This is a genomic window from Pseudomonas sp. P4_D7 (assembly GCF_056401755.1).
On the sequence record NZ_JBFUIR010000039.1, the window covers coordinates 2,528 to 48,441 of the forward strand.

Here is a 45,914-nt window from a genome sequence, read left to right on the forward strand (position 1 = left end):
GGCTCGCTCCCACAGTTGTTTTACACATGACTTGAACCTCTGCATCGCTCGGCGCATCTTTATTCCTGTCGCACCACAAGAATAAGGAACCGTCATGTTCGATATCAGCACGTTCCCCAAAGCCGATGCCGTCCGCCGGGCTGCGCAATTGAGTCAGGAAGACTATCGGCGCCTGTACCGCGAATCCATTGAACACCCCAGCACCTTCTGGGCCGAACAGGCCACGCGGTTCCTCGACTGGAGCACGCCGTGGCAGACCGTTCAGCGCTACGACCTGAAAACCGGTGAAGCCGCCTGGTTTGCCGGTGCGAAGCTGAACGTCAGTTACAACTGCATCGACCGCCATCTGGACAAGCGCGGCGATCAGACCGCCCTGCTCTGGGAGGGCGACGACCCGGCAGAATCAGCGCAAATCACTTATAAAAAACTCCATCACCACGTCTGCCGCCTGGCCAACGTGCTGAAAAGCCGTGGTGTGAAGAAAGGCGACCGGGTGTGCATCTACATGCCAATGATCCCCGAGGCCGCATACGCCATGCTCGCCTGTTCGCGGATCGGCGCAATCCATTCGGTGGTGTTTGGCGGTTTCTCCCCTGACTCCCTGCGTGACCGCATCCTCGATGCCGATTGCCGCACGGTGATCACCGCCGATGAAGGCGTGCGCGGTGGCAAGTTCGTCCCGCTCAAGCAGAACGTCGACAAAGCCCTGCAAAGTTGCCCCGACGTCAGCACCGTCGTGGTGGTCGAGCGCAGCCAAGGCAAAGTCGACTGGGTCGAGGGTCGTGACCTCTGGTATCACCAGGCCGTGCGCGAGGTCAGCGACGATTGCCCACCGGAGCCGATGGACGCCGAAGACCCGCTGTTCATCCTCTACACCTCCGGCAGCACCGGCAAACCCAAAGGCGTGCTGCACACCACCGGCGGCTACCTGCTGCAAGCGGCGATGACCTTCAAGTACGTGCTCGATTACCGCGACGGCGAAGTGTTCTGGTGCACTGCTGACGTCGGCTGGGTCACAGGTCACAGCTACATTGTCTACGGCCCGCTAGCCAATGGTGCGACCACGCTGATGTTCGAAGGCGTGCCGAGCTATCCGAGCAGTTCGCGTTTCTGGCAGGTGATCGACAAACACAAAGTCAATATCTTCTACACCGCGCCGACCGCCCTGCGCGCGTTGATGCGTGAAGGTGCCGAACCGTTGAAGGAAACCTCGCGCGCCAGCCTCAGATTACTCGGCAGCGTCGGTGAGCCGATCAATCCGGAAGCGTGGGAATGGTATTTCAATGTCGTCGGAGAACAGCGCTGCCCCATCGTCGACACTTGGTGGCAGACCGAAACCGGCGGCATCATGCTCAGTCCCCTGGTCAGCGCCCAGCGAATCAAGCCTGGCTGCGCCACGCAACCGATGTTCGGCGTGCAACCGGTGCTGCTCGATGAGCACGGCAAGGAAATCAAAGGTGCCGGCAGTGGCGTGCTGGCGATCAAGTCGAGTTGGCCGGCGCAGATCCGCAGCGTCTATGGCGACCCGCAGCGCATGGTCGACACCTATTTCAAACCCTACCCCGGCTACTACTTCACCGGCGACGGCGCACGCCGCGATGAGGACGGCGATTACTGGATCACCGGGCGCATCGATGACGTGATCAACGTCTCCGGTCACCGCATCGGCACCGCCGAAGTGGAAAGCGCACTGGTATTGCACGACAGCATCGCCGAGGCCGCCGTGGTTGGTTACCCCCACGACGTCAAAGGTCAGGGCATCTACGCCTTCGTCACTCCCATGAACGGCACCGAACCCAATGACGAGTTGAAGAAAGAATTGCTGGCCCACGTCAGCAAGGAAATCGGCAGCTTCGCCAAACCGGATCTGATCCAGTGGGCGCCGGCCTTGCCGAAAACCCGTTCAGGCAAGATCATGCGGCGCATCTTGCGCAAGATCGCCTGCAACGAACTCGACAGCCTCGGTGATACCTCGACCCTGGCCGATCCGAGTGTGGTGCAAGGCCTGATCGACACGCGCCTCAATCAGTAACACCCCGGGCGCGGTCAACCGGTCGCGCCTGGCCTTTCTCACTGAGTGGTCATGGAATTCATCCGCAGCCGTATCGAACAGCAACTCATGAGCCTGACCGGGCTGTCGCTCGGTCAGCTCGACCTGGAAAATCCCAAGGGCGATCCCGGCCTGTTTGGTCCGGACTCAATCAGTTGGCAGGTGCACGGCGATTTCAGCAGCATGTTGATCGGTGGCATCAGCGCGCTGTTGCTGCAAGCTTTGCATCCGCTGGCATTGGCCGGGGTCTGGGATCATTCGAACTTTCGTGAGGACATGCTCGGGCGTTTGCGGCGCACCAGCCAGTTTGTATCCGGTACCACGTTTGGCTCGCGCCGGGACGCCGACTGGTTGATCGAGACAGTGCGCACCATTCATTTGCAGGTGGTCGGCACGGCGCCTGATGGCCGGCCCTACGCAGCCAGCGATGCGGATTTGTTGACCTGGGTGCATGTGGCGGAAGTGAGTAACTTTCTGGCGGCGCATTTGCGCTATCGCAATCCGCAGTTGTCGGGGGCAGATCAGGATCGTTATTACACGGAAATCGCCGTGATAGCCGAACGCCTGGGCGCGCGCGATGTACCGAAATCGCGGCAAGCCGTGGCCGAGTATCTGCAACGCATGCGCCCGCAGTTGCTGTGCGACGAGCGCAGCCGTGAGGTTTTGCGCCTGCTGCTCGACGCGCCGGCGCCGAGTGTTCTGGCGCGACCGTTTGGCGATCTGATGATGAAGGCCGGGATCGACCTGTTGCCGGACTGGGCCAGCGACATGCTCGACGTCCGCCAGAGTTCGCTGCAACGGCAACTGATTCGCGCCAGCGTCCGGCGCAGCGCACCGATGCTGCGCTGGGCGATGCGCAATGGTTCGGTGCAACGCGCCAAACGCCGGATGGGCTTGAGCTGAAAACTTCGTCGGACGCCTTCGCGAGCAAGCTCGCTCCCACAGGAGATCTAATTTGCACCATGGATCCCATGAGGGAGCGAGCCTGCTCGCGAAGGGCGCAACTCGATTGCCCGCCAAGCTGCTAAACTCCCGCGCCCCCATTCTCACCAGCAAGGCGCCCGCATGTCTTCCTTGAATCAGGCGCTGCGCGCCGCCCTCGATCAACGCCAGGATCTGCTGGCCGAGTTGCACCGCCAGGGCACCGATTGCTATCGGCTGTTCCACGGCAGCCAGGAAGGCGCCGGCGGCCTGACCATCGACCGCTACGGCCCGCAACTGCTGGTGCAAAGCTTCCACCAGACGCTGGAGCGTGACGACCTGCTGCAACTGCACGCCATGGTTAATCAGAGCCTGGGGATGGAAACCTTGCTGGTTTACAACGACCGATCCCGAGGCAACTCGCGCATTGACCGTGAAGACAGCGTCTACAAAGCTGAAGACGCGGCACTGGCCGATCTGGTCGGCCACGAATGGGGCCTCAACTATCGGGTGCGCGGACGCCATGCCGGGCAGGATCCCTTGCTGTTCCTCGATCTGCGCAACACCCGTGGCTGGGTCAAGGATCACGCCCAAGGCAAATCCGTGCTCAACCTGTTCGCCTACACCTGCGGCGTCGGCCTCAGCGCGGCCGCCGGTGGCGCGCGTGAAGTGTGCAATCTGGATTTCGCCGAAGGCAATCTGGCGGTCGGTCGCGAAAACGGTTTGCTCAACCCGCAGTTGCCCGAGATGGAATTCATCCAGTCGGACTACTTCCCGGCCATCCGCCAACTCGCCGGGCTGCCGATCAGTCAGCGCCGTGGACAAAAACTGCCGAGCTACCAGCGCCTCGATCAGCGCCAATACGACCTGGTGCTGCTTGATCCGCCAGCGTGGGCCAAGAGCGCATTCGGCACTGTCGATTTGCTGCGTGACTATCAGAGCCTGCTCAAACCCGCCCTGCTGACCACCGCCGACAATGGCGTGCTGATCTGCTGCAACAATCTGGCGAAAGTCAGCATGGACGACTGGCGCGAGCAGGTGCTGCGCTGTGCCGAGAAGGCCGGGCGACCGGTGCGTGAGTGGAGCGTGATGACCCCAGGCGCCGACTTCCCGTCGATGGATCAGCAACCGCCGCTGAAAACCCTGATTCTGCAGCTCTGAAGCGCTCGCGCGGCGGCAACTGTTTCCCTGTGGGAGCGAGCTTGCTCGCGAAGGCGTCGTGTCAGTCGGCATCTTGATCAACTGGACGACCGCTTTCGCGAGCAAGCTCGCTCCCACATTTTTTGTGATTACAGAGAAATCTGAACAATCCTGCAGCACGGCTGTTACTTCGGAACCAGAATCGCGTGCCATACTCCAAGGCACTCCGATTCAGACAGATGAAGCCGCACATGCCCAAAGGATTGATTCGCGCGATAGGCGCCTTGTTGACTGCTCTGGCCCTCTACAGCCTGCTGGGGTTTCTGATTTTGCCGGGCATCGCCCTGCGCGTGGCCAATCAGCAACTGGCCAACTACGCAACAGTGCCTGCGCATATCCAGCGTATCGAGCTCAACCCGTTCAGCCTTGAAGTTACCTTGTGGGGGCTGGTCATCGGCGAGCCGGGCAAGGAACAGATCGGTTTCGATCGCCTGTACGCCGACCTGCAAATCGACAGCCTGTGGACCAAAGCCCTGCATCTGGCCAACATCGAACTGGACAAGCCGAAGAGCGAAATCCTCTTCGCCAAAGACGGCAAGCTCAACCTGCTCGGCCTGTTCAATGTGCCGGCCAGCGAGCCGACCCCGGCCGATCCGAACGCCAAGCCCTTCCCGCTGCGCATCGACAACATCAAACTGGCCGGCGGCGTCGTGCACTTTGAGGACGTGCGCCCGAGCGAGCCCATCGAGTTTCTCTACGATGATCTCAGCTTCGAGCTGAAAAACCTCAGCACCCTGCCCGAAGACAGCGCCGACATGACCCTGGTCGCCATCGGCCCCGCCGGTGGCCGGATCGATTGGAGCGGCAATTTCAGCCTGATCCCGTTCACCTCCGAAGGCACCCTGAAAGTCACCGACGGCAAGATGAAAGCCTTCTGGCCCTACGTGCGCGACTCGGTGCCTTTGGTACTCGAAGACGGCGTGATCAGCCTCAGCAGCGAATACAAACTCAATCTGTCGAAAGAAACCGAACTGCAGTTGAACAATGTCGCAGTGAGCATCGCGCCATTCGCCATCAAGGCTCCGGACGGGCGGCCACTGGCGAAACTTGAACGCCTCGACGTCAGCGAGACCTCGGTGGATCTGGCCAAACAACAAGTCGTAGTCGGCAAGATCCGCAGCCAGAAACTGGAAACCTGGGCTGCCCTTGAAGCCGACGGCCAGCTGGACTGGCAGAAACTGTTCGCCAGCCAACCGTCCAAACCTGCCGCCAAAGCCGCCGCAGAACCGGCGAACACGCCAGCCGCTGCAGACTCGCCGAAAGCTGAACCGACTGCGCCGAGCAAACCGTGGCAAGTGCTGCTCAAAGACGTGCAATTGCGCAATTACACCGTGCATCTGGCCGACCGCTCGGCCAAACCGGCAGTAGCACTGGACATCACCCCGCTGAATGTCGATCTGCAAGACTTCGACAGCCTCAACGGCTCGCCCTTCAAGCTCAAGCTCGATAGCGGCGTGGGCAAACAAGGCAAGATCACGGCTGACGGTACGGTCAATCTCGCCCCGGTCAACGCCCAGCTCAACGTGAAAACCCAGGACATCGACCTGCGCGTCGCGCAGTCCTACATCAATCCGTTTATTCGCCTGGAACTGCGCAGCGGCATGCTCGGCAGTGATCTCAAGGTCAATCTCAAGAGCACCGAGCCGCTGGCCCTAAGCGTCACCGGGCGCGCGCAGATCGATCAACTGCACACCCTCGACACCCTGAAAACCCGCGATTTCCTCAAGTGGCAGCAGGTCGTGGTCGAAGGCTTGAACTATCAGCACGGCGACAGCCTGTCGATTGACAAGGTCAACCTGTTCCAGCCGTATGTGCGGTTCATGATCAACGATGATCGCACCACCAACATCGATGACCTGCTGATCCCGCAGCCCGCCGACAGCGGCACCAAAAGCGCAGCAGCGAAACCGGCCAGCAACGAGAAACCGCTGGGCATTCACATCGGCGGCATCGCCATCAACGACGGTTCGGCCAACTTCGCCGACTTCAGCCTGACGCCGAATTTCGCTACCGCCGTGCAGCAACTCAATGGCCAGATCGGCACCATCGACAGCCGTCAGGCGAAACCGGCCAGTGTCGACATCAAAGGCAAGGTCGACCGCTATGCACCGGTGACCATCAAGGGCGCGGTCAATCCGTTCGACCCGATGGCCAGCCTCGACATCGCCACCAGTTTCAAACGTGTCGAGCTGACCACGTTGACGCCCTACTCCGGCAAATTCGCCGGTTACCGCATCCGCAAGGGCCGGCTCAACCTCGACCTGCATTACCTGATCACCAAGGGCCAGCTCAAAGCCGAAAACAAAGTGGTGGTCGAGCAATTGCAGCTCGGTGAGAAAGTCGCCAGCCCGGATGCTGTGAGCCTGCCACTGAAACTGGCGATTGCCTTGCTCAAGGACGTCGACGGCAAGATCTCCATCGAATTGCCGGTGACCGGCGACTTGAACAACCCGCAGTTCAGCGTGATGCCGATTGTCTGGCAGACCCTGCGCAATCTCATCGTCAAAGCCGCTGCCGCACCCTTCAAAATGATTGGCGGGCTGATCAGTGGTGGCGGTTCGCAAGACCTTGGCACCGTGTCGTTTGCTCCGGGTTCCAGCGAGTTGAGCAAGGATGCCGAAGCGGCGCTGATCAAACTGTCTCAAGCGCTGAAGGAGCGTCCGGCCCTGCGTCTGGAAATCGAGGGCACTGCCGCGCAGAGCAGCGATGGTCCATTGCTCGCCGAGCAGCGTCTGGAGCGTGAATACCAGTACAACTACTACAAGATGCTCCAACGTCGCGGCGATAAAGTCCCGGCGCAGGCGTCATTGCTGCAAGTGCCGGACAACGAGAAAGGTCCACTGCTCGAAGGCATTTACCGCACCCGTCTGAAAACCCAGCCGCCAGCCGAATGGAAGGATCTGGGCAAGGAAGAACGCACGGCGAAGATGCGCGAAGGCGTGATCAAGTTCTGGAGTGGCAGCGAGGTGTTGTTGCGTCAGTTGGGTCAGGACCGTGCCAGCAGCATCAAGGATTATCTGGTCGATAAAGGCCAGCTGGCAGACGACCGCGTGTACTTCATCGACGCCAGTCTCGGTGAAGCCGAGAGCGATGGCCGCGTGGTGACGCAAATGCACCTGGATGCCGAATGATGAAACTGCAGTGGCTGGTCTTGATCGCAATGACCTTCGCAGCCAGCCACGCCTCGGCGTCCGATACCCTGCGCTGCGGCAGTCAACTGATCAGCCTGGGCGACCGTTCCAGCGAAGTCCTGCAGAAATGCGGTGAGCCGGTCAGCCGTAATGTGTTGGGCTACAAGCGCAGCGCCAACCGCCGCGAGGAGTTTCAGGTCGAGGAATGGACCTATGGTCCGAGCAACGGCATGTACCAATACCTGCGCTTCGAAGGCAATCGCCTGCGGCAGATCAACAGCAAACGCGGTAACTGATCCAAATCACTTACCCATGTGGGAGCGAGCTTGCTCGCGAAGGCGTCTGGTCAGTCAAATCCATTGTGACTGGCATACCGCTTTCGCGAGCAAGCTCGCTCCCACAGTTGTTTTGCGGTGCCCTTCGACTCTTTCGTCCCTGAAATAGAACAGGCCCCGACACAAGTGCCGGGGCCCGTAATGGTCACATCCGTGTGACCGTTCGCATGAACTCTAAAGTTGCGGCAGACGTATGGCTCGGCCCGTCTGTCGCGCCTTCTCCCGGTCCAGGCGAGAAGTCATGCCTTACTCGGCTTTCAGGCCGTCAGCGGAGACCGCTTTAACGCCTTTGATTTTCTTGGTGATGTTAACGGCKGTGGTTTTCTGAGCTTCGGTAATSGCTACAGTCGACGACAGCGACACAACACCTTTGTTGGTTTCTACTTTGATGTCAGTGCCWGGGATGCCTTTTTCGGTAACCAGGTCGCTTTTGACTTTGGTGGTGATCCAGGTGTCGGAAGTAGCTTCTTTCGCCTTGGTGACTTCACCGGCAGCCAGAGTCATTGGAGCCTGAGTAGCCTGGGTGGATTGTGCGAATGCACCGGAAGCCATGGTCAGGGTCAGCGCGGTAGCAGCAGCGGCAGTGATAGCGAACTTCTTCATACGAGTAACTCCTGTTTTTCTGGAAAGTCTGCTGGTTGTCTTGTCAGCAGGGTTACCAAGGTAGTTGCGAACGCTGTGCCAACTTTTTAGAACGAACAATATTCTTAATAATCAACAACTTACAGATATCACCAATTTCCGAAATCATGCAATTTGCATGAACTGGCCAATGTTCGCATGCAAGTTGCGGTTTTTGGGAAAGTTCCTAAGACGCTGAAATTATTGAAGCTTTTTAGAAGTGTGAACCAAGAAAAATGCCCCGCATTGCGGGGCATTTGGCAGTCTATCAACAACTCAGGTACCGCTGGCAGTACATCCTTTTGGCGAATAGTCCGGTGCAACGGTCGTACCGCAAGTCCATACGCCCGCACCGGTTCCGGAGGAACGAGTAAGCGTGATGGTTTTATCCAGCACCGGACCTGGCGCATTTTTAATCGTGCAGACGATCGAACCTGCACCCGAAGATGCGGTACCTGTTGCAGACACTGAGCAGTTGGAGGTTAAAACAGTTGCACTGCCAGCCACGTTTGTATTGGTAGGATCGGTGCCCTGATTGATCACATCCTCAAACGGCACTTTCATCGCACTGATTTCCGCCAGCCCCGCCGTCACCTTCGACCGTGCCTGATATTTGGAATATTGCGGCAACGCGATGGTCGCCAGAATCCCGATGATCGCCACCACGATCAGCAGCTCGATCAGAGTAAAACCTTGTTGTTTTTTCATAGACACGCTCCATGCATGAGTCGAATTCTCATGATCTGCAAGGGACGGAGCATAGGCCATGCCAATGCCTGCAAAGCCCCGTTCATTAGGCGCGAAGCGCTTGCAACGCCAATTCCTACAACCTGTAACCGCACTATCTGACACTTTTTGTCACCTGCACCCGCCGTGTTTGGCGCTGTCACTTGACTAGGCTATAAGTCATGAACGGCAAGCGTGCGGAATCCCCATGAATGACATCGCTCTGAGCGGTCTGGCCAAGCAATTGGTCCAGGCCGAACTGCTCACGGAAAAAGGCGCCCAGCAAGCCTGGCAACAGGCCCAGCGCAATCGCCTGTCGCTGGTCAGCTATCTGGTGCAGAACAAACTGGTCAAGAGCTGGCAGGTGGCCGAGATTGCCAGTGAGCATTTCGGCATGGCCTTGCTTGATCTCAATTGCCTGGACAAGGAAACCCAGCCCAAAGGCCTGGTCAGCGAAAAACTCGTGCGTCAGCATCACGCCCTGCCCTTGTGGCGGCGTGGCAACAAGCTGTTCGTGGGCATTTCCGACCCGAGCAATCATCAAGCAATCAACGACATTCAATTCAGCACCGGGCTGAGCACCGAAGCCATTCTGGTCGAGGACGACAAACTTACCGATGCCATCGAAAAATTCTTCGACACCCACACCAGCGGTCTCGAGGACATGGCCGATGTCGATCTCGACGGGGTCGATGTCGAATCCGTCGACGACAGCAAGCAGGACGCCATCGGCGGCCTCGACGCCGACGATGCGCCGGTGGTGCGCTTCGTGCACAAGATGCTGCTCGACGCGATCAAAAGCGGTTCTTCCGACTTGCACTTCGAGCCTTACGAAAAAAACTACCGGGTGCGGGTGCGCACCGACGGCATCCTGCGCGAGGTTGCCAAACCGCCGATTCAACTGGCCGGGCGCATCGCCGCACGCCTGAAAGTCATGGCCAGCCTGGATATTTCGGAACGGCGCAAACCTCAGGACGGGCGGATCAAGATGCGCCTGTCAAAAAGCAAATCAATCGATTTCCGGGTCAACACTCTGCCGACCCTGTGGGGCGAAAAAGTGGTGATCCGGATTCTCGATCCGTCCAGTGCGCAGATCGGTATCGACGCGCTCGGCTATGAGCCCGAGCAAAAGGATCTGTACATGGCCGCACTCAAGCAGCCACAGGGCATGATCCTGGTCACCGGGCCCACCGGTTCGGGTAAAACCGTTTCGCTGTACACCGGCCTGAATATTCTCAACACCGTCGACATCAATATCTCCACCGCCGAAGACCCGGTGGAAATCAACATGGAAGGCATCAACCAGGTCAACGTCAATCCCAAGCAAGGGCTCGACTTTGCCCAGGMATTGCGCTCGTTTCTGCGTCAGGACCCGGACGTGATCATGGTCGGTGAAATCCGCGACCTGGAAACCGCCGAGATCGCCATCAAAGCCGCGCAGACCGGTCACCTGGTGCTCTCGACCCTGCACACCAACAGCGCTGCGGAAACCCTGACGCGCCTGCACAACATGGGCATTCCCGGTTTCAACATCGCCACCTCGGTCAGCCTGATCATCGCCCAGCGCCTGGCGCGCAAACTGTGCAGCCACTGCAAGAAAGCCATCGAGATCCCACGCGAAACCTTGCTCAAGGAAGGCTTCCCCGAGGAACGCATCGGCCATTTCACGATCTACGAGCCGGTCGGTTGCGATCACTGCAACGGCGGTTACAAAGGACGCGTGGGGATTTATGAAGTGGTGAAAAACACACCGGAGCTGCAACGCTTGATCATGGCTGAAGGCAACTCGCTGGAAATCGACCTGCAGATGCGCCGCGACGGCTTCGACGACCTGCGCACCTCCGGGCTGCACAAGGCCATGCAAGGCATCACCAGCCTTGAAGAAATCAACCGGGTCACCAAGGACTGAACATGGCGGTCAAGGCAGCAAAAATCAGTATTTATGCCTGGGAAGGCACGGACAGAAAAGGCAGCAAAGTCACCGGTGAACTGAGCGGCCAGAACCCGGCGCTGATCAAGGCACAATTGCGTAAACAGGGGATCAACCCCGGCAAGGTGCGCAAGAAATCCGCGTCATTGCTGAGCTTTGGCAAACGCATCAAGGCCCGGGACATTGCCCTGTTCACCCGGCAGATGGCGACCATGATGAAAGCCGGCGTACCGCTGTTGCAGTCGTTCGACATTATTGGCGAAGGCTTTGATAACCCGGCCATGCGCAAACTGGTGGACGACGTGAAGCAGGAGGTCGCGGCCGGTAACAGCTTCGCCGCAGCCCTGCGCAAGAAACCGCAGTATTTCGACGAGTTGTATTGCAACCTGGTCGATGCCGGCGAACAGTCCGGCGCCCTCGACACCTTGCTCGAACGCGTCGCGACCTATAAGGAAAAAAGCGAAAGCCTCAAAGCCAAGATCAAGAAAGCCATGACCTATCCCACCGCCGTGGTGCTGGTCGCGGCTGTTGTCACCGGGATTCTGCTGGTCAAAGTAGTGCCACAATTTCAGTCAGTGTTTTCCGGTTTCGGTGCCGAACTGCCGGCGTTCACCCTGATGGTGATCAGCCTGTCGGAATTCATGCAGCAATGGTGGTGGGCGATTCTCGCTGCACTGGTCGCAGCGATTTTTGGCACCCGCCACGCGCTAAAAACATCCCAGGCCTTGCGCGATCGCAAAGACACCTGGCTGCTGAAACTGCCACTGGTGGGCACACTGATGTACAAGTCCGCCGTGGCGCGATTCGCTCGAACCTTGTCGACCACGTTTGCCGCCGGTGTGCCGTTGGTCGAAGCGCTTGACTCGGTGGCCGGCGCCACCGGCAACGTGGTCTTCAAGCGAGCCGTGCTGCGCATTCGCCAGGACGTGTCCACCGGTATGCAACTGAATTTCTCGATGCGCAGCACCGGGGTCTTTCCCAGCATGGCCGTGCAAATGACCGCAATTGGCGAAGAGTCCGGCGCCCTGGATGACATGCTCGACAAGGTTGCGGGCTTTTACGAGGAAGAAGTGGATAACATGGTCGACAACCTCACCAGCCTCATGGAGCCGTTCATCATGGTCGTGCTGGGGGTAATCGTCGGCGGGCTGGTGGTGGCCATGTACCTGCCGATCTTCCAACTCGGCTCAGCGATCTGACATGCCTATCGACGAACTGTTTGCCATGTATCCGCTAGCGTTTGTCGGCACCGCCCTGCTGCTGGGCCTGGTGGTCGGCAGCTTCCTCAATGTGCTGATCTGGCGCCTGCCGAAAATGCTCGAACGCGACTGGCGCCAGCAGGCACACGATGTGCTCGGTTTGCCCGGCGAAGCCTCGCAACCCATCTACAACCTGATGCTGCCGCACTCCGAATGCCCGCATTGCGCCCACCGGATTCGCCCGTGGGAGAACGTTCCCCTGCTCAGTTATCTATGGCTGCGCGGGCGCTGTTCAGCGTGCTCAGCTCCGATCAGCAAACGTTATCCGTTGACCGAGCTGGCCTGTGGGCTGCTTTCGGCCTTCATCGCCTGGCACTTGGGTTTCGGTTGGCCGGCGTGCCTGCTGATCGTCCTCACCTGGGGTCTGCTGGCGATGAGTCTGATCGACACCGAGCATCAACTATTGCCTGATGTGCTGGTGTTGCCGTTGCTGTGGCTGGGGTTGATCGTCAACAGTTTCGGCCTGTTCGTAACCTTGCACGATGCGTTGTGGGGCGCGGTGGCCGGTTATCTGGCGCTGTGGTCAGTGTTCTGGCTGTTCAAGCTGCTGACCGGCAAGGACGGCATCGGTCATGGTGATTTCAAACTGTTGGCGCTGCTGGGGGCATGGGGCGGCTGGCAGATTCTGCCGCTGACGATTCTGTTGTCATCACTGGTCGGCGCCATTATCGGGGTGATTTTGTTGCGCCTGCGGGAGCAGAAAACCTCGACGCCAATCCCCTTCGGCCCTTATCTGGCAATTGCCGGCTGGATTGCCTTGCTCTGGGGTGGTCAAATAACCGCCTTCTATTGGCAGTTTGTCGGTTTGAAATGAATACCCCTGTGGAAAAACCTTGGATTCTCGGCCTCACCGGCGGCATCGGCAGCGGCAAAAGCGCAGCGGCTCAGCACTTCATTGATCTGGGTGTCCACGTGGTGGATGCCGATCACGCGGCACGCTGGGTGGTTGAGCAGGGGCGTCCGGCGCTGGCGCAGATTGCCGAACACTTCGGCCCCGGTGTGCTGCAGGCCGATGGCACACTGGACCGCGCCGCCCTGCGTAAACTGATCTTTGAAGTGCCGGAGCAACGCCGTTGGCTCGAAGCCCTGCTGCATCCGTTGATCGCCGAGGAAATCGCTCATCACCTGGCGCAGGCAAAATCGCCTTACGCGATTCTTGTGTCGCCGCTGCTGATCGAATCCGGGCAATACGCGATGACCCAGCGCATTCTGGTGATCGACGCTCCGCAACAATTGCAGATCGAACGCACCTTGCAGCGTGACCAGACCAGCGAGCAGCAGGTTCAGGCGATCCTCAAGGCTCAGTCGAGCCGCGAAGAGCGTGTGAGCCGCGCCGACGACGTAGTGGTCAACGACCGCGACCTCGCCTGGCTGCACAGCGAGGTCGAGCGCCTGCRTCACTTTTACCTGACTTTATCCGGAGGCCAAGCATGAGCCAGATCCCCACCGTTGAATGCCCGACCTGCGGCGCCCCCGTGGAATTCATCCCCGAAAACAAGTTTCGGCCGTTCTGCTCTGATCGCTGCAAGCTGATCGACCTCGGCGCCTGGGCGTCGGAAGAACACAAGATTCCGGTCGCACCGGATGCCGAGGACGAACTGTTTTCCGGCGACTTCGATCCGCGTCACTGACCTCGATCAGGGCCGCATAAAGCCGTAGTCCTGATCGTCGTCGAGGTTTTCCGCCAGAAAGCGCAACTCGTCGGCCAGGTCTTCGGCGTTGCGCACGGCCTTGCTCTGCTGCACCACCGCACTGAGCAAGGCGCGCAAACTCAACCCCGGGTCGAAACCCACTTCCTGCGCCATCTCCAGACTCTGCCGGGTTTCCTGCCTGGCCCACTCGTAAACACTCATGCCGCTGCTCCTGAAGGGATTTGCGCGAGCATGAAATTTCCCGCGCGCAGCGGGTTTGATGTGGATCAAGACTTCGGATCGTCGTCCTTCCACGGCGCCGAAAGGTAGCGTGTGCGGTTGAAGGTCTCCAGCCATTCCGGGCTGAATACCACCAGAGCACTGACGATCATGCCGTTGATGAACGCCTCGGGGAAAATGATCAGCCACACGTAACCGATGAAGTCTTCCAGCCATTCCGGCATGGCGAAGAGGCCGTCGTACCACAGCAGCGTCAGGCTCAGGATCAGGCACAACAGGGCTGACAGCGCGGCGGCAAAGAAGCCGGAACAGAAGATGTACACGAACGGATTGCGTGGCTGAGCACGCTCGACGAGGATCGCCACACACTCGGTGACCAGCACCGGCAGCAAAATGAACAAGGCGCCATTGACCCCCATCGCCGCGAGATCCTGACGCCCGAGCAGCACCAGGCCGATTTGCGCCACCAGCCCGCCAACGATCGCCAGCGGCCAGTCCAGCAACAGGGTTACCGCCGTCATACCGAGGAAGTGATACGACACGCCCGTGTCGAAATCCCTGCGCATCAACCACAAGAGAAACAACGCAAACACGGTGCCGAACAGCAGATGCTGACGCCGGCTGTCGCTGAACAACTCGACCCACGGCGCACGCACGATCGCCCAGAGCAGCACCGGCAGATAAATCAGCCAGCCCAGCAACAGACTTTCACTTGCCAGCACCTCGACGCCGATCATGGGCGCGCCTTCTCCAGTGCCTCGCGCAGGTCACCCGCGTTGGCGTACTCACGTTGCGAGAGCAATCGACCGTCCTTGAGTAGCAACCACAACACCTGGCCTTCCGCGCCGGGATAGCGCGACGCAACCCGTCCTTCTCGATCCAGCATGACCCGATAGTGGTAGTCGCGCATGGCCGGTACGGCAAACATTCTGGCAATCAGCGCCGGCATGCGCTGAATGTCGGCAACGAACACCGCGTGACGGGCCTCCAGATAGCCCTTGGGCTGATCCTTCAACGCTTCCTTGATCAGCTTGGCGCCGTCCATATCCCGTGCCACCAGCAGCGTGGTGGTGCTGTTATCGAGGGTGAAGGGTTGCTCGTACTGATCGAGCAACGTCCAGGGAGCCAGACGCTCACCGGTTTCGAGCGCATGGGCACACAGCGGAAAAACAGCAAACAGCAGCAGCCAGCGAAATTTCACGATGAGTCCTCACGGTTTGGCGCAAATAATCGATTTCCATGAGTCTACACCGCCCTTCTCCACTGCCCACTGATGCACTTTGCCGCGGAACGCTTTCAGCTTGTCGCATTTGAACGCTAAGCTTGGGCTTATGGATGACTCAGATTATTTACGCCTGCTGACCATCGCGGCCGAGCAGGCCAACGCCTTTCTGTCCAATGCCCGCAAATGGGAGCGTGAGCGTTGGGTTTGCCAGCGCCTGCTGCAAGGCCTGAACATTCCCTACCGCGCCGACGAATTCGCGCCGGCCGGCGAGCCGCCGGACGTATTGTTTCGCGATGCCAATTTCGAGGTGTTCTTCGTGCTCGACGAGGGCCGTCGGCTCAACGACGAATGGCGCGATGAATTGCAGCGACGACGCAGCGCCTTTTCCCTCAGCCAACTGGTGCGCCGCGAAGCCAAGCCGAAACGGATTCCGGCCAATGAATTCCTGCTGCGACTGGCACCGACTTTGCGCAAGAAAGCGCATAACTACAAGGAACGCGGCATGGATCTGGGCGAACTGGATATCATCGCCTTCGCCAGTCTTAAACGTGAGGTGCTGGATCTGAACAGCCATTTCCCCCCGCCTACTGAATACCTGCGCCAAGGCTGGCGCTCGCTGTCCCTCGTCGGCCCGACCTTCGCCCGCGTGCTGTTCGCCCACCCGGATGCGCCGGACTTTCTGCGCAGCAACCTCGGCCGCAGCATCGTCTTCGACGTCGGGATCAGCCTGTGACGCCACTTCAGCAATTGATTGCCGATGTGCCACAGACCGGGTGTGTGCGCTGGATTGGCGTGCGCCCTGATTCCCGTGGGCCGATGATCGAACTGGATGCCGTGGAGGCGCGACTTGAGGCCGGGCTGACCGGCGATCATGCGCGCCCCGGTGTGCGTAATGCGCGCCAGGTAACGCTGATCCAGTGGGAGCATCTGGCGGTGATCAGCGCATTGATGGGGCGTGCGCACGATCAGCCGGTCAAGCCTGAAGATCTGCGCCGTAATCTGGTTATCAGCGGTATCAATTTGTTTAGTCTCAAGGGTCGGCGCTTTCGTATCGGTCAGGCAATATTCGAAACCACGGGCTGGTGTCAGCCCTGTGCACGCCTGCAGAACAACCTCGGCCCGGGCACCTTTCAAGCGGTGCGCGGGCATGGCGGAATTACCGCGCGGGTGTTACAAAGCGGGATCATTCGCCTCGAAGACCGGGTGAGCGTCGAACCGGTTCCGGACAGCGGCTATGCTGCGTTCAACCCCGGATAAAAACCGCTGTAGCTTCTGCCCATTCAGCAACGTCTACCTGACGAGGCAAATATGACCAGCCGCCTGAACCCCGAAGACCAGAAACATGTCGAAGAGTACCTGCAACTGTCCCAACACCGAGTCGAGCGCCGGCCTTTCCGGCCGTGGATGCTCCTCGTGCTGGTGCTGGCAGTGACCATTGGTCTTGGCCTGTTGAGCCGATTTATCAGTTACCTGACGCTATGAGCAGCTTGGCGCTCGCTTGGGTAACCGCACCGATTTCCTTTAAAAACCTTGCGAGTTATCCCTATGTCCCATCGTATTGTTATTGTCGGCGGCGGCGCCGGCGGTCTAGAGTTGGCTACCCGTCTGGGTAAGACTCTGGGCAAGCGCGGCACGGCCAGTGTGATGCTGGTCGACGCCAACCTGACGCACATCTGGAAACCGCTGTTGCACGAAGTGGCCGCCGGATCGCTGAACTCCTCCGAAGACGAACTCAACTATGTTGCCCAGGCAAAATGGAACCACTTCGAGTTCCAGCTAGGGCGCATGAGCGGGCTCGATCGCGCACAGAAGAAAATCCAGCTCGCCGCCACCTACGACGAAAACGGTGTAGAACTGGTGCCGGCGCGTGAAGTGCAATACGACTCGCTGGTGATCAGCGTCGGCAGCACTACCAACGATTTCGGCACTCAGGGTGCGGCACAGCACTGCCTGTTCCTCGACACACGCAAACAGGCCGAGCGCTTCCACCAGCAATTGCTTAATCACTATCTGCGTGCACACGCTGGGCAAACCGATGTGGTCGAGCAGATCAGCGTGGCGATTGTCGGTGCTGGCGCCACAGGCGTTGAACTGGCGGCAGAACTGCACAACGCCGCCCATGAACTGGCGGCTTATGGTCTGGACCGGATCAAACCGGAAAACATGCACATCACCCTGATCGAAGCCGGTCCACGGGTACTGCCTGCCCTGCCAGAGCGTATCAGCGGGCCGGTGCACAAAACCCTGGAAAAGCTCGGGGTCAACGTGATGACCAACGCTTCGGTCAGCGAAGTAACCGCCGACAGCCTGGTCACCGCCGATGGCAACGAGATCAAGGCCAGCCTGAAAGTCTGGGCAGCGGGCATTCGCGCGCCGGGTTTCCTCAAGGACATCGACGGCCTGGAAACCAACCGCATCAATCAACTGCAAGTGCTGCCGACGCTGCAAACCACCCGCGACGAGAACATCTTTGCTTTCGGTGACTGCGCCGCGTGCCCGCAACCGGGTACCGATCGCAATGTGCCGCCGCGTGCCCAAGCCGCGCACCAACAGGCGTCGCTGCTGGCCAAATCGCTGAAACTGCGCATCGAAGGCAAGACCTTGCCGGAGTACAAGTACACCGACTACGGCTCGCTGATCTCGTTGTCGCGCTTTTCGGCGGTGGGTAACTTGATGGGCAATCTGACCGGCAGCGTGATGCTCGAAGGCTGGCTGGCGCGGATGTTTTACGTGTCGCTGTATCGCATGCACCAGATGGCGCTGTACGGGCCGTTCCGCACGGCGATGCTGATGCTGGGCAGCAAGATTGGTCGTGGCACCGAGCCACGCCTGAAACTGCACTAAAACCTGTGGGAGCGAGCTTGCTCGCGAAAGCTTTTGATCAGTCGCAGCAACATTGACTGACAGAACGCTTTCGCGAGCAAGCTCGCTCCCACAATGTTTTGTGTTGATCGAAAGATCTGTTTCCTACTGTATCCCCGCCCCGCTTTTCCCTCCTTCGCTTACAAACTCCCCCGCTCCGCGACACAGACGCGATACACCGCCACCGCTTAATGGCCACACCCGAGCAACACCTGCTCAGGCAATCGTCCTTAACGTGTGGTTGCACAGCGCAGCCCAGGAGAATGTAAATGTCCCGTACTTCGACCCTCGGTAAAAAATCCATTGGCCTGATCGGCGCCGCGCTGGCGGGCGGCCTGATGTTGTCCGGTTCGGTTTTTGCCGCTCAGCCACTGGCGCAGGGCTACATGGTTGCCTCGGCGGAAACCTCGGTGAAAGCGCCGGAAGGCAAATGCGGTGAAGGCAAATGTGGCGATGCTTCGATGGCCAAGACGGACAGCGACGGTGACGGCAAGGTCTCGCGCGCCGAATTTCTGAAAGTCGCGCCGAAGTCCGATTTCGACAAGATCGACACCAACCATGACGGTTTCATCGACGAACAAGAGGCCTACAACAACGTGAAGGCCAACTTTGAAGCCAACGGCAAGAAGATGCCGAAAGGCCTGTTCGAACACCTGAAAGAGCAAGACGGCGCCTGATCGACAATAAAAAACAAGCCGCGCTTCTCCTGAAAGAAACGCGGCTTTTTTACGTCTGCCCGTTTACAACTGGAAGCGCCGTACCATGCCCTGCAAGGCATTGGCCAGTTGCGACAACTCATGGCTGGACGCGCTGGTCTGGTCAGCGCCTGCGGCAGAACGTAACGATAAATCACGAATATTCACCAGGTTGCGATCCACTTCCCGGGCTACTTGCGCTTGTTCTTCAGCTGCGCTGGCGATCACCAGATTGCGCTCATGGATCTCATGCACCGACGCGGTAATGGTTTGCAGCGCCTCACCGGCACGCTCAGCCAAGGCCAGTGTGGTCGTCGCCCGCGCGGTACTGGCCTGCATCGAATCCAGCGCCAGGCTCGAACCGCTGCGCATGCCCTGGACCATCTGCTCGATCTCCTGCGTCGATTGCTGCGTGCGATAGGCCAGCGCGCGTACTTCATCGGCGACTACGGCAAAGCCTCGCCCGCTCTCCCCGGCGCGTGCCGCCTCAATCGCCGCGTTGAGCGCCAGCAAATTGGTCTGCTCGGCAATCGCCCGAATCACGTCGAGCACTTTGCCGATGTCCTGCGATTGATTGGCCAGTGATTGCACCAACTCACCGGTCTGTTGCACGTCGCTGGCCAATGCATTGATGGCCGTGGCGGTCTCACTGACGCGCACCTGACCCAGATGCGCCGACTCGCTGGATTGACGGGTCGCGTCAGACGTCGACACCGCATTGCGTGCGACCTCTTCCACTGCTGCCGTCATCTGGTTGACGGCCGTCGCGGCTTGTTCGATTTCGTTGTTCTGCTGTTGCAGTCCCTGGGTGCTGTCGAGTGTTACCGCATTGAGTTCATCGGCAGCGGTCGCCAGTTGCGTGGCTGAACCGCTGATGCCTTGCAGCGTCTCGCGCAGGTTTTGCTGCATGGTCGCCAACGCTTTGAGCAAGCGACTGACTTCATCGTTGCCATGGGTTTCGATCGGCCGGGTCAGATCCCCCTGCGCGACACTTTCTGCTGCGTTCACGGCGCTGCTGAGCGGACGAACGATACTGCGGGTGAGCATCATCGCCAGTGCCACCGTGGCCAGCGCGGCCAACGCAATAAACAAACTGACAATCGTGCGCGAGTTTTCATAGTGCGCAGCGGACTTCTGGCTTTCGGCGGCGACCTGTTTGGCGAACAGATCCGCCAGGTCGTTGAGTTGTTTGCCGGAGCCATCGACAACGGTTTTCATGTCGACCAGCAACAACCTGGTCAACTCATCACGCTTGCCTTGCTCGGCGAGGGCGAAGGATTGAGCGATACCATTGCGGTACGCGGCGAAGGTCTTTTTGAATTGGTCGTATAGCTGCTGGCCCTCCGGGGTGTCGACCAGTTTGTCGTAGGCGGCGATTTTCTCGCTCAGCTCTTTGTCGCGGGTGTCCATCTGGCTGCGGTAGGTGGCGATATTGTTCGCGTCCTGATCCAGCGCCATACGCAACGAGATGGTGCGGATGCGCAGCATGATCTCGCGGATCTCGTCGCCGCCACGAATGCTCGGCAGCCACTGGTTTTCTACTGCGACTTCACTATCGCGAATGCTCGACATCTGCCCCAGCGCAAACACGCCGAGCAAGGCTACCAACACCGCGATCAGGGCGAACCCCAGGGCTGCCCGGGGAGCAATATTCAACTGACGAAGCAACATGACGAACGCCCTTATTCTTGTATTGGCCAGATTCAAGGGGCGAAAGCCATGGCAGTCCCCTCGTGTTAGCGGGCTATCGGCAGGTTGTATGATGACTTGAAGGGGAAATGAGTTTTTGTCGGACAAAAAAAATCCCCGTATCTTTCGATACGAGGATTTTTAATATGGTCGGGGTAAGGGGATTCGAACTCCTGACATCCTGCTCCCAAAGCAGGCGCGCTACCGGACTGCGCTATACCCCGGTAAAAAAAAGGCGACCTTTCAAAGATCGCCTTCTTCGATCAGCGCTTTTGGCCTCTGATCTTAAGATTCGATCCCAGCGCAAACTGGTTTCAAAAATGGTGGGTCGTGTGGGATTCGAACCTACGACCAATTGGTTAAAAGCCAACTGCTCTACCAACTGAGCTAACGACCCAAAAATGGTCGGGGTAAGGGGATTCGAACTCCTGACATCCTGCTCCCAAAGCAGGCGCGCTACCGGACTGCGCTATACCCCGGTTTGAAATTGGCTCCGTGACCAGGACTCGAACCTGGGACCCAATGATTAACAGTCATTTGCTCTACCGACTGAGCTATCACGGAACTACATATTTCAATTTACAACGGTGAAACTTACTGCATCTAGCCACTCGTTCGCATCGCTGCGTTCGTGTGTCTGAGGCGCGCTATTCTACAACCTAGAACACCTCTGTCAACCCCCTAAATTGCTTTCAAGTTAATGATTTGCAACTTATTTCAGATTTCAACTCAGTGAGCTGAGACCGTCTTGGCGACTGACTGCGGGGCGCACTTTACAAGCCTTTTCCTTTGAGTTCAACAGCCTAACGAAAAAAAAGGCCCCACAATGTGGGGCCCTCGTTTTTTCATTGGCGCTCAGGCTCAGTTGAAAACGATTTCGTCGTTCTCGACAGTGCCGGTTGCCGTGTCGCCCGGCATGAAGTGACCCGAGAGGATCAACTGCGCCAGCGGGTTTTCGATCCAGCGCTGAATTGCCCGTTTCAAAGGACGTGCGCCATACACCGGGTCGTAGCCAACGGCGATCAACTTGTCCATCGCCTCTGGACTGAGTTCCAGCTTCAGCTCGCGCTCGGCCAGACGGCTGCGCAGACGGCCCAACTGGATCTCGGTAATGCCCGCGATCTGATCCCGCGCCAAAGGCTCGAAGATCACCACTTCGTCGACCCGGTTGATGAACTCCGGACGGAAGTGCGACGTCAGCGCATCCATGACTGCAGCACGTTGAGCCTCACGATCACCGACCAGTTCCTGGATCTGTACCGACCCCAGGTTCGAAGTCATGACGATCACGGTGTTGCGGAAATCCACCGTACGGCCATGGCTGTCGGTCAGGCGCCCATCCTCGAGCACTTGCAGCAAGATGTTGAACACATCCGGGTGCGCCTTCTCGACTTCGTCCAGCAGGATCACCGAATAAGGCTTGCGACGCACCGCCTCGGTCAGGTAACCACCCTCTTCGTAGCCGACGTATCCCGGTGGTGCACCGATCAGGCGAGCCACGGAATGTTTCTCCATGAACTCGGACATGTCGATCCGCACCATCGCCTCTTCCGTATCAAAGAGGAATTCGGCCAGCGCCTTGCACAGCTCGGTTTTACCAACACCGGTCGGGCCGAGGAACATGAACGAGCCGCTCGGACGATTCGGGTCGGACAACCCGGCGCGCGAACGGCGTACCGCGTTGGCGACGGCGACCACGGCCTCTTCCTGGCCGATCACCCGTTTGTGCAACAGGCTTTCCATCTTCATCAGCTTGTCGCGCTCGCCCTCGAGCATTTTCGACACCGGGATGCCGGTCCACTTCGACACAACTTCAGCGATTTCTTCTTCAGTCACCTTGCTGCGCAGCAACTGGTTCTCGCTCTTGCCGTGCTGGTCGACCATTTGCAGGCTGCGTTCCAGGTCCGGGATCACCCCGTACTGCAATTCAGCCATACGGTTGAGGTCACCTTTACGGCGCGCGGCTTCCAGTTCCTGCCGCGACTGCTCGATCTTCTGCTGAATCTGCGCAGAACCCTGCACCTCGGCTTTTTCCGAGTTCCAGATTTCTTCCAGATCGGAATACTCGCGTTCGAGGCGGACGATTTCTTCCTGGAGTTTCTCCAGACGTTTCATCGCCGCTTCGTCGCTTTCTTTCTTCAGCGCCTGGGATTCCACCTTCAACTGAATCAGGCGACGTTCCAGACGATCGAGCACTTCCGGTTTGGAGTCGATTTCCATGCGGATGCGACTAGCGGCCTCGTCGATCAGATCGATGGCCTTGTCCGGCAACTGCCGGTCAGTGATGTAGCGATGGCTGAGCTTGGCCGCGGCGATGATCGCGCCGTCGGTGATTGCTACCTTGTGGTGAACCTCGTAACGCTCTTTAAGGCCACGCAGGATGGCAATGGTGTCTTCTTCGCTCGGCTCATCCACCAGAACTTTCTGGAAGCGTCGCTCAAGCGCCGCATCCTTCTCTATATATTGGCGGTACTCGTTGAGCGTGGTCGCGCCAACGCAGTGCAACTCACCGCGAGCCAGCGCAGGCTTGAGCATGTTGCCGGCATCCATCGAGCCTTCGCCTTTACCGGCGCCGACCATGGTATGCAGTTCGTCGATAAACAGAATAATCTGCCCTTCCTGCTTCGACAGTTCGTTGAGCAACGATTTCAGGCGCTCTTCGAACTCACCGCGATACTTGGCACCGGCAATCAGCGCGCCCATGTCCAGCGAGAGCAGACGCTTGCCTTTGAGGCCGTCCGGCACTTCGCCGTTGATGATGCGCTGGGCCAGGCCTTCGGCGATGGCGGTTTTGCCCACGCCTGGCTCACCGATCAACACCGGGTTGTTCTTGGTGCGGCGTTGCAGAACCTGAATGGTGCGGCGAATTTCGTCGTCACGACCGATCACCGGATCGAGCTTGCCATCTTCGGCGCGCTTGGTCAGGTCAACGGTGTACTTATCCAGTGCCTGCCGCGACTCTTCGTGGTTGGCGTCGTTTACCGCTTCGCCGCCACGCAGGTTGTTGATCGCGTTTTCCAGGGCTTTCTTGCTCACGCCCTGGCCGAGCAGCAACTTGCCGAGCTTGCTGTTCTCGTCCATCGCAGCGAGCAGCACCAGTTCGCTGGAAATGAACTGGTCGCCCTTCTGCTGGGCCAGACGGTCAGCCTGATTGAGCAGGCGCGCCAGATCCTGCGACATGTTGACGTCGCCGGTCGGGTTCTGGATTTTCGGTAATTGGTCGAGCTCTTTGGTCAGCTCTTTGCGCAAGCTGTTGACGTCGAAGCCCACCTGCATCAGCAGAGGTTTGATCGAACCACCCTGCTGTTCAAGCATGGCTTGCATCAAGTGCGCCGGCTCAATCGCCGGATGATCGTGGCCGACAGCCAACGACTGGGCGTCGGACAAGGCCAACTGTAACTTGCTGGTTAAACGGTCTATTCGCATAAGTCACCTTCCTTTTGAGCAGGCCGGACCTAAAAACCATCCTGAATAAAGAAACCTGCCAGATACCGCTATAGATGCGGTCGATTCTGCAAGATTCAAGCGTCAGAGCGTTGATTCAGGTCAGGCAAGTCTAGCGGGTGAGCCAGATAAGGGAGGCAAAGCGACCAGTGCGCGAAGCGCGACGGTAGGAGAAGAAGCGCGGATCAGTCACGGTGCAGAAACCGCCACCATAAACAGCGGTGACACCACGTTCAGCCAGACGCAGGCGCGCCAGCAAATAGATGTCAGCCATGAACTTGCCAGCATTGTGGCTTGGCACGAAGGCTGATGCCGCTTCCGGCAATTGCTTGACGAAGAATTCCCGAACCTCCGGGCCGACCTCAAAGGCTTGCGGGCCGATGGCAGGGCCGAGCCAGACCAGTACTTCTGCGGCCGGAACATCGAGACTGTCGAGGGTAGCTTCCAGCACACCCGCCGCCAGCCCCCGCCAACCAGCATGAGCCGCCGCGACACGGGTGCCGGCGCGATCGCAGAACAATGCCGGCAGACAGTCCGCCGTCATCGCCGCGCAGGCGATGCCCGGCGTTGCTGTCCAGCTGGCGTCTGCGGTCGCAACAATGCCCGGATCCGCATGCGCCACGGCAATTCCGTGCACTTGCTGCAACCAGGCAGGCTGTATAGAGAAGTGATCGGTCAGGCGTCGACGGTTCTCGGCAACGGCCTCAGGACGATCATCAACATGATCGCCCAGATTGAGGCTGTCGAACGGCGCCTCGCTGACACCACCCTCGCGGGTGGTGACGCAGGCTTTGACGCTGGCCGGCGCAGGCCAGTCCGGCGTCAGCCAGTTCATCCGATGAAGGCCTCGCGATCCTGCTTGAGCAGGGTCAGCAGCCAGACGAAATCTTCCGGCAGCGGTGACTCCCAGCTCATGCGCTCACCGGTCGTCGGATGATCCAGCTCAAGGAAGCGCGCGTGCAGGGCCTGACGCGGGAAATGCTTGAGGGATTCAACCATCGTCGGGTTCGCGGCTGGCGGAATGCGGAAACGGCCGCCATACGCCGGATCGCCGACCAACGGGAAGTTGATGTGCGACATGTGTACGCGAATCTGGTGAGTACGACCGGTTTCCAGCTTCACCCGTACGTGGGTGTGCGAGCGGAAGCGCTCCAGCACGCGATAGTGGCTGACGGCAGGCTTGCCGCCTTCCATCACCGCCATGCGCTGGCGCTGCTGGCCGTGGCGACCGATCGGGGCGTTGATCTTGCCCCCGGCAGTGACCACACCGATCACGATGCACTCGTAGATGCGGCTGACGCTGCGACTCTGCAGTTGCGTCACCAGCTTGGTCTGCGCCTGAATGGTCTTGGCCACCACCATCAGACCGGTGGTGTCCTTGTCCAGACGATGCACGATACCGGCGCGCGGGACATTGATGATGTCCGGCACGTGGTGCAGCAAGGCGTTGAGCAAGGTGCCATCGGCGTGACCGGCAGCCGGGTGCACCACCAGGCCCGCAGGCTTGTTGATCACCAGAATGTCGTCGTCTTCATAGACGATGTCGAGTTCGATGTCCTGGGCGATCCATTCGCCCTGGGCTTCCTGCTCGGCAGTCAGCTCAAGGATGGCACCGCCGTGCACGATGTCGCGAGGGCGGATGACCGCCCCGTCCACAGTCAGGCGACCTTCTTTGATCCAGGCGGAAAGGCGCGAGCGAGAGTGCTCAGCGAAGAGTTGGGCAGCGACTTGATCGAGGCGTTGGCCGCCCAATTCGGACGGCACCTCTGCGCGAAGTTCAATTTTATCGGACATGCTCTGACTGTGCGTCGGCACAGCTTTTGGTTTCGGCTGCGCGCTTGTGGTTAAATACGGCGTCTTTTGCCCCGAGGCTTTTCAACGGGGCGCTCATCATAACAGGACGGCCCCGCCCAAGACAGCGGCCGTCATAGGGACGCAAGCCGCCATGCAAGTGAAACACCTGCTGCTGATCGCCATCCTCGCATTGACCGCTGCTTGCTCATCGAAGGAAGTCGTAGACGAAAACCTCAGCGAAGCCGAGCTGTATCAGCAGGCTCAGACTGACCTGGACAACAACAGCTACACCAGCGCCACAGCCAAGCTGAAGGCTCTGGAGTCGCGTTATCCGTTCGGTCGCTACGCCGATCAGGCACAGCTGGAGCTGATCTACGCCAACTATAAAAACGCCGAGCCGGAAGCTGCAAAGTCTGCCGCCGAGCGTTTCATTCGTTTGCACCCGCAGCATCCGAACGTGGATTACGCGTACTACTTGAAAGGTCTGACCTCGTTCGACCAGGACGTCGGCCTGCTGGCGCGCTTCCTGCCGCTGGACATGACCAAGCGTGACCCGGGCGCCGCGCGCGACTCGTACAACGAGTTCGCCCAGCTGACCAGCCGCTACCCGAACAGCCGCTACGCGCCGGACGCCAAGCAGCGCATGATTTATCTGCGCAACCTGCTGGCCGCCTACGAAATCCACGTGGCCGACTACTACCTGACCCGTCAGGCTTACGTAGCCGCTGCCAACCGTGGTCGCTATGTCGTGGAAAACTTCCAGGAAACCCCATCGGTCGGCGACGGCCTGGCGGTGATGACTGAAGCCTACCAGCGTCTGCACCTGGACGACCTGGCAGCCACCAGCCTGGAAACCCTGAAGCTCAACTACCCGAACCACCCGAGCCTGCAAGACGGCCAGTTCGTGCCACGGGTTGCCGAAGCCGACAACCGTTCGTTCCTGAGCAAGGCGACTTTGGGTCTGATCGAGTCGCGTCCACCGCTGCCGCCGGGAGAAACCCGTGCCAACCAGGACGTGCAGAAGCAGTTCCAGGACGCGAAAGACGCAATTCCGAACGAGCTCAAGCCTAAAGACGAAAACGGCGACGTGATCGAAGAGCCAGAGCCTGAGTCGAGCAACACCGACCGCTCGTGGTTCAGCTACATGACTTTCGGCGTGTTCGACTGATCACACCGGATGTACAAAAAGGGAGATCTGCGGATCTCCCTTTTTCATTTCTGCGCTTTAATCCGCTGTGCGCTTGTCGGTAGCTTGGCTAAACTGCCGGATCATCAGTCGGAAAGCCGCTCATCATGCTTCGTTTATTGTTCTGGATCGTCGTGATTTTTGCCGCGATATGGTTGTGGCGTAAATTCAAGGCGCCTGCCGCGTCCAATCAATCCAACCGTGCCCCTCGCGAACAGGACGCCCCACCAATGGTGCGTTGCGCCCATTGCGGCGTGCATCTGCCGCGCGACCGCGCGCTGAGCGTGCAACAACAGTGGTATTGCAGCCAGGCTCACCTTGAGCAAGGCCCGGGTACCCGTGATCGCTGAGGCCACCCACGCCGACAGCAAACAGGCGCAGCGCCTGCTGCGCCTTTATCATCTCTACCGCTTGAGTATCGGCATCACGCTGGTGCTGCTGATCTCCAGCAACATGGACAACCGCCTGCTGACGTCGGCCAACGACGAATTGCTGCGCGGTGGCAGTTGGCTGTATCTGATCCTCAACATTCTGTTGGTAGTGTTCCTTGAGAACACCCGACGGCCAGCGCAGCTGTTCAGTCTGGCCCTCGTCGATGTCCTGCTTTTATGCGGTTTGTTCTTTGCTGCGGGCGGCGTCGGCAGTGCGCTGGGCAATTTGCTGATTGTCTCTGTGGCGATCAGCAACACCCTGCTACGGCGGCGCATCGGGCTATTGATCGCCGCCATCGGTGCGCTGGGCATCGTCGGCTCGAGCTTCCTGCTCGGCTTCAACCATGCCCTTAGCGCCAATGAATACTTGCAGGCCGGCACCCTCGGTGCGCTGTGCTTTGCCGCGTCGTTGCTGGTGCAGGGACTGATCCGCCGCCTCGAAGTCAGCGAAACCCTTGCCGAGCAACGTGCCAGTGAAGTGGTCAGCCTCGAAGCCCTCAACGCGCTGATCCTGCAACGCATGCGCACCGGCATTCTGGTGCTCGACGAGGCGCGGCGAGTGCAACTGGCCAATCACAGCGCGCAAACCCTGCTCGCGCAGTCGCACCTTCAGGGGCATTTGATCGATGACTATTCCACGGCGCTGGTCGATCGCCTGCAACTGTGGCTGAACAACCCGACCTTGCGCCCGCAGAGCCTGAAAATCCCCGGCAACGGCCTGGAACTGCAACCGAGCTTCATTGCCCTCGAACAAAGCCCCCACCAACAAACCCTGGTATTTCTCGAAGACCTCGCGCAAATCGCCCAGCAAGCCCAGCAACTTAAGCTCGCCGCACTCGGGCGCTTGACCGCCGGCATCGCCCACGAGATCCGCAATCCGTTGGGCGCCATCAGTCACGCCGCGCAGCTATTGGCTGAGTCCGAGGAACTCGATAGCGCGGATCGGCGTCTGACGCAGATCATTCAAGACCACTCCCAGCGCATGAACCGAGTCATCGAAAACGTCCTGCAACTGTCCCGCCGCCAGCAAAGCGCGCCGCAACGCCTGGATCTCAAGCCATGGCTGGAAAACTTCGTTGCCGAGAGTCGTGAACAGGCCAGCGAACGCCAGCAGATTCACCTGCGGATCAATTCGGGAGACTTCACCACGCTGATGGACCCGAACCAGCTCACGCAAATTCTCGACAATCTGTTACGCAACGGCTGGCGCCACAGCGCCCTGCTGCATGATCAGGCCGAAGTCTGGCTGTCGTTGTTCAGTGATCCCGACAGCCAGTTGGCGGTCCTCGAAGTGCAGGACAACGGCCCCGGCGTCCCGCTCGATCAACAGACGCATCTGTTCGAACCGTTCTTCACCACCAGCAGCCAGGGCACCGGCCTTGGGCTTTATCTGTCCCGTGAGCTGTGCGAAAGCAACCAAGCGCGCCTAGACTTTCAATCACGCCAAGGCGGCGGCTGCTTTCGCATCACCTTTGCTCACGGACGGAAACAAAGTTGAATACGAGCCCACGGCAAAAAATCCTCATCGTCGACGACGAACCGGATATCCGCGAACTCCTGGAAATCACCCTGGGACGGATGAAGCTCGACACCTACAGCGCACGCAATCTGGCTGAAGCCCAGGCGCTGCTGAACCGCGAGAGTTTCGATCTGTGCCTGACCGACATGCGCCTGCCCGACGGTACGGGGCTGGAGCTGGTGCAGCACATTCAGCAACGCTATCCACAACTGCCGGTGGCGATGATCACCGCCTATGGCAGCCTGGAAACGGCCATCAACGCTTTGAAAGCAGGTGCTTTCGACTTCCTCACCAAACCGGTGGACCTCACTCGTTTGCGCGAACTGGTCGGTACAGCCCTGCGCATGCCGGCGGCGGGAGGCAGCTTTACCTCCATCGATCGGCGCTTGCTCGGCGATTCGCCACCGATGCGCATTCTGCGCAAGCAAATCGACAAACTCGCTCGCAGTCAGGCGCCGGTGTACATCAGTGGCGAATCGGGCAGTGGCAAGGAACTGGTTGCGCGCCTGATTCATGAACAGGGGCCGCGCGCCAGCCAGCCGTTCGTACCGGTGAACTGCGGAGCGATCCCGACGGAACTGATGGAAAGCGAGTTTTTCGGCCATCGTAAAGGCAGTTTCACCGGCGCGGTCGAGGACAAACCCGGACTGTTTCAAGCCGCCCATGGCGGCACGTTGTTTCTTGATGAGGTGGCGGACTTACCGCTGTCGATGCAGGTAAAACTGCTGCGGGCGATCCAGGAAAAAGCCGTGCGCAGTGTCGGCGGCCAGCAGGAAAGCGTGGTCGATGTGCGGATTCTCTGTGCCACGCACAAGGATCTCGATGCAGAGGTCGCGGCCGAACGCTTTCGTCAGGACCTTTATTACCGCTTGAACGTGATCGAACTGCGCGTGCCGTCCCTGCGCGAAAGACGTGATGATATTGAAGTGCTGGCGGCCAGTATGCTCAAGCGTTTGGCCAAGGACACCGGCCAGCCGGCAGCACGCTTGCATCCACAGGCGTTGGCAGCGCTGAAGAATTACCGGTTTCCGGGGAATGTGCGGGAGTTGGAAAACGTGCTTGAGCGGGCACACACCTTGTGTGAAAACCGCACGATCGAGGCTGAAGATTTACGTCTGAGCGAAGGCAACTGCGCGGCGGACGGCGGGATTGCCGATCTGACCCAGATCGACAATCTGGAAGATTATCTGGAGAACGTTGAGAGGAAGCTGATCTTGCAGGCGCTGGAAGAAACACGCTGGAATCGCACGGCGGCGGCGCAGCGGTTGAGTCTTTCGTTTCGTTCGATGCGCTATCGGCTGAAGAAACTGGGCCTGGATTGAGGGCCCCTTCGCGAGCAGGCTCGCTCCCACAGTTGATCTTTGTCGGTCACAAAATCCAGTGTGGGAGCGAGCCTGCTCGCGAAAGCGATCTGCCAGGCTCAACAGATATATCTGACTAGATCCGGCCCTCGGGCGCATACGGCGCCGGATCAATAATCGGCGTCCTTCCCAGCATCACATCGGCAAACAACTGACACGACGCCGGCGCCAGCACCAGTCCATTGCGGTAATGCCCGCAGTTCAACCACAACCCGTCAAACCCCGGCACCCGGCCAATGTAGGGAATCCCCTCCGGCGAACCCGGACGCAACCCCGCCCAGTGCCCGACCACTTCGGCATCGGCCAACGCTGGCAATAACTCCACTGCCGAAGCCTTGAGACTTTCCAGCGCCACATCGGTCGGCGTCTTGTCGTAGCCTTCGTGCTCCAGCGTGCTGCCAATCAGAATGTGGCCGTCACGACGCGGAATCGCATAACGGCCCTTGGCCAAAACCATGCTCGGCAGAAAATCCGCCGCGCACTTGTAGAGAATCATCTGGCCTTTGACCGGTTCAACCGGCAGCGTCAGGTCCAGCGTCTTGAGCAAATCACCGCTCCACGCACCGGCCGTCAACACGATCTGATCACCTTTGATCACGCCGTTGGAGGTTTCGACGCCGACGACCTGCGCGCCCTCACGGACGAATCCGCTGACCTCGCACTGTTCGTGAATCGTCACGTTCGGCAGTGCCTGTAGGGCCGCCTTCAACGACTTCACCAGACGCGGATTGCGCACGTTGGCGACATCGGCCATGTAGATCGCCCGCGAGAAACCGCCACCGAGGACCGGCACCGCATCATGCGCCGCCGAGATATCCACAGCCCGCAACGGGCGGTTTTCCCGCTCGGCCCAGGCCAGCGCTTCGGCTTCGTCGTCCAGATCCAGCCAGTACAGGCCCGTGGTGTGCACTTCAGGATCAACGCCAGTGTCGGCAAACAAACGCTCGCCGAGCTGTGGATAAAAGTCCTGCGACCAGTGCGCCAGTGCGGTAACCGCCGGGCTATAGCGCCACGGATACAACGGCGAAACGATACCGCCGCCCGCCCAGGACGATTCCTGGCCGAGGTTCGAGCGATCGAGCAGCACCACGCTGCGCACTTCGGAGGCGAGATTGTAGGCGGTCAGCAGGCCAATCACCCCGCCACCGACAATCACCACTTGCTGTTGCCTGGTCATGTTTGATCCAACCGTAAAAAAGACAGTGGGCGCAAGAGGCACCCGAAAGAAAGCGCCTCAGCGGCCCCAGCAATCCTTGGTGGTCAGCCCGGTAGTCGCGTTGTTCATGCTTCTGACGCCGGTGTTGGTCAGGGTGAAATCCCCGCACTTGTCGGTGGCCATGGACGTACCCGTTTTGCGGGTAGCGGTCAGCAGGAAGGTCTGGTCAGCGATGGTCGGGGTGATGGTGTAGAAATCATTGCCCGTGCTCAGACCAGTGATGCCGGTATAGACATTGTTCTTGGTGTAGAAACGCTCGAGGGTTTGCGCCTGCTCCGAGAGCAGTGACACCACTTCGGCGCGACGGCCTTTTTTCAGGTACTCGGTATAGCTCGGTGCGGCGATGGTGATGACGATACCGATGATCGCAATCACGATCATGATTTCGATCAGGGTGAAGCCTCGGTTGAATCTGCGCATGCCTCAAACTCTCACTTACTGTATTTGTCGCCACATGATACGACGGCTGCCACCGCCGCCCTTTTCCACAATGATCGTGATGGTGCCACTGGTGTCGGTCGTCCCCTTGCGCTTGCCATCGCTGGAGACGAAGTTCAGGGTCGGAATGCCACCGGTGAATATCACTCCGCTGGAGATCGAGTCATTGCTGTCGACCAAACCGTCAGAGCTGGTGTCTAGCACGGCGTAATTGAGCATCTTACCGCTGAACGCATCCAGTTCGACCAGTTTGCCGGTACCAAAACTCGCACAGGGATCAGTGGTATCAACGCTCGCCGTGGTAAAGACAATACGGCCCAGCACGATACTCGCCTGATTGATCACCCGCTCGCCAGTCAGCACGTTGTTGTACACCAGCGGAAGATACCAGCCCTTCTCCCCCGGATAAGTCGTCTCATTTTGAGTTGTGGTCAGGAATTGCCCGGAGCTGCCGGAGAATGAACCGGTTATCGCCTGCGCCTGCAAACTGCTGACGGTGAGCTGTCCCGAGCCCCCATCGGCATCCCACACCGAGTAAAACGCCTGCAAATCCTTGTTGGCCTTGTCTGCAGTTTCGTTGAATTTACCGGTACCGACGAAAATCTGTTTGCCACCCAATGAATTGTCCGCCAGCAATGGTTGCGCGGTGATCGGCTGACTCGCGCCGCCTGCCGTGGTGAACAGCGGCTTGCCGGAAAACGCCACGCCCCAGCTTTCAGGCGCAGTAGCACTGAGGTCAAACTTCCACAATCGCCCTCGCAAGTCACCGCCATAGGCAGCCTGCACCACATTTTGCGAATTGACCTTGAGCTTCACCGACGACAGACCGTTAGTGGTTTCCGAACTGTCGATTACGATTTTCTTGATCAGCGAACCATCGCGTACGTCCAGCACATACAACGCCGCCACGCCGGAGTTGCTGCCGTAACCGTTGGAAATGAACGCCGCCCAGCGACCATCGGCCAAGCGGGCCACTTCCGGCCGGGCGTAGGCATAACCCAGATCATTGAAAACATTGGCGGTGTTCGCAGTCGTTGGCCCACTCACTTCCCACAGCGCACGCATTACGTTGCCAGCCGAAGCGTCGAACAGTTGCAGCGCATAGAACGTCTTACCGCCGGCGCCGGTGCCGCCGATGGCCAAGGTTTTCCAAGCGCTGTTGAATTGCGCGTCATAAACCCCGACCGGGCCATCGACCAGAAACTTGTGGCTGACACCGTTGATGTAGGTCGGATCGGCAATCAGCCGCAGCGACGGCAATACACTCGACGGCATATAACCGTAACGCCGGGTGCCGTTGGCCGAGTTGATCACGTTGACGAAACCGTCGTTGGCATTTACCACCAGGCTTGCATTCATGTTCGCCGCTTTAGTGGTCAGGTAGGAGGTGTAAGAGGTATCGCCCGACAGGTCTGAGGCGGTTTTATCGGTAGGTGAAGCCAGCACCAATGGCGAATTGATGATGTCGCCCAATAACACGCTGCGTGACTTGAGCCCGGTTTTGTTGATGCCCTTGCTCCACTCCACCAGGTCAATTCCGGTAATGCCGGTGGGCAGCCCCTGACTCAGCGTGGCCTGCTGTGCGGCGGAAAAATTTCCGTAGGCCAGCGTCACAGCGGCGTTGCTTGCGGTGTTCCAGGACTGATAGGTCGGTGCGGTCGCACCTGGCACGATTGTCGTGTCAGTGTTCCAGAGTGCTGTCGATGTATTAACGGTTCCGGTCGAGGTAAAGCCGAATGACTTGATCGTGCCGCGCCAGTCCTTGGGATCGTAAGTGGTCTGATAAAAGCTGCTGCCACTGCTGATCGTTGTCCCACTGACGGTGCCCGCCCCGCCGGAGCCGGCCTTGGAAGTGATATCGCTCAATGCCGAGGACAGCGCATTGTTGAGACCCGTGCTGTCGGTGGCCTGATAGTACCGGCCTTGCCCGTAACTTGCCGCGTCAGAGAGCATGTCGTTGTCGGCGGTGAACCCCACGGTATAGGTGTTCATGTTCTGCTTGGGAAAATCCACCGCGTTCCAACTCTTGCCCGCCGCGTCGGTACCGGTCGAGCGCATGTCGATATCGAAGGCGAACTTGGCGATGTCATCCAGATACAGCGTGTCCCCTTCGTTGTCACCATTGAGATTGTTGCCGTCATTGTTGACGCCGTCCCAGTTCGGCAAACGGCTGCCGCCCAATGGGTCGTTAGTCGGGAAGGTTCGGTCGAAAGTGGGTAGACCGTCGGTAATCACGACGCCGTAGTTTTTCTGGCAGCGATACTGAATCGGGCTCGTGTAGGTAGTCGGCGTGCTGTTGTAGTACGGCGCCATACCGCGCATGTAGCGGGTGATTTCGTAATAGGCTTCCGCCAACGGCGTGTTGGCCACGGCGCTCAAGCCGTTTATGGAAGAGATCAGTGCGTTGTAATTGGTGTCGGCCTGGGCTTGAGTCACGCTGCCGGACACCGGCGACAAATCGGTGATCGATCGGGCGATGAAACCACCATTGCCCGAGTTGGTACTGGTGGCCGGGTTGAAGGTCGATAGGCCCATACGCAGGGTGCGGTTGCTGCTGACCAGTGCTGTGGAAACGCTTCGCGCAACATTCATTCGGTAGTCGTTGGGAATTGCTCCTGTGGTGAAGTCACGGGTGCCATTGCTCGTAGCCAGGCCGACGATATAGGAAATGTAATCGGCGGAATATCGGGTGTTCTCATTGCCTACGGGGTCGGGCAGCTTCAGGCATAACGGCGCCACGCTGTTGTTGTAGAACGCATAGGCGCCGCCCGAGCACCCGGAGGTCGGCAGGCTCGATAGAAACACCGTGTCGCCGGTGATCTGCGGAGCATTGAGCGCAGAGCACAATCCCAGGAAGGCATTGCACTGCCGGGCGGGTGCACGGTTGATGTTCGGATCAAATCCGGCGGCGTAAATGATGCTGTTCATACTCCCCGAATCATCGATCAGCAGCATCACATTCGGTGGCACCGCTGCAGCACTCAACAGCGGCGAATCGGACGGCGTGAATGCATAGACGGGCGTCGCCAGATACAAGCTCAGCAGCAGGCCGAGCAGCAGCGATGTGCAGCGTTCAATACTTCGCATAGACACTCTCCACCACACTGCGCGAGCTGCCGGCAATGCCGACAGCAGTGACGCGATACAACGTCGCCGAGGTGTTGCTCGGCACGTTGACGGCGGTCAGTGTGGTGCCAATGTTCTGCACACCATAGAAACCATTACCGGTCGCAATCCAGGTCACACCCGAGGTCGAGTTGAACCCCGCCGCACTGACCACCGACGACTCCGCCGGCGGTGCGCATTGGGTGGTGCCGCTGCACACGGCGAGCGAATAACTGTCCAGTTGCACAGCGCTCTCCCCAACACGCAGAACCGCCTCGGCCGTCTGGAACGACTGATTGCGCAGGCTCACACTGCCGGCCATTTTTTCCTGCAGGTTGGCGCTTTGCATCGACGACAAACCAATCAGGGTCAACAACAGCAGGAATACCAGACTGACCAGCAACACCATGCCGTGCTGAGTCTGACGGGTGTGAAGAGAAATCCTCATCAGCGCGCCCTCACTGCAAGCGGTTGCGCAAAGCGGCAACCACGTTGAAGGTTTGACTGCGCACCCGGTTGTTCGGGTCGGTTAGGGTCAGGCTCAGGCGCACACTGCGGATACGCGCCGGGTCGCTGGGGTTGGCGTTGTAAGTCGAGGCCGCCACATCCGTCGCGGAACTGGCCAGACCGAAGGTGACGTTGAATGCACTGACATTGTTCACCAACACCTGCTGGGTCGGCGTTCCGCTGCCGGTGCCCATGAGAATCTGATTGTTGCTGAAGCTGTAGATCAGACGCCGGATCGGGAACGCGATCTGCCCGCTCGCCGGTGACCGCAAGCCGGTATAGGCCGTTGCGCTATTGCGGCAGTCGGAGAGCACCGTCCAGGTTGGCGTGCCCCCGCCGCTGCCGATATCGGCGGTGACCAGCGTCAGTTTAAGGTTCGCATTATCCCAACTGATCGGGAGGACCTGTGCGGCGTTGAAATCCCCCGCCGAACTGGAATCCGTGATGGTGCCGAGACAACCGAACATCCCGACCATGCGAATTTCCTGAATCATTTTGCTCAACACAAAACGCGCGTCTTCCTGCATCGCTGCGGCACTGTTCTGGCTGACATAGGTATTTTTTGCCGCAATGAAAATCTGCACCACACCCAGCACCACGATGAGGCCCAGTGCCAGCGCGATGAGCAATTCGATCAGGCCGAAACCACGTTGATGGCGCCTCATGGTGTGGCCACCGGATCGACTGCGGCGCGACTGCTCAGGACAAAACTGCGTTGAGCGCTGGCGGTGTTGGCTGCCCGCGCATCGCTCCAGTTGATGGTGATGGTGTAAACGCGCTGATTGAGGCTGATGCTACCGGTGGCCGTCGGCCCGCCGAAATTGCTGATATTGGTGGAGAAGTCGTAGAGGTCTTGATCGCGGGCAACGCTCAGATTGCCCGAGGTCGGCGGTGTGACAGTGTAGTCAGCGCCGGAGTTGGCGCGGATGYGGTCCATCATGTCGTAGGCGATGAAACTGGCCTGACTGGTCATCCGTGAGCTGTCGGTGTACTTCAGCGCATTCAGTTGCACGGCCGCCGCGCCCAGCAACCCGACCGTCAGTATCAGCAACGCGACCAGCACCTCGATCAGCGTCATGCCCTGCTGTGCGTGTTGACTCCCTGCCCTCATCCGCAAGTTCCACCCAATTGAATTCGTCCGTTCAAACACACGTTCAGCGTCCTGCTTTGCGTTCCCAGCGTGTAACTTATGGCCACCGCCGTCGACGGTGCCGCCAGACCGCCAAGGTTGTTGAAATCCAGTGCGGTCACTCCTGAGGGTAGCGTCAGAGTCGCGCCGCTGCTCATCGCGGGAACAACCCGCAACACATTGGCCGGATTGCCAGTACTGTCGTAGACCGCCAGCTCACCGGTCCAGACGCTGCCACCAGCGGTTGGACGCAAGCGCAGCGTCGTACCACGGTCGATGGCCTCGAGCCTGGCGAAATTGATCGCCCGCTGCAGGTCGCCCATTTCGGTGTCGGCCTTGCTGCCCTGAACCGAACGGGTGAATGCCGGCACCGCCAGGGTGATCAGAATCACGAAGATCGCGATCGCAACCAACAACTCGATCAGCGTGAAACCTTTTGTACGAAGATCCATCGATGCCCTCCGTTGCCGTCGGCTATACCTGCTTCTACACGCTAGAACATTCAACCGGCCCGCGTCGGTTGATTTGCCATGCCCGGCGCACGGAGCGCGCCGTTCATCACACTCCACGGAGGGATTTTTCATGCCGCAACAGGGTTTCAGCCTGATAGAACTGCTTATGGGACTGGCGATTGGCGCAATTGTTCTGCTGCTGGTCAGTCCGGCGTTTGCCGCGCTCAAAGAATCGAACCATCGGGATCAAGCGGCGCAATCGCTGCTCGATGGCCTTCGCAACGCCCGCACACTGGCCATCACGCGCAATCAGAGCGTGGTGATTCATGGCATCAACGGCGACTGGAGTCAGGGCTGGCGGATCATTCTGGATATCAGCGGCAAGGGGCAGAAAGACAGCAACAATCCACTGCTACAAGAAAGTGTGAGCGACACGCAGGTGCCAATTGTCGGCAATTGGTCGGTGAGTCGTTACGTACGTTTCAGCAGTCTGGGGCAACCGCTGATGCCCGGGCGGGCATTTCAGGCAGGGACATTACATGTCTGCTCGGCTCGCGAGCCGGTCAGCCAGCGTCAGATAGTACTGGCGGCGACCGGCCGTGTACGCCTGAACAGCCAAGAGACTGAGCAGGCGCTGTGCCACAAAAACCAGCGTGTCAGATCGAACGCACGCGCAGCTCTTTAGGCATCGAGAACGTGATGTTCTCTTCGCGACCGGCCAGCTCATCGGCACCGGTGGCACCCCAAGCCTGCAGTTGCTGAATCACACCACGCACCAGTACTTCCGGCGCGGAGGCACCGGCGGTGATGCCGATACGCTCAACGCCATCGAACCAGCTCTTTTGCAGGTCTTCCGCGCCGTCAATCAGGTAGGCCGGTGTGGCCATGCGCTCAGCAAGCTCACGCAGACGGTTGGAGTTGGAGCTGTTCGGGCTGCCAACCACCAGCACCACGTCGCACTCGTCGGCCAGTTGCTTGACCGCGTCCTGACGGTTTTGCGTGGCGTAGCAGATGTCGTCCTTGCGCGGACCGCCGATGGCCGGGAAGCGCGTGCGCAATGCATCGATGACGCGACTGGTGTCGTCCATCGACAGCGTGGTCTGGGTCACGAAAGCCAGTTTATCCGGGTTCTGCACCTGCAACTCGGCGACGTCATTCTCGTCTTCGACGAGGTAAATCGCGCCGCCATTGCTGCCGTCGTACTGACCCATGGTGCCTTCGACTTCCGGGTGTCCGGCGTGGCCGATCAGAATGCACTCACGGCCATCGCGGCTGTATTTAGCCACCTCAATGTGCACCTTGGTCACCAGAGGGCAGGTGGCGTCGAACACTTTCAGGCCACGTCCGGCGGCTTCGGTGCGTACGGCCTGGGATACGCCGTGAGCACTGAAGATCACGATAACGTCGTCCGGCACCTGATCCAGCTCTTCGACGAAGATCGCCCCGCGGCTGCGCAGGTCTTCCACGACGAACTTGTTGTGCACTACTTCGTGGCGCACGTAGATCGGCGGCCCGAAGACTTCCAGGGCGCGGTTGACGATTTCGATCGCCCGGTCCACGCCAGCGCAGAAGCCACGGGGGTTGGCGAGTTTGATTTGCATGCTGTGCCTCGTGTCTTGCGCGCGAAAACAATGAAAAACCACTGTAGGAGCGAGCTTACTCGCGAAGGGGGCGTCACCTTCAACATCTCTGTTAGCTGACACACCGGTTTCGCGAGCAAGCTCGCTCCCACATTTGACCTTATACAGTCAGTTACAGCGCTTTAACGTTGATGATTTCCACGTCAAAGGTCAGCGTCTTGCCCGACAGCGGGTGGTTGAAGTCGATGGTCACTTGCGTGTCGTCGAACTCTTTCACCACACCCGGCAGCTCAGTATTGGCCGCGTCATTGAAGATCACCAGCAAACCCGGTGACAACTCCATATCGACGAACTGCGAACGCGGAATGATCTGTACGTTCTGCGGGTTCGGCTGACCGAAGGCGTTTTCCGGCTCGACGGTCAGCGTGCGCTTGTCGCCGGCCTTGAAGCCGAACAGCGCCGCTTCGAAACCCGGCAGCAGGTTGCCGTCGCCGACCTTGAAGGTCGCCGGGGCTTTGTCGAACGTACTGTCGACGGTGTCGCCGTTCTCCAGGCGCAATGCAAAGTGCAAGGTGACTTCCGTGTTCTGGCCGATGCGTTGCTCAGCCAATACCTGTTCAGTCATGAACGGCTTCTCCGGTCTTTTTACTTTTGAACATATCCAGTGCCAGCATCACCGCACCAACAGTGATGGCGCTGTCGGCGAAGTTGAACGCCGGGAAGTACCAGCGGTTCTGCCAGTGCACCAGAATGAAATCGATCACATGGCCCAAGGCAATGCGGTCATACAGATTGCCCAGCGCGCCACCCAGCACCAGCGCCAAAGCGACGGCCAGCCAGGTTTCGTTGCGGCCCAGGCGCTTGAGCCAGACCACCAGCACCGCACTGACCACAATCGCGATCAGGGCGAACAACCAGCGCTGCCAGCCGGAGCTGTCCGCCAGGAAGCTGAACGCCGCGCCGGTGTTGTAAGCCAGGGTCCAGCTGAAGTAATCAGGAATGATCACGATCTGCTGGAACATTTCGAGCTTGCCTTCGAAGTAGAACTTGCTGGCCTGGTCGATGACCAGAACCAGCAAACTCAACCACAGCCAGCTCAACCGTCCAAAACGGCCAACGGCATTAGGCATAGTGACGAACCTCGCCAGCGCCGCTGATGTTGTCGACGCAACGACCGCAGATTTCCGGATGCTCCGGGTTCACACCGACGTCTTCACGGCAGTGCCAGCAACGGGCGCATTTCGGGAAGGCCGATTTGACGATCTTCAGCTTCAGGCCGCTGACTTCAGTCACTACTGCATCGGCCGGAGCCTGTACGAACGGCGCAACGCTGGCTGTCGAAGTGATCAATACAAAGCGCAGTTCGTTGCTCAGCTTGGCCAGATCGGCGCTCAGGGCGTCTTCGGCGTAGAGCGTCACTTCGGCTTGCAGGTTGCCACCGACAGCTTTCGCTGCGCGCTGGATTTCCATTTCTTTGTTGACCGCTACTTTGACCGCCATCACGCGTTCCCAGTAGTCGCGGCCCAGTTCAACGTCGGCCGGCAGTTCGGTCAGACCTTCGTACCAGGTGTTGAGCATGACCGATTCGTTACGCTCGCCCGGCAGGTATTCCCACAGTTCGTCGGCGGTGAAGGCGAGGATCGGCGCGATCCAGCGCACCAGCGCTTCGGAGATGTGGAACAGCGCGGTTTGCGCCGAGCGGCGGGCCTTGCTGTTGGCGCCAGTGGTGTACTGACGGTCCTTGATGATGTCGAGGTAGAAACCGCCCAGCTCCTGCACGCAGAAGTTGTGGATCTTCGAGTAAACGTTCCAGAAACGGTATTCGCCGTAGTGCTCTTGCAGCTCACGTTGCAGCAGCAAGGTGCGGTCGACCGCCCAACGATCCAGCGCGAGCATTTCTTCAGCCGGCAGGATGTCGGTAGCCGGGTTGAAACCGCTCAGGTTCGAAAGCAGGAAGCGCGCGGTGTTTCGGATACGACGATAAGCGTCCGCACTGCGTTGCAGGATCTGATYGGAAACCGCCATTTCACCGGAGTAGTCAGTCGAAGCAACCCACAGACGCATGATGTCGGCGCCCAGAGTATCGTTGACTTTCTGCGGCGCGATCACGTTGCCCAGCGACTTGGACATCTTGCGACCGGCTTCGTCAACGGTGAAACCGTGGGTCAGCAGTTCGCGGTATGGCGCGTGGTTGTCGATGGCGCAACCGGTCAGCAGCGACGAGTGGAACCAGCCACGGTGTTGGTCGGAACCTTCCAGGTACAGGTCGGCACGCGGGCCGCTCTCGTGACCCATCGGGTGCGAACCGCGCAGGACGTGCCAGTGCGTGGTGCCCGAATCGAACCAGACGTCGAGGGTGTCGCTGATCTTGTCGTACAGCGGCGCTTCGTCGCCGAGCAACTCGGCAGCGTCCATCTTGAACCAGGCTTCGATACCTTCGACTTCAACGCGTTTGGCCACTTCTTCCATCAGCTCGACGGTGCGTGGGTGCAGTTCGCCGCTTTCCTTGTTGAGGAAGAACGGGATCGGCACGCCCCAGTTGCGCTGACGCGAGATGCACCAGTCCGGACGGTTGGCGATCATCGAGTGCAGACGCGCCTGGCCCCAGGCCGGAACGAATTTGGTGTCTTCGATGGCTTTGAGCGAGCGCACACGCAGGGTGTCACCGCTGGTTGGCTCTTTGTCCATGCCGATGAACCACTGCGCGGTGGCGCGGTAGATCAGCGGGGTCTTGTGGCGCCAGCAGTGCATGTAGCTGTGTTCGATGACGGTGGTGTGCAGCAGCGCACCGACTTCGGTCAGTTTGTCGACGATCGCCGGGTTGGCCTTCCAGATGAACTGGCCGCCGAAGAATTCCAGCGACGGCACGTACACGCCGTTGCTCTGCACCGGGTTGAGGATGTCGTCGTTGACCATGCCATATTTCTTGCAAGTCACGAAGTCGTCCACGCCGTAGGCCGGAGCGGAGTGAACCACGCCGGTACCAGCGCCCAGTTCGACGTAGTCAGCCAGATACACCGGCGACAGACGGTCATAGAACGGATGACGGAAGTTGATCAGTTCCAGCTGTTTACCGGTGGTGGTCGCGATGACCGAGCCTTCGACGCCATAGCGCGTCAGGCAGGCTTCGACCAGCTCTTCAGCCAGTACCAGCAGCTTGTCGCCGATGTCGACCAACGCGTAGTTGAATTCCGGGTGAACGTTGAGCGCCTGGTTGGCCGGGATGGTCCACGGGGTGGTGGTCCAGATCACGATCGAGGCAGGTTTGCCCAGCGACGGCAGACCGAACGCGGCAGCCAGTTGGGCTTCGTCAGCGATCGGGAAGGCGACGTCGATGGTCGAGGACTTTTTGGTCTCGTACTCGACTTCCGCTTCAGCCAGGGCCGAACCGCAGTCGAAGCACCAGTTCACAGGCTTGAGGCCCTTGAACACGAAACCGCCCTTGACGATTTCAGCGAGGGCGCGGATTTCACCGGCCTCGTTCTTGAAATCCATGGTCTTGTACGGGTTGGCCCAATCGCCCAGCACGCCGAGACGGATGAATTCGGACTTCTGCCCTTCGATCTGCTCGGTGGCGTAGGCACGGCACAGTTCGCGGGTCTTGTCCGCGCCCAGATTCTTGCCGTGGGTCACTTCAACCTTGTGCTCGATCGGCAGGCCGTGGCAGTCCCAACCCGGAACGTACGGCGCGTCGAAGCCCGACAGGGTCTTCGAGCGGATGATCATGTCCTTGAGAATCTTGTTCAGTGCGTGACCGATGTGGATCGTGCCGTTGGCATACGGAGGACCGTCGTGCAGAACGAACTTCGGACGATCCTTGCCAATCTCGCGCAACTTTCCGTACAGGCCAATACTGTCCCAGCGCTGCAGGATCTGCGGTTCGCGCTGTGGCAGGCCGGCCTTCATTGGGAAGGCGGTGTCCGGAAGGTTAAGCGTGGCTTTATAGTCGGTCATTTAAGGCTCTTCATTAGCGATGGGCGCTAGGTGCGGCTAGTGCACGGGCGGTGGCGACATCCGCATTGATCGCCGTTTTCAATGCCTCCAGGGAGGCGAAGCGCTGCTCTTCACGCAGCTTTTGGTGGAAAACCACCGTCAAACGCCGGTCATACAGATCGCCGGCAAAATCTAGAAGATGGACTTCAAGGTGGGCCTTGCCATCACCTTGTACCGTGGGTCGTACGCCGATATTGGCGACACCGGGCCAGGTCTTGCCGTCGATATCGACATTCACCAGGTACACACCTGTGAACGGCACGCGACGACGTTTGAGTTGAATGTTGGCAGTGGGCGTACCCAGTTGCCGGGCCAGTTTCTGGCCATGCAGCACGCGACCGGCAATGCGGTACGGGCGACCGAGCAAACGTTCGGCCAGGGCAAAATCGGCGGCAGCCAATGCATTACGCACCTGCGTACTGCTGACGCGAATGCCGTCCAGCTCGACGGTTTGTGCCGCTTCAACGGTAAAACCGTGCATCTGCCCGGCCTGCAGCAGGAAGTCGAAATCGCCGAGGCGGTCGCAACCGAAGCGGAAGTCGTCACCGACTTCCAGATGCTGCACGCCGAGACCATCAACGAGGATGGTGTCGACGAACTCGCTGGCGCTGAGCTTGCTCAAGCGCTGGTTGAACGCCAGGCACAACACCCGGTCGACGCCTTCGGCAGCCAGCAATTGCAGCTTGTCGCGCAAGCGGGCCAGACGCGCCGGCGCGGTCTCGGGGGCAAAGAATTCCCGTGGCTGCGGCTCGAAAATCACCACGCAGCTGGGTACGCCCAACTCGAGCGCACGCTCACGCAGTCGGGCCAGGATAGCCTGGTGACCACGGTGAACACCGTCAAAGTTGCCAATAGTGGCGACGCAGCCCCGATGCTGGGGGCGCAAGTTGTGGAGGCCTCGAACCAGCTGCATAACGCGCTTCTTGCTCATAAAGTGGTCGATTATAACCACACCCGACGGTCGACGACAGGCAACACCGTAACGCAAAGTGAACGAGCCGACAAAACTGCCGGCCCGCGCCTGTTTATAAAGGGTAAAACCTTAACTCAAGGCCTTGCGATTGAAGTCGCGCAAACGGAAACCAAGCAGCAGCAACATACCGAAATAGGCGACCACGCCCGCCGCGACCAATGCGCCCAGACGCAGGAAGCGCTCAAGCATGTGCCCTTGGTCCCACGCCGGCATGAAATGCATGCCAACCAGTAACACCGCCGACATCACCGCCACCGCGACCACAAGCTTGAAGGCGAACTTGGCCCAACCCGGTTGCGGCTGATACATCTGCTGCTTGCGCAGTTGATAGAACAGCAACCCGGCATTCAGGCAGGCACCGGCGCTGATCGCCAAGGCCAGACCGGCATGAGCCAGCGGGCCGATCAACATCAAGTTGAACAACTGCGTGCACACCAGAGTGAATATTGCGATTTTCACCGGGGTACGGATGTTCTGCTGCGCATAGAAGCCCGGCGCCAACACCTTGATCACGATAATCCCGAGCAGACCGACAGAATAGGCAATCAGTGCGCGCTGAGTCATTTCCGCGTCGAAACCACTGAATTGACCGTACTGGAACAGCGAAACAGTCAGCGGCTCAGCGAGAATTCCCAGCGCCAGCGCACAGGGCAGCACCAGCACAAAGCACAGACGCAGGCCCCAATCGAGAATCCGCGAATATTCGTGGCGATCCTTGCTCGCGTAGGTTTTTGCCAGCGTCGGCAGCAAAATTGTCCCCAATGCCACGCCAAGCACACCGGATGGCAATTCCATCAAGCGGTCGGCGTAATACATCCACGACACCGAACCCGCGACCAGAAATGAGGCGAAAATCGTGTTGATGATCAGCGAAATCTGGCTGACCGAGACACCGAGAATCGCCGGCAGCATCTGCTTCATCACGCGCCAGACACCGGTATCACGCAGATTCAGACGCGGCAGCACCAGCATGCCGATCTTTTTCAGGTGCGGCAGTTGATAGAGCAACTGCGCCAGACCGCCGACCAAGACCGCCCAACCCAATGCCATGACCGGCGGATCGAAGTACGGCGTGAGGAACAGCGAAAACACAATCATGCTGACGTTGAGCAACGTTGGCACAAAGGCCGGCACTGAGAAACGGTTCCAGGTATTGAGGATCGCCCCGGCCAGCGATGACAGGGATATCAGCAATATATACGGGAAGGTCACCCGCAACAGATCGGAGGTGAGCTGGAATTTTTCCGGCGTATCGGTAAAACCGGGCGCGGTGGCCCAGATCACCCAAGGCGCGGCGATCATGCCCAGCGCAGTGACAACCGCCAGCACCAACGTCAGCAAGCCCGATACGTAGGCAATGAACGTGCGCGTCGCCTCTTCGCCCTGCTGGCTCTTGTATTCGGCCAGAATCGGCACGAATGCCTGCGAGAAAGCGCCCTCGGCGAAGATCCGCCGCAGCAGATTGGGCAGTTTGAAGGCAATAAAGAAGGCATCCGTCGCCATCCCGGCGCCGAATGTACGGGCAATCAGCGTGTCACGAACAAAGCCCAGAATCCGGGAAAGCATCGTGATAGAGCTGACGGCGGCCAACGATTTGAGCAGATTCATTGAGGGAATTTGTGCCTGTCGATAAACAGCAGGCGAACAAAGCGCCTACTTGTGCGATACTCCGCGCCGCAGCAGCACAGAGCCAAAGCTCGCGAGTTTACAGGTCAAGCGCCGGAAATAAATATCCCGCCTCTTTATACCTACCACTTAGCGGAACGTTTCAAGTGCCCTTGACAAGACTTCAACTCATCGGCATGATTCGCGGCCTATTTTGTTTGCTATTTCCTAAAAAGTCTTTCGAGGAGCTCGACGGTGGCCAACTCACCTTCCGCCAAAAAACGTGCAAAACAGGCTGAGAAGCGTCGCAGCCACAACGCCAGCCTGCGTTCCATGGTTCGCACCTACATCAAGAATGTAGTTAAAGCCATCGACGCAAAAGACGCTGAAAAAGCTCAAGCTGCATACGTTCTGGCTGTGCCAGTTATCGACCGTATGGCCGATAAAGGCATCATCCACAAGAACAAGGCTGCTCGCCATAAGAGCCGCCTGAATGGCCACGTCAAAGCGCTGAAAGAAGCTGCTTAATCCGACGTAGTCATTAAAAAACCGACCTTAGGGTCGGTTTTTTATTGCCTGTGATTTAGCAAATCCAGCGCAAAAAAAATGTAGGAGTGAGCCTGCTCCGGGCGGCGTTCCGACGATGGCGGTTAGTCAGATGTACAT

The 45,914-nt window shown here is 59.1% G+C and carries 43 protein-coding genes, 4 tRNA genes and 1 pseudogene; 21 read left to right on the top strand and 27 right to left on the bottom strand.

The window, feature by feature from the left end:
- Window positions 1-94 precede the first annotated feature (94 nt).
- The 5 genes from acs to AC1DVF_RS21655 all read left to right on the top strand — a co-directional run bounded on the left by acs (window position 95) and on the right by AC1DVF_RS21655 (window position 7,598).
- The gene (gene acs, locus AC1DVF_RS21635; protein ID WP_477783112.1) at window positions 95-2,032 is read left to right on the top strand and encodes an acetate--CoA ligase; all 1,938 of its coding nucleotides are present in this window, start codon (window positions 95-97) and stop codon (window positions 2,030-2,032) included.
- Window positions 2,033-2,083: 51 nt separating this feature from the next.
- Entirely contained in the window at window positions 2,084-2,953 is an 870-nt protein-coding gene (locus AC1DVF_RS21640; RefSeq protein WP_477783113.1) for an oxygenase MpaB family protein, read from the top strand.
- A gap of 162 nt (window positions 2,954-3,115) precedes the next feature.
- Window positions 3,116-4,132, top strand: coding sequence for a class I SAM-dependent rRNA methyltransferase (locus AC1DVF_RS21645; RefSeq protein WP_093434893.1), 1,017 nt, complete (start codon window positions 3,116-3,118; stop codon window positions 4,130-4,132).
- Window positions 4,133-4,350: 218 nt separating this feature from the next.
- Complete coding sequence (locus AC1DVF_RS21650) at window positions 4,351-7,302, top strand: DUF748 domain-containing protein (RefSeq protein WP_477783114.1); 2,952 nt, start codon at window positions 4,351-4,353, stop codon at window positions 7,300-7,302.
- Window positions 7,302-7,598 carry a DUF2845 domain-containing protein gene (locus tag AC1DVF_RS21655; protein ID WP_477783126.1) on the top strand — a complete coding sequence of 99 codons (297 nt, stop codon included), beginning with the start codon at window positions 7,302-7,304 and terminating at the stop codon, window positions 7,596-7,598. Before AC1DVF_RS21650 ends, AC1DVF_RS21655 begins: the two co-directional genes overlap by 1 nt.
- A 285-nt stretch (window positions 7,599-7,883) precedes the next feature.
- Here AC1DVF_RS21655 and AC1DVF_RS21660 read toward each other — a convergent pair whose 3' ends face one another.
- Both AC1DVF_RS21660 and AC1DVF_RS21665 read right to left on the bottom strand, forming a co-directional pair.
- Window positions 7,884-8,240 carry a BON domain-containing protein gene (locus AC1DVF_RS21660; RefSeq protein WP_093434884.1) on the bottom strand — a complete coding sequence of 119 codons (357 nt, stop codon included), beginning with the start codon at window positions 8,238-8,240 and terminating at the stop codon, window positions 7,884-7,886.
- A gap of 294 nt (window positions 8,241-8,534) precedes the next feature.
- Window positions 8,535-8,966, bottom strand: a complete 432-nt coding sequence (locus AC1DVF_RS21665) for a pilin (protein WP_095048680.1) — start codon at window positions 8,964-8,966, stop codon at window positions 8,535-8,537.
- Between the two features lie 226 nt (window positions 8,967-9,192).
- Here AC1DVF_RS21665 and pilB point away from each other — a divergent pair, with 226 nt between their 5' ends.
- The 5 genes from pilB to yacG are packed head-to-tail and all read left to right on the top strand — an operon-like array spanning window position 9,193 to window position 13,804.
- Window positions 9,193-10,893: a type IV-A pilus assembly ATPase PilB gene (gene pilB, locus AC1DVF_RS21670; protein ID WP_477783115.1), complete on the top strand. Its 1,701-nt coding sequence runs from the start codon at window positions 9,193-9,195 to the stop codon at window positions 10,891-10,893.
- Window positions 10,894-10,895: 2 nt separating this feature from the next.
- Entirely contained in the window at window positions 10,896-12,113 is a 1,218-nt protein-coding gene (locus AC1DVF_RS21675; protein WP_093434875.1) for a type II secretion system F family protein, read from the top strand.
- A 1-nt stretch (window position 12,114) separates the two neighbouring features.
- A complete protein-coding gene (locus AC1DVF_RS21680) occupies window positions 12,115-12,987 on the top strand; it encodes a prepilin peptidase (RefSeq protein ID WP_093434872.1) in 873 nt (290 codons plus the stop codon).
- Window positions 12,984-13,607, top strand: a complete 624-nt coding sequence (gene coaE, locus AC1DVF_RS21685; protein ID WP_477783116.1) for a dephospho-CoA kinase — start codon at window positions 12,984-12,986, stop codon at window positions 13,605-13,607. Before AC1DVF_RS21680 ends, coaE begins: the two co-directional genes overlap by 4 nt.
- On the top strand, window positions 13,604-13,804 hold the full coding sequence (yacG, locus tag AC1DVF_RS21690) for a DNA gyrase inhibitor YacG (protein ID WP_095048684.1): 201 nt from the start codon (window positions 13,604-13,606) through the stop codon (window positions 13,802-13,804). Before coaE ends, yacG begins: the two co-directional genes overlap by 4 nt.
- A gap of 6 nt (window positions 13,805-13,810) precedes the next feature.
- On the opposite strand, the gene AC1DVF_RS21695 is transcribed toward yacG, so the two are convergent.
- The 3 genes from AC1DVF_RS21695 to AC1DVF_RS21705 form a co-directional block, all read right to left on the bottom strand.
- Entirely contained in the window at window positions 13,811-14,026 is a 216-nt protein-coding gene (locus tag AC1DVF_RS21695; RefSeq protein WP_007959584.1) for a hypothetical protein, read from the bottom strand.
- Window positions 14,027-14,091: 65 nt separating this feature from the next.
- Window positions 14,092-14,781, bottom strand: a complete 690-nt coding sequence (locus AC1DVF_RS21700; RefSeq protein WP_476335966.1) for an energy-coupling factor ABC transporter permease — start codon at window positions 14,779-14,781, stop codon at window positions 14,092-14,094.
- Window positions 14,778-15,245 (bottom strand): FAD/FMN-containing dehydrogenase, encoded by a 468-nt coding sequence (locus AC1DVF_RS21705; RefSeq protein WP_477783117.1) that lies wholly within the window; start codon window positions 15,243-15,245, stop codon window positions 14,778-14,780. Before AC1DVF_RS21705 ends, AC1DVF_RS21700 begins: the two co-directional genes overlap by 4 nt.
- Window positions 15,246-15,375: 130 nt before the next feature.
- Between AC1DVF_RS21705 and AC1DVF_RS21710 the strand changes: the two genes are divergently transcribed.
- The 5 genes from AC1DVF_RS21710 (at window position 15,376) to AC1DVF_RS21730 (ending at window position 18,808) form a co-directional block, all read left to right on the top strand.
- Window positions 15,376-16,002 (top strand): DUF1780 domain-containing protein, encoded by a 627-nt coding sequence (locus AC1DVF_RS21710; RefSeq protein WP_007909887.1) that lies wholly within the window; start codon window positions 15,376-15,378, stop codon window positions 16,000-16,002.
- Window positions 15,999-16,526: an MOSC domain-containing protein gene (locus tag AC1DVF_RS21715; protein WP_116255860.1), complete on the top strand. Its 528-nt coding sequence runs from the start codon at window positions 15,999-16,001 to the stop codon at window positions 16,524-16,526. Before AC1DVF_RS21710 ends, AC1DVF_RS21715 begins: the two co-directional genes overlap by 4 nt.
- A 51-nt stretch (window positions 16,527-16,577) precedes the next feature.
- Complete coding sequence (locus AC1DVF_RS21720) at window positions 16,578-16,751, top strand: DUF3094 domain-containing protein (protein ID WP_007909875.1); 174 nt, start codon at window positions 16,578-16,580, stop codon at window positions 16,749-16,751.
- A gap of 63 nt (window positions 16,752-16,814) precedes the next feature.
- Window positions 16,815-18,113, top strand: coding sequence for an NAD(P)/FAD-dependent oxidoreductase (locus AC1DVF_RS21725; RefSeq protein WP_186625101.1), 1,299 nt, complete (start codon window positions 16,815-16,817; stop codon window positions 18,111-18,113).
- A 287-nt stretch (window positions 18,114-18,400) separates the two neighbouring features.
- Window positions 18,401-18,808: an HvfA family oxazolone/thioamide-modified RiPP metallophore gene (locus AC1DVF_RS21730; protein ID WP_477783118.1), complete on the top strand. Its 408-nt coding sequence runs from the start codon at window positions 18,401-18,403 to the stop codon at window positions 18,806-18,808.
- 63 nt (window positions 18,809-18,871) lie between these two features.
- Here AC1DVF_RS21730 and AC1DVF_RS21735 read toward each other — a convergent pair whose 3' ends face one another.
- The 9 genes and pseudogenes from AC1DVF_RS21735 to rluD all read right to left on the bottom strand — a co-directional run bounded on the left by AC1DVF_RS21735 (window position 18,872) and on the right by rluD (window position 25,753).
- Window positions 18,872-19,735, bottom strand: coding sequence for a methyl-accepting chemotaxis protein (locus AC1DVF_RS21735; RefSeq protein ID WP_371748319.1), 864 nt, complete (start codon window positions 19,733-19,735; stop codon window positions 18,872-18,874).
- A pseudogene (locus tag AC1DVF_RS21740) lies at window positions 19,727-20,497 on the bottom strand (MCP four helix bundle domain-containing protein); the annotation flags it as partial. The pseudogene AC1DVF_RS21740 and the gene AC1DVF_RS21735, both read right to left, overlap by 9 nt.
- A 165-nt stretch (window positions 20,498-20,662) precedes the next feature.
- A tRNA-Pro gene (locus tag AC1DVF_RS21745) sits at window positions 20,663-20,739 on the bottom strand.
- Window positions 20,740-20,836: 97 nt separating this feature from the next.
- Window positions 20,837-20,912: transfer RNA gene (locus AC1DVF_RS21750), tRNA-Lys, on the bottom strand.
- A 5-nt stretch (window positions 20,913-20,917) separates the two neighbouring features.
- Window positions 20,918-20,994 (bottom strand) — tRNA-Pro (locus AC1DVF_RS21755).
- Between the two features lie 9 nt (window positions 20,995-21,003).
- Window positions 21,004-21,079, bottom strand: a tRNA-Asn gene (locus AC1DVF_RS21760).
- Window positions 21,080-21,376: 297 nt separating this feature from the next.
- The gene (clpB, locus tag AC1DVF_RS21765; RefSeq protein ID WP_093434855.1) at window positions 21,377-23,941 is read right to left on the bottom strand and encodes an ATP-dependent chaperone ClpB; all 2,565 of its coding nucleotides are present in this window, start codon (window positions 23,939-23,941) and stop codon (window positions 21,377-21,379) included.
- A gap of 130 nt (window positions 23,942-24,071) precedes the next feature.
- Window positions 24,072-24,794 carry a peptidoglycan editing factor PgeF gene (gene pgeF / locus AC1DVF_RS21770; protein WP_477783119.1) on the bottom strand — a complete coding sequence of 241 codons (723 nt, stop codon included), beginning with the start codon at window positions 24,792-24,794 and terminating at the stop codon, window positions 24,072-24,074.
- Window positions 24,791-25,753 carry a 23S rRNA pseudouridine(1911/1915/1917) synthase RluD gene (rluD, locus tag AC1DVF_RS21775; RefSeq protein ID WP_034153865.1) on the bottom strand — a complete coding sequence of 321 codons (963 nt, stop codon included), beginning with the start codon at window positions 25,751-25,753 and terminating at the stop codon, window positions 24,791-24,793. Before rluD ends, pgeF begins: the two co-directional genes overlap by 4 nt.
- Before the next feature lie 151 nt (window positions 25,754-25,904).
- On the opposite strand from rluD, the gene AC1DVF_RS21780 reads away from it, so the two are divergent.
- From AC1DVF_RS21780 to AC1DVF_RS21795, 4 genes are all read left to right on the top strand, one after another.
- Window positions 25,905-26,921, top strand: a complete 1,017-nt coding sequence (locus tag AC1DVF_RS21780) for an outer membrane protein assembly factor BamD (protein ID WP_093434846.1) — start codon at window positions 25,905-25,907, stop codon at window positions 26,919-26,921.
- A 125-nt stretch (window positions 26,922-27,046) separates the two neighbouring features.
- On the top strand, window positions 27,047-27,289 hold the full coding sequence (locus tag AC1DVF_RS21785; protein ID WP_093434843.1) for a PP0621 family protein: 243 nt from the start codon (window positions 27,047-27,049) through the stop codon (window positions 27,287-27,289).
- The gene (locus tag AC1DVF_RS21790; RefSeq protein ID WP_477783120.1) at window positions 27,279-28,868 is read left to right on the top strand and encodes a sensor histidine kinase; all 1,590 of its coding nucleotides are present in this window, start codon (window positions 27,279-27,281) and stop codon (window positions 28,866-28,868) included. The genes AC1DVF_RS21785 and AC1DVF_RS21790 overlap by 11 nt, the downstream gene beginning before the upstream one ends.
- Window positions 28,865-30,211, top strand: coding sequence for a sigma-54-dependent transcriptional regulator (locus AC1DVF_RS21795; RefSeq protein WP_477783121.1), 1,347 nt, complete (start codon window positions 28,865-28,867; stop codon window positions 30,209-30,211). The genes AC1DVF_RS21790 and AC1DVF_RS21795 overlap by 4 nt, the downstream gene beginning before the upstream one ends.
- 115 nt (window positions 30,212-30,326) lie before the next feature.
- Here the strand turns inward: AC1DVF_RS21795 and thiO are convergent, their stop codons facing one another.
- The 7 genes from thiO to AC1DVF_RS21830 are packed head-to-tail and all read right to left on the bottom strand — an operon-like array spanning window position 30,327 to window position 37,097.
- Entirely contained in the window at window positions 30,327-31,427 is a 1,101-nt protein-coding gene (gene thiO, locus AC1DVF_RS21800; RefSeq protein WP_477783122.1) for a glycine oxidase ThiO, read from the bottom strand.
- Window positions 31,428-31,484: 57 nt separating this feature from the next.
- Complete coding sequence (locus tag AC1DVF_RS21805; RefSeq protein WP_093434831.1) at window positions 31,485-31,886, bottom strand: type IV pilin protein; 402 nt, start codon at window positions 31,884-31,886, stop codon at window positions 31,485-31,487.
- Window positions 31,887-31,901: 15 nt separating this feature from the next.
- Window positions 31,902-34,991 (bottom strand): pilus assembly protein, encoded by a 3,090-nt coding sequence (locus tag AC1DVF_RS21810; RefSeq protein ID WP_477783123.1) that lies wholly within the window; start codon window positions 34,989-34,991, stop codon window positions 31,902-31,904.
- Window positions 34,978-35,457 (bottom strand): pilus assembly PilX family protein, encoded by a 480-nt coding sequence (locus AC1DVF_RS21815; protein WP_460130205.1) that lies wholly within the window; start codon window positions 35,455-35,457, stop codon window positions 34,978-34,980. Before AC1DVF_RS21815 ends, AC1DVF_RS21810 begins: the two co-directional genes overlap by 14 nt.
- Window positions 35,458-35,467: 10 nt before the next feature.
- Window positions 35,468-36,181: a PilW family protein gene (locus tag AC1DVF_RS21820; protein ID WP_093434824.1), complete on the bottom strand. Its 714-nt coding sequence runs from the start codon at window positions 36,179-36,181 to the stop codon at window positions 35,468-35,470.
- Entirely contained in the window at window positions 36,178-36,627 is a 450-nt protein-coding gene (gene pilV / locus AC1DVF_RS21825; protein ID WP_477783124.1) for a type IV pilus modification protein PilV, read from the bottom strand. The genes AC1DVF_RS21820 and pilV overlap by 4 nt, the downstream gene beginning before the upstream one ends.
- Entirely contained in the window at window positions 36,624-37,097 is a 474-nt protein-coding gene (locus AC1DVF_RS21830; protein WP_186623942.1) for a GspH/FimT family pseudopilin, read from the bottom strand. Before AC1DVF_RS21830 ends, pilV begins: the two co-directional genes overlap by 4 nt.
- 130 nt (window positions 37,098-37,227) lie before the next feature.
- Between AC1DVF_RS21830 and AC1DVF_RS21835 the strand changes: the two genes are divergently transcribed.
- On the top strand, window positions 37,228-37,782 hold the full coding sequence (locus AC1DVF_RS21835) for a GspH/FimT family pseudopilin (protein ID WP_186623944.1): 555 nt from the start codon (window positions 37,228-37,230) through the stop codon (window positions 37,780-37,782).
- On the opposite strand, the gene ispH is transcribed toward AC1DVF_RS21835, so the two are convergent.
- The 6 genes from ispH to murJ form a co-directional block, all read right to left on the bottom strand.
- Window positions 37,754-38,698 carry a 4-hydroxy-3-methylbut-2-enyl diphosphate reductase gene (gene ispH, locus AC1DVF_RS21840; protein ID WP_093434814.1) on the bottom strand — a complete coding sequence of 315 codons (945 nt, stop codon included), beginning with the start codon at window positions 38,696-38,698 and terminating at the stop codon, window positions 37,754-37,756. The two genes, AC1DVF_RS21835 and ispH, sit on opposite strands and share 29 nt — an antisense overlap.
- A gap of 151 nt (window positions 38,699-38,849) precedes the next feature.
- On the bottom strand, window positions 38,850-39,287 hold the full coding sequence (gene fkpB / locus AC1DVF_RS21845; RefSeq protein ID WP_175559621.1) for an FKBP-type peptidyl-prolyl cis-trans isomerase: 438 nt from the start codon (window positions 39,285-39,287) through the stop codon (window positions 38,850-38,852).
- A 7-nt stretch (window positions 39,288-39,294) separates the two neighbouring features.
- Complete coding sequence (gene lspA / locus AC1DVF_RS21850; protein ID WP_007909836.1) at window positions 39,295-39,807, bottom strand: signal peptidase II; 513 nt, start codon at window positions 39,805-39,807, stop codon at window positions 39,295-39,297.
- Window positions 39,800-42,631: an isoleucine--tRNA ligase gene (ileS, locus tag AC1DVF_RS21855; RefSeq protein WP_477783125.1), complete on the bottom strand. Its 2,832-nt coding sequence runs from the start codon at window positions 42,629-42,631 to the stop codon at window positions 39,800-39,802. The genes lspA and ileS overlap by 8 nt, the downstream gene beginning before the upstream one ends.
- A 13-nt stretch (window positions 42,632-42,644) precedes the next feature.
- A complete protein-coding gene (gene ribF / locus AC1DVF_RS21860) occupies window positions 42,645-43,583 on the bottom strand; it encodes a bifunctional riboflavin kinase/FAD synthetase (RefSeq protein WP_174244482.1) in 939 nt (312 codons plus the stop codon).
- Between the two features lie 129 nt (window positions 43,584-43,712).
- The gene (murJ, locus tag AC1DVF_RS21865; RefSeq protein WP_099757224.1) at window positions 43,713-45,251 is read right to left on the bottom strand and encodes a murein biosynthesis integral membrane protein MurJ; all 1,539 of its coding nucleotides are present in this window, start codon (window positions 45,249-45,251) and stop codon (window positions 43,713-43,715) included.
- 252 nt (window positions 45,252-45,503) lie between these two features.
- Here murJ and rpsT point away from each other — a divergent pair, with 252 nt between their 5' ends.
- Window positions 45,504-45,776 carry a 30S ribosomal protein S20 gene (gene rpsT, locus AC1DVF_RS21870; RefSeq protein ID WP_003228351.1) on the top strand — a complete coding sequence of 91 codons (273 nt, stop codon included), beginning with the start codon at window positions 45,504-45,506 and terminating at the stop codon, window positions 45,774-45,776.
- Window positions 45,777-45,914: the final 138 nt, after the last annotated feature.

Bases quoted from the DNA above. Each gene is read 5' to 3' on its own strand.
- acs (WP_477783112.1), top strand. From the start codon at position 95: ATGTTCGATATCAGCACGTTCCCCAAAGCCGATGCCGTCCGCCGGGCT.
- AC1DVF_RS21640 (WP_477783113.1), top strand. From the start codon at position 2,084: ATGGAATTCATCCGCAGCCGTATCGAACAGCAACTCATGAGCCTGACC.
- AC1DVF_RS21645 (WP_093434893.1), top strand. From the start codon at position 3,116: ATGTCTTCCTTGAATCAGGCGCTGCGCGCCGCCCTCGATCAACGCCAG.
- AC1DVF_RS21650 (WP_477783114.1), top strand. From the start codon at position 4,351: ATGAAGCCGCACATGCCCAAAGGATTGATTCGCGCGATAGGCGCCTTG.
- AC1DVF_RS21655 (WP_477783126.1), top strand. From the start codon at position 7,302: ATGAAACTGCAGTGGCTGGTCTTGATCGCAATGACCTTCGCAGCCAGC.
- AC1DVF_RS21665 (WP_095048680.1), bottom strand. From the start codon at position 8,966: ATGAAAAAACAACAAGGTTTTACTCTGATCGAGCTGCTGATCGTGGTG.
- AC1DVF_RS21675 (WP_093434875.1), top strand. From the start codon at position 10,896: ATGGCGGTCAAGGCAGCAAAAATCAGTATTTATGCCTGGGAAGGCACG.
- AC1DVF_RS21680 (WP_093434872.1), top strand. From the start codon at position 12,115: ATGCCTATCGACGAACTGTTTGCCATGTATCCGCTAGCGTTTGTCGGC.
- yacG (WP_095048684.1), top strand. From the start codon at position 13,604: ATGAGCCAGATCCCCACCGTTGAATGCCCGACCTGCGGCGCCCCCGTG.
- AC1DVF_RS21695 (WP_007959584.1), bottom strand. From the start codon at position 14,026: ATGAGTGTTTACGAGTGGGCCAGGCAGGAAACCCGGCAGAGTCTGGAG.
- AC1DVF_RS21700 (WP_476335966.1), bottom strand. From the start codon at position 14,781: ATGATCGGCGTCGAGGTGCTGGCAAGTGAAAGTCTGTTGCTGGGCTGG.
- AC1DVF_RS21710 (WP_007909887.1), top strand. From the start codon at position 15,376: ATGGATGACTCAGATTATTTACGCCTGCTGACCATCGCGGCCGAGCAG.
- AC1DVF_RS21720 (WP_007909875.1), top strand. From the start codon at position 16,578: ATGACCAGCCGCCTGAACCCCGAAGACCAGAAACATGTCGAAGAGTAC.
- AC1DVF_RS21725 (WP_186625101.1), top strand. From the start codon at position 16,815: ATGTCCCATCGTATTGTTATTGTCGGCGGCGGCGCCGGCGGTCTAGAG.
- AC1DVF_RS21730 (WP_477783118.1), top strand. From the start codon at position 18,401: ATGTCCCGTACTTCGACCCTCGGTAAAAAATCCATTGGCCTGATCGGC.
- AC1DVF_RS21735 (WP_371748319.1), bottom strand. From the start codon at position 19,735: ATGCAGCAAAACCTGCGCGAGACGCTGCAAGGCATCAGCGGTTCAGCC.
- clpB (WP_093434855.1), bottom strand. From the start codon at position 23,941: ATGCGAATAGACCGTTTAACCAGCAAGTTACAGTTGGCCTTGTCCGAC.
- pgeF (WP_477783119.1), bottom strand. From the start codon at position 24,794: ATGAACTGGCTGACGCCGGACTGGCCTGCGCCGGCCAGCGTCAAAGCC.
- rluD (WP_034153865.1), bottom strand. From the start codon at position 25,753: ATGTCCGATAAAATTGAACTTCGCGCAGAGGTGCCGTCCGAATTGGGC.
- AC1DVF_RS21780 (WP_093434846.1), top strand. From the start codon at position 25,905: ATGCAAGTGAAACACCTGCTGCTGATCGCCATCCTCGCATTGACCGCT.
- AC1DVF_RS21785 (WP_093434843.1), top strand. From the start codon at position 27,047: ATGCTTCGTTTATTGTTCTGGATCGTCGTGATTTTTGCCGCGATATGG.
- thiO (WP_477783122.1), bottom strand. From the start codon at position 31,427: ATGACCAGGCAACAGCAAGTGGTGATTGTCGGTGGCGGGGTGATTGGC.
- AC1DVF_RS21805 (WP_093434831.1), bottom strand. From the start codon at position 31,886: ATGCGCAGATTCAACCGAGGCTTCACCCTGATCGAAATCATGATCGTG.
- AC1DVF_RS21810 (WP_477783123.1), bottom strand. From the start codon at position 34,991: ATGCGAAGTATTGAACGCTGCACATCGCTGCTGCTCGGCCTGCTGCTG.
- AC1DVF_RS21815 (WP_460130205.1), bottom strand. From the start codon at position 35,457: ATGAGGATTTCTCTTCACACCCGTCAGACTCAGCACGGCATGGTGTTG.
- AC1DVF_RS21820 (WP_093434824.1), bottom strand. From the start codon at position 36,181: ATGAGGCGCCATCAACGTGGTTTCGGCCTGATCGAATTGCTCATCGCG.
- AC1DVF_RS21830 (WP_186623942.1), bottom strand. From the start codon at position 37,097: ATGGATCTTCGTACAAAAGGTTTCACGCTGATCGAGTTGTTGGTTGCG.
- AC1DVF_RS21835 (WP_186623944.1), top strand. From the start codon at position 37,228: ATGCCGCAACAGGGTTTCAGCCTGATAGAACTGCTTATGGGACTGGCG.
- ispH (WP_093434814.1), bottom strand. From the start codon at position 38,698: ATGCAAATCAAACTCGCCAACCCCCGTGGCTTCTGCGCTGGCGTGGAC.
- lspA (WP_007909836.1), bottom strand. From the start codon at position 39,807: ATGCCTAATGCCGTTGGCCGTTTTGGACGGTTGAGCTGGCTGTGGTTG.
- ribF (WP_174244482.1), bottom strand. From the start codon at position 43,583: ATGCAGCTGGTTCGAGGCCTCCACAACTTGCGCCCCCAGCATCGGGGC.
- murJ (WP_099757224.1), bottom strand. From the start codon at position 45,251: ATGAATCTGCTCAAATCGTTGGCCGCCGTCAGCTCTATCACGATGCTT.